Source organism: Pseudomonas sp. Root71 (assembly GCF_001429045.1).
Lineage (GTDB): Bacteria > Pseudomonadota > Gammaproteobacteria > Pseudomonadales > Pseudomonadaceae > Aquipseudomonas > Aquipseudomonas monachiensis.
In genome coordinates this window covers 1-54,458 of the sequence record NZ_LMHY01000006.1, presented here as the reverse complement: position 1 = coordinate 54,458, position 54,458 = coordinate 1, and the positions used below count along the sequence as shown (strand labels likewise).

At 61.5% G+C, this 54,458-nt stretch carries 57 protein-coding genes, 1 rRNA gene and 1 pseudogene (1 of these 59 running past the window's edge); 20 read left to right on the top strand and 39 right to left on the bottom strand.

The genetic code is table 11. From position 1 onward, the window contains the following. The 3 genes in view from catA to ASD95_RS07455 are tightly spaced (at most 52 nt apart) and all read right to left on the bottom strand, a layout consistent with a single transcriptional unit that may run on beyond the window. A protein-coding gene (gene catA / locus ASD95_RS07465; protein WP_056723545.1) for a catechol 1,2-dioxygenase crosses the window boundary here: on the bottom strand, positions 1–571 show its 5' portion. The gene continues 359 nt to the left of window position 1, outside the view; only the first 571 of its 930 coding nucleotides appear in the window; its start codon is at positions 569–571; its stop codon lies beyond the left edge, outside the window. A 52-nt stretch (positions 572–623) separates the two neighbouring features. Then, positions 624–914, bottom strand: coding sequence for a muconolactone Delta-isomerase (gene catC, locus ASD95_RS07460; RefSeq protein ID WP_056723542.1), 291 nt, complete (start codon positions 912–914; stop codon positions 624–626). Between the two features lie 10 nt (positions 915–924). Then, complete coding sequence (locus tag ASD95_RS07455; RefSeq protein WP_056723540.1) at positions 925–2,064, bottom strand: muconate cycloisomerase family protein; 1,140 nt, start codon at positions 2,062–2,064, stop codon at positions 925–927. A gap of 124 nt (positions 2,065–2,188) precedes the next feature. Between ASD95_RS07455 and ASD95_RS07450 the strand changes: the two genes are divergently transcribed. After that, on the top strand, positions 2,189–3,073 hold the full coding sequence (locus ASD95_RS07450) for a LysR family transcriptional regulator (RefSeq protein WP_056723539.1): 885 nt from the start codon (positions 2,189–2,191) through the stop codon (positions 3,071–3,073). A 6-nt stretch (positions 3,074–3,079) separates the two neighbouring features. Here the strand turns inward: ASD95_RS07450 and ASD95_RS07445 are convergent, their stop codons facing one another. Further along, positions 3,080–3,319 (bottom strand): DUF1652 domain-containing protein, encoded by a 240-nt coding sequence (locus ASD95_RS07445; RefSeq protein ID WP_056723537.1) that lies wholly within the window; start codon positions 3,317–3,319, stop codon positions 3,080–3,082. 119 nt (positions 3,320–3,438) lie between these two features. Then, positions 3,439–4,338 (bottom strand): polysaccharide deacetylase family protein, encoded by a 900-nt coding sequence (locus ASD95_RS07440; protein WP_056723535.1) that lies wholly within the window; start codon positions 4,336–4,338, stop codon positions 3,439–3,441. Positions 4,339–4,545: 207 nt separating this feature from the next. Between ASD95_RS07440 and ASD95_RS07435 the strand changes: the two genes are divergently transcribed. Then, a complete protein-coding gene (locus tag ASD95_RS07435) occupies positions 4,546–5,226 on the top strand; it encodes an SOS response-associated peptidase family protein (RefSeq protein WP_056723533.1) in 681 nt (226 codons plus the stop codon). Between the two features lie 60 nt (positions 5,227–5,286). On the opposite strand, the gene ASD95_RS29415 is transcribed toward ASD95_RS07435, so the two are convergent. The 3 genes from ASD95_RS29415 to ASD95_RS07425 all read right to left on the bottom strand — a co-directional run bounded on the left by ASD95_RS29415 (position 5,287) and on the right by ASD95_RS07425 (position 6,507). Then, on the bottom strand, positions 5,287–5,433 hold the full coding sequence (locus tag ASD95_RS29415; RefSeq protein ID WP_177336464.1) for a hypothetical protein: 147 nt from the start codon (positions 5,431–5,433) through the stop codon (positions 5,287–5,289). A gap of 64 nt (positions 5,434–5,497) precedes the next feature. Then, complete coding sequence (locus ASD95_RS07430) at positions 5,498–5,809, bottom strand: AzlD domain-containing protein (RefSeq protein ID WP_162252411.1); 312 nt, start codon at positions 5,807–5,809, stop codon at positions 5,498–5,500. Continuing rightward, positions 5,809–6,507, bottom strand: a complete 699-nt coding sequence (locus tag ASD95_RS07425; protein WP_056723529.1) for an AzlC family ABC transporter permease — start codon at positions 6,505–6,507, stop codon at positions 5,809–5,811. Before ASD95_RS07425 ends, ASD95_RS07430 begins: the two co-directional genes overlap by 1 nt. A gap of 167 nt (positions 6,508–6,674) precedes the next feature. Here ASD95_RS07425 and ASD95_RS07420 point away from each other — a divergent pair, with 167 nt between their 5' ends. From ASD95_RS07420 to ASD95_RS07410, 3 genes are all read left to right on the top strand, one after another. Then, the gene (locus ASD95_RS07420; RefSeq protein WP_056723526.1) at positions 6,675–7,610 is read left to right on the top strand and encodes a sensor domain-containing diguanylate cyclase; all 936 of its coding nucleotides are present in this window, start codon (positions 6,675–6,677) and stop codon (positions 7,608–7,610) included. 285 nt (positions 7,611–7,895) lie between these two features. After that, on the top strand, positions 7,896–8,771 hold the full coding sequence (dapA, locus tag ASD95_RS07415) for a 4-hydroxy-tetrahydrodipicolinate synthase (protein WP_056723524.1): 876 nt from the start codon (positions 7,896–7,898) through the stop codon (positions 8,769–8,771). A gap of 60 nt (positions 8,772–8,831) precedes the next feature. Beyond that, positions 8,832–9,194: a DUF2784 domain-containing protein gene (locus ASD95_RS07410; RefSeq protein WP_056723522.1), complete on the top strand. Its 363-nt coding sequence runs from the start codon at positions 8,832–8,834 to the stop codon at positions 9,192–9,194. A 78-nt stretch (positions 9,195–9,272) separates the two neighbouring features. On the opposite strand, the gene ASD95_RS07405 is transcribed toward ASD95_RS07410, so the two are convergent. Together ASD95_RS07405 and ASD95_RS07400 are read right to left on the bottom strand one after the other, a co-directional pair. Then, a complete protein-coding gene (locus tag ASD95_RS07405; protein WP_056723521.1) occupies positions 9,273–10,817 on the bottom strand; it encodes a sensor domain-containing diguanylate cyclase in 1,545 nt (514 codons plus the stop codon). Between the two features lie 83 nt (positions 10,818–10,900). Further along, positions 10,901–11,428, bottom strand: a complete 528-nt coding sequence (locus ASD95_RS07400; RefSeq protein ID WP_056723518.1) for a DUF3087 domain-containing protein — start codon at positions 11,426–11,428, stop codon at positions 10,901–10,903. Positions 11,429–11,654: 226 nt separating this feature from the next. Between ASD95_RS07400 and ppnN the strand changes: the two genes are divergently transcribed. Next, positions 11,655–13,028: a nucleotide 5'-monophosphate nucleosidase PpnN gene (gene ppnN / locus ASD95_RS07395; RefSeq protein ID WP_056723516.1), complete on the top strand. Its 1,374-nt coding sequence runs from the start codon at positions 11,655–11,657 to the stop codon at positions 13,026–13,028. Between the two features lie 88 nt (positions 13,029–13,116). Beyond that, positions 13,117–13,557, top strand: a complete 441-nt coding sequence (locus ASD95_RS07390) for an NUDIX hydrolase (protein ID WP_056723514.1) — start codon at positions 13,117–13,119, stop codon at positions 13,555–13,557. Positions 13,558–14,334: 777 nt separating this feature from the next. Here the strand turns inward: ASD95_RS07390 and ASD95_RS07385 are convergent. The 14 genes and pseudogenes from ASD95_RS07385 to ASD95_RS07320 form a co-directional block, all read right to left on the bottom strand. Next, entirely contained in the window at positions 14,335–14,874 is a 540-nt protein-coding gene (locus ASD95_RS07385; RefSeq protein ID WP_056723512.1) for a type II secretion system protein, read from the bottom strand. Then, complete coding sequence (locus ASD95_RS07380; RefSeq protein WP_056723510.1) at positions 14,849–15,223, bottom strand: type II secretion system protein; 375 nt, start codon at positions 15,221–15,223, stop codon at positions 14,849–14,851. The genes ASD95_RS07385 and ASD95_RS07380 overlap by 26 nt, the downstream gene beginning before the upstream one ends. 4 nt (positions 15,224–15,227) lie before the next feature. Continuing rightward, positions 15,228–15,701 (bottom strand): type II secretion system protein, encoded by a 474-nt coding sequence (locus tag ASD95_RS07375; protein WP_056723508.1) that lies wholly within the window; start codon positions 15,699–15,701, stop codon positions 15,228–15,230. Positions 15,702–15,703: 2 nt separating this feature from the next. Continuing rightward, a complete protein-coding gene (locus ASD95_RS07370; protein ID WP_056723506.1) occupies positions 15,704–17,530 on the bottom strand; it encodes a secretin N-terminal domain-containing protein in 1,827 nt (608 codons plus the stop codon). Then, positions 17,527–18,045 carry a hypothetical protein gene (locus tag ASD95_RS07365; protein ID WP_056723503.1) on the bottom strand — a complete coding sequence of 173 codons (519 nt, stop codon included), beginning with the start codon at positions 18,043–18,045 and terminating at the stop codon, positions 17,527–17,529. The genes ASD95_RS07370 and ASD95_RS07365 overlap by 4 nt, the downstream gene beginning before the upstream one ends. After that, positions 18,045–18,593 carry a hypothetical protein gene (locus ASD95_RS07360; protein ID WP_056723501.1) on the bottom strand — a complete coding sequence of 183 codons (549 nt, stop codon included), beginning with the start codon at positions 18,591–18,593 and terminating at the stop codon, positions 18,045–18,047. The genes ASD95_RS07365 and ASD95_RS07360 overlap by 1 nt, the downstream gene beginning before the upstream one ends. Next, complete coding sequence (locus ASD95_RS07355) at positions 18,580–19,125, bottom strand: PilN domain-containing protein (RefSeq protein WP_056723500.1); 546 nt, start codon at positions 19,123–19,125, stop codon at positions 18,580–18,582. The genes ASD95_RS07360 and ASD95_RS07355 overlap by 14 nt, the downstream gene beginning before the upstream one ends. A 1-nt stretch (position 19,126) precedes the next feature. After that, positions 19,127–19,930: a hypothetical protein gene (locus ASD95_RS07350; RefSeq protein WP_056723498.1), complete on the bottom strand. Its 804-nt coding sequence runs from the start codon at positions 19,928–19,930 to the stop codon at positions 19,127–19,129. Further along, positions 19,911–21,617 carry a GspE/PulE family protein gene (locus tag ASD95_RS07345; protein ID WP_056723496.1) on the bottom strand — a complete coding sequence of 569 codons (1,707 nt, stop codon included), beginning with the start codon at positions 21,615–21,617 and terminating at the stop codon, positions 19,911–19,913. Before ASD95_RS07345 ends, ASD95_RS07350 begins: the two co-directional genes overlap by 20 nt. 84 nt (positions 21,618–21,701) lie before the next feature. Then, entirely contained in the window at positions 21,702–22,235 is a 534-nt protein-coding gene (locus tag ASD95_RS07340) for a response regulator (protein ID WP_056723493.1), read from the bottom strand. A gap of 363 nt (positions 22,236–22,598) precedes the next feature. Further along, positions 22,599–24,149 carry an ABC transporter substrate-binding protein gene (locus ASD95_RS07335; protein WP_056723492.1) on the bottom strand — a complete coding sequence of 517 codons (1,551 nt, stop codon included), beginning with the start codon at positions 24,147–24,149 and terminating at the stop codon, positions 22,599–22,601. Then, positions 24,146–24,415 (bottom strand): annotated as a pseudogene (locus ASD95_RS07330) (hypothetical protein); the annotation flags it as partial. The gene ASD95_RS07335 and the pseudogene ASD95_RS07330, both read right to left, overlap by 4 nt. A gap of 50 nt (positions 24,416–24,465) precedes the next feature. Then, positions 24,466–25,122, bottom strand: coding sequence for an SCO family protein (locus ASD95_RS07325; protein ID WP_056723488.1), 657 nt, complete (start codon positions 25,120–25,122; stop codon positions 24,466–24,468). Between the two features lie 201 nt (positions 25,123–25,323). Further along, positions 25,324–25,932: a lytic transglycosylase domain-containing protein gene (locus tag ASD95_RS07320; protein WP_056723487.1), complete on the bottom strand. Its 609-nt coding sequence runs from the start codon at positions 25,930–25,932 to the stop codon at positions 25,324–25,326. A 195-nt stretch (positions 25,933–26,127) separates the two neighbouring features. Here ASD95_RS07320 and gspG point away from each other — a divergent pair, with 195 nt between their 5' ends. The 3 genes from gspG to ASD95_RS30075 all read left to right on the top strand — a co-directional run bounded on the left by gspG (position 26,128) and on the right by ASD95_RS30075 (position 28,490). Further along, complete coding sequence (gene gspG / locus ASD95_RS07315) at positions 26,128–26,562, top strand: type II secretion system major pseudopilin GspG (RefSeq protein ID WP_056723485.1); 435 nt, start codon at positions 26,128–26,130, stop codon at positions 26,560–26,562. 14 nt (positions 26,563–26,576) lie between these two features. Further along, the gene (locus tag ASD95_RS07310; protein WP_056723680.1) at positions 26,577–27,764 is read left to right on the top strand and encodes a type II secretion system F family protein; all 1,188 of its coding nucleotides are present in this window, start codon (positions 26,577–26,579) and stop codon (positions 27,762–27,764) included. 174 nt (positions 27,765–27,938) lie between these two features. Further along, a complete protein-coding gene (locus ASD95_RS30075; protein ID WP_082587091.1) occupies positions 27,939–28,490 on the top strand; it encodes a hypothetical protein in 552 nt (183 codons plus the stop codon). 82 nt (positions 28,491–28,572) lie between these two features. Here the strand turns inward: ASD95_RS30075 and ASD95_RS07300 are convergent, their stop codons facing one another. Continuing rightward, positions 28,573–29,469: a LysR family transcriptional regulator gene (locus ASD95_RS07300; protein ID WP_056723480.1), complete on the bottom strand. Its 897-nt coding sequence runs from the start codon at positions 29,467–29,469 to the stop codon at positions 28,573–28,575. Positions 29,470–29,613: 144 nt separating this feature from the next. Between ASD95_RS07300 and ASD95_RS07295 the strand changes: the two genes are divergently transcribed. Then, a complete protein-coding gene (locus ASD95_RS07295; RefSeq protein ID WP_056723478.1) occupies positions 29,614–31,041 on the top strand; it encodes a mechanosensitive ion channel family protein in 1,428 nt (475 codons plus the stop codon). A 115-nt stretch (positions 31,042–31,156) separates the two neighbouring features. Here the strand turns inward: ASD95_RS07295 and ycaC are convergent, their stop codons facing one another. The 7 genes from ycaC to ASD95_RS07260 all read right to left on the bottom strand — a co-directional run bounded on the left by ycaC (position 31,157) and on the right by ASD95_RS07260 (position 38,461). Then, positions 31,157–31,783: an isochorismate family cysteine hydrolase YcaC gene (gene ycaC, locus ASD95_RS07290; protein WP_056723476.1), complete on the bottom strand. Its 627-nt coding sequence runs from the start codon at positions 31,781–31,783 to the stop codon at positions 31,157–31,159. Between the two features lie 69 nt (positions 31,784–31,852). Continuing rightward, on the bottom strand, positions 31,853–33,691 hold the full coding sequence (locus ASD95_RS07285) for an amidohydrolase (RefSeq protein ID WP_056723474.1): 1,839 nt from the start codon (positions 33,689–33,691) through the stop codon (positions 31,853–31,855). Then, positions 33,691–34,299: an antibiotic biosynthesis monooxygenase gene (locus tag ASD95_RS07280; protein WP_056723471.1), complete on the bottom strand. Its 609-nt coding sequence runs from the start codon at positions 34,297–34,299 to the stop codon at positions 33,691–33,693. The genes ASD95_RS07285 and ASD95_RS07280 overlap by 1 nt, the downstream gene beginning before the upstream one ends. Then, positions 34,292–34,708, bottom strand: a complete 417-nt coding sequence (locus ASD95_RS07275; RefSeq protein ID WP_056723469.1) for a DoxX family protein — start codon at positions 34,706–34,708, stop codon at positions 34,292–34,294. The genes ASD95_RS07280 and ASD95_RS07275 overlap by 8 nt, the downstream gene beginning before the upstream one ends. Before the next feature lie 257 nt (positions 34,709–34,965). Continuing rightward, entirely contained in the window at positions 34,966–35,325 is a 360-nt protein-coding gene (locus ASD95_RS07270; RefSeq protein WP_056723467.1) for a DUF6124 family protein, read from the bottom strand. A gap of 1,181 nt (positions 35,326–36,506) precedes the next feature. Further along, positions 36,507–37,424: a LysR family transcriptional regulator gene (locus ASD95_RS07265; protein WP_056723466.1), complete on the bottom strand. Its 918-nt coding sequence runs from the start codon at positions 37,422–37,424 to the stop codon at positions 36,507–36,509. A gap of 47 nt (positions 37,425–37,471) precedes the next feature. Continuing rightward, on the bottom strand, positions 37,472–38,461 hold the full coding sequence (locus ASD95_RS07260) for an MBL fold metallo-hydrolase (RefSeq protein WP_056723464.1): 990 nt from the start codon (positions 38,459–38,461) through the stop codon (positions 37,472–37,474). A 262-nt stretch (positions 38,462–38,723) separates the two neighbouring features. Here ASD95_RS07260 and ASD95_RS07255 point away from each other — a divergent pair, with 262 nt between their 5' ends. Continuing rightward, on the top strand, positions 38,724–39,179 hold the full coding sequence (locus ASD95_RS07255; protein ID WP_056723463.1) for a helix-turn-helix domain-containing protein: 456 nt from the start codon (positions 38,724–38,726) through the stop codon (positions 39,177–39,179). Between the two features lie 37 nt (positions 39,180–39,216). Here ASD95_RS07255 and ASD95_RS07250 read toward each other — a convergent pair whose 3' ends face one another. Further along, on the bottom strand, positions 39,217–40,041 hold the full coding sequence (locus tag ASD95_RS07250) for an alpha/beta fold hydrolase (RefSeq protein WP_046043440.1): 825 nt from the start codon (positions 40,039–40,041) through the stop codon (positions 39,217–39,219). A 31-nt stretch (positions 40,042–40,072) separates the two neighbouring features. Continuing rightward, positions 40,073–40,648 (bottom strand): flavodoxin family protein, encoded by a 576-nt coding sequence (locus tag ASD95_RS07245; RefSeq protein ID WP_056723461.1) that lies wholly within the window; start codon positions 40,646–40,648, stop codon positions 40,073–40,075. A 321-nt stretch (positions 40,649–40,969) separates the two neighbouring features. Here ASD95_RS07245 and ASD95_RS07240 point away from each other — a divergent pair, with 321 nt between their 5' ends. Further along, the gene (locus tag ASD95_RS07240) at positions 40,970–43,774 is read left to right on the top strand and encodes an ATP-binding protein (RefSeq protein ID WP_056723459.1); all 2,805 of its coding nucleotides are present in this window, start codon (positions 40,970–40,972) and stop codon (positions 43,772–43,774) included. Here the strand turns inward: ASD95_RS07240 and ASD95_RS07235 are convergent. Further along, positions 43,739–45,223, bottom strand: coding sequence for an ATP-binding protein (locus tag ASD95_RS07235; RefSeq protein ID WP_056723457.1), 1,485 nt, complete (start codon positions 45,221–45,223; stop codon positions 43,739–43,741). The genes ASD95_RS07240 and ASD95_RS07235 overlap by 36 nt on opposite strands. Positions 45,224–45,374: 151 nt before the next feature. Beyond that, entirely contained in the window at positions 45,375–46,325 is a 951-nt protein-coding gene (locus ASD95_RS07230; RefSeq protein WP_056723455.1) for a GlxA family transcriptional regulator, read from the bottom strand. 333 nt (positions 46,326–46,658) lie between these two features. Between ASD95_RS07230 and ASD95_RS07225 the strand changes: the two genes are divergently transcribed. Beyond that, positions 46,659–47,381: a pirin family protein gene (locus ASD95_RS07225; protein WP_056723454.1), complete on the top strand. Its 723-nt coding sequence runs from the start codon at positions 46,659–46,661 to the stop codon at positions 47,379–47,381. Between the two features lie 53 nt (positions 47,382–47,434). Here the strand turns inward: ASD95_RS07225 and ASD95_RS07220 are convergent, their stop codons facing one another. Further along, positions 47,435–48,310, bottom strand: coding sequence for a LysR family transcriptional regulator (locus ASD95_RS07220; RefSeq protein ID WP_056723452.1), 876 nt, complete (start codon positions 48,308–48,310; stop codon positions 47,435–47,437). A gap of 112 nt (positions 48,311–48,422) precedes the next feature. Here ASD95_RS07220 and ASD95_RS07215 point away from each other — a divergent pair, with 112 nt between their 5' ends. Continuing rightward, the gene (locus ASD95_RS07215; protein WP_056723450.1) at positions 48,423–49,646 is read left to right on the top strand and encodes a YbfB/YjiJ family MFS transporter; all 1,224 of its coding nucleotides are present in this window, start codon (positions 48,423–48,425) and stop codon (positions 49,644–49,646) included. An 83-nt stretch (positions 49,647–49,729) separates the two neighbouring features. Here the strand turns inward: ASD95_RS07215 and ASD95_RS07210 are convergent, their stop codons facing one another. After that, positions 49,730–50,782 (bottom strand): AraC family transcriptional regulator, encoded by a 1,053-nt coding sequence (locus ASD95_RS07210; RefSeq protein WP_056723448.1) that lies wholly within the window; start codon positions 50,780–50,782, stop codon positions 49,730–49,732. A gap of 163 nt (positions 50,783–50,945) precedes the next feature. Between ASD95_RS07210 and ASD95_RS07205 the strand changes: the two genes are divergently transcribed. From ASD95_RS07205 to ASD95_RS07185, 5 genes are all read left to right on the top strand, one after another. Further along, on the top strand, positions 50,946–51,797 hold the full coding sequence (locus tag ASD95_RS07205; protein WP_056723446.1) for a 3-hydroxybutyryl-CoA dehydrogenase: 852 nt from the start codon (positions 50,946–50,948) through the stop codon (positions 51,795–51,797). Next, a complete protein-coding gene (locus ASD95_RS07200) occupies positions 51,784–52,443 on the top strand; it encodes a TetR/AcrR family transcriptional regulator (RefSeq protein WP_056723444.1) in 660 nt (219 codons plus the stop codon). Before ASD95_RS07205 ends, ASD95_RS07200 begins: the two co-directional genes overlap by 14 nt. Positions 52,444–52,532: 89 nt before the next feature. Further along, positions 52,533–52,946 (top strand): VOC family protein, encoded by a 414-nt coding sequence (locus tag ASD95_RS07195; protein WP_056723442.1) that lies wholly within the window; start codon positions 52,533–52,535, stop codon positions 52,944–52,946. Positions 52,947–53,084: 138 nt separating this feature from the next. Next, entirely contained in the window at positions 53,085–53,513 is a 429-nt protein-coding gene (locus tag ASD95_RS07190; protein WP_056723439.1) for a hypothetical protein, read from the top strand. Between the two features lie 47 nt (positions 53,514–53,560). Then, positions 53,561–54,313, top strand: coding sequence for a bestrophin-like domain (locus tag ASD95_RS07185; protein WP_236709725.1), 753 nt, complete (start codon positions 53,561–53,563; stop codon positions 54,311–54,313). 64 nt (positions 54,314–54,377) lie between these two features. Here the strand turns inward: ASD95_RS07185 and rrf are convergent. Next, a 5S ribosomal RNA gene (rrf, locus tag ASD95_RS30245) occupies positions 54,378–54,458 on the bottom strand; the annotation flags it as partial.

The following is a 54,458-nucleotide window of genomic DNA, read 5'->3' as shown; positions in this document are numbered from 1 at the left end:
TGCGAAAACGATAGCGGCCTTCGGCGTCGGTAACGATGCGGCGACGCAGGTTGAATTCCGACTGCGTGGTATCGAAGTATGAGTAGGTACCGCCTGTGTTTGCGTGCCAGACGTCTACCACGGCGCCGGCCAAAGGTTCGCCAGCGGTGTTGAATACGCGGCCTTGCATGAACAGGGTCACACCCGGATCGACGCCGTCATCCAGACGTGCTTCGCCTTCCGACAGCGGCGCGCCCGCCACGTACAGTGGACCTTCGATGGTACGCGGCGTGCCGCCGGACTTGCCGGCCTGCTCGTCTTCGGCGTCCATCAGCAGGTCGAGGTAGTGCTCCAGACCGAGACCGGCCACCACCAGCCCGGCTTCCTGGCGCGCGCCCAGCACGTTGAGGTAGTTGACGGCTTTCCAGAACTCTTCCGGGGTCACCGCCAGGTCTTCGATGATGTTCACCGAATCACGCAGGATGCGGTAGACCAGTGCCTTGGTCCGTGGGTCGCCGGCGTCGTTGAGCAGGCCGCTGGCCTCTTCGAGAAATTTCTGGACTTCGGCAGTGTGGGAAATCTTGACGTTCATTCTGGGTTCCTCATCTTGTAATTATTAGCGTAGCGCGCTGAACAGGCTGGGCTCAGCGGTCATCGTCACGGATGGAAGAAGGATGCCGGCACATCGCATCGATCTCGATGGCCATGTACGGAAACAGTGGCAATTGCATCAGCAGGTCATGCAGTTCCTGAACGCTGTCGACATCGAACACGCTGTAGTTGGCGTAGTGCCCCGCGATGCGCCACAGGTGGCGCCACTTGCCCTGCTCTTGCAGACGCTGGGCCAGGGCTTTTTCGTCAGCCTTGAGTTTGGTTGCCGCTTCGGGATTCATGTCGACCGGCAGGTTCACGGTCATTTTTACGTGGAACAGCATAATGCTCTCCTCAGGCTTGATGAATGGTCTTGTCGCGGCGGAAGAACGCCAGGCGCTCTTCATCCAGGCTCAGGCCCAGACCCGGGGTGTTCGGCACGTGCAGTTCAAAATCGCGATACACCAGCGGTTCGCTGAGAATGTCTTCGGTCAGCAACAGCGGGCCGAACAGTTCGGTGTCCCACGCCAGTTTGTTCAGGGTGACGAAGGCATGGGCCGAGGCCATGGTGCCCAGGCCGCCTTCAAGCATGGTGCCGCCGTACAGGGCGATGCCGGCCGCTTCGGCGATCGAGGCGGTGCGCAATACGGCACGGGGGCCACCATTCTTGGCGATCTTTAGGGCGAACACCGAAGCCGCGCCTTCGCGGGCCAGATTGAACGCATCTTCCACGCATTCGATGGATTCGTCGGCCATGATCGGCGCCGGGCTCATGGCGTTGAGGCGAGCCATGCCGGCGCGGTTGTTGCGCGAGATCGGTTGTTCGATCAGGTCGATGCCGTTGGTGCCGAGAATCCGGCAGGCCCGCAGCGCGACCGCTTCGTCCCAGGCCTGATTGACGTCAACCCGCACACTGGCGCGGTCACCCAAGGCTTTCTTGATGGCGATGACGTGGGCCAGGTCGCGGTTGACCTCACCGGCACCGATCTTCAGTTTGAAGATGCGGTGGCGACGCAGGTCGAGCATTTTTTCCGCTTCGGCGATGTCTTTTTCGGTGTCGCCGCTGGCCAGGGTCCAGGCCACCGGCAGTGCATCGCGAACACGGCCGCCGAGCAATTCGCTGACCGGCAGACCGAGGCGTTTGCCCAAGGCATCGAGCAGTGCGGTTTCGATACCGGATTTGGCGAAGGTGTTGCCGCGAATGCTGCGCTCCAGGCGCAACATGGCCGCGTTGACGTTGTTGCTGTCCTGGCCGATCAACAGCGGTGCGAAATGCGTGTCGATGTTGGTCTTGATGCTGTCCGGGCTTTCATTGCCGTAGGCCAGGCCACCGATGGTGGTGGATTCGCCGATGCCTTCGATGCCGTCGGCGCAACGCACGCGGATGATCACCAGGGTCTGGTTCTGCATGGTGTGCATCGCCAGCTTGTGCGGGCGGATGGTCGGCAGATCGACGATGATCGTCTCGATCGACTCAATGGCTGTTGCAAGCATTTCGATACCCGTCAGGTTCTTGAAGTTCTGGAATCGATTCTCGTACGGCTTTTTTCCTGAAGCCAATATAGAATTGGTCTGACTTGATACCTTAAAGGTATGCAACTGATTGACTGGAGGCTCCATGGAACTGCGGCACCTGCGTTACTTCCAGGTATTGGCTCAAACCCTCAACTTCACCCGCGCGGCCGAGTTGCTGCACATCGCCCAGCCGCCCTTGAGCCGGCAGATCCAGCAGCTGGAGGACGAATTGGGGGTGATGCTGCTCGAGCGCGGCCGGCCGCTGAAGCTGACCGACGCCGGGCGGTTTTTCCATGAACACTCCACCGCCCTGCTCGAACAACTGAACAAGGTCTGCGACAACACACGCCGCATCGGGCTGGGTGAGAAAACCTGGCTGGGTATCGGTTTTGCGCCGTCGACACTGTACGGCGTGCTGCCGGAACTGATCCGGCGGTTACGCAGTGGAGAACCGCTGGAACTGGAGCTGGGGCTTTCGGAAATGACCACCCTGCAACAGGTGCAGGCGTTGAAGGCCGGGCGCATCGACATCGGTTTCGGCCGGATCCGTATCGACGACCCGGCCATCATCCAGACCGTGCTCACCGAGGACCGCCTGGTCGCCGCCCTGCCCGCCGGTCATCCATTACTTGCAGGGCCCATCAGCCTGCGGGATCTGGCCAGGGAACCCTTTGTGCTGTACCCCGGCAATCCACGGCCGAGTTACGCCGACCATGTGATTGCCCTGTTCGAATCCTACGGCGTGAGCATCCACGTCGCGCAATGGACCAACGAACTGCAAACGGCGATCGGGCTGGTGGGGGCAGGAATCGGGGTCACGCTGGTACCGGCCTCGGTGCAGTTGCTGCACCGCGACGACATCGGCTTCACCCCGCTGCTGGAGGACAACGCCACTTCGCCGATCATTCTCAGCCGACGGGTGGGCGATGTCTCGCCGGGGTTGAACCATTGTTTGCGGATGATTGATGAGCTGTTGCCGCGAGGCTGACAACAATCAGCCGGCAAACGCCCGGCGCCCCGCCTTCATCTCGGTACGCAATTCGCCGACAAAGTCAGAAATGGCGCGCACGCTGGTCAGCTCCGCCGTCGACACGCCGCTGATCAACAGCTCCACTCGCTTGGTGACGGGGTCGCAGACTTCGATGCGCAGCAGTCCGAGATTCTCCGTGCACTCGCACGACAGCGGCTCAAAACCGGACTCTACGATGTTGCAAAGCACTGAAATCGGAAGCATGGCCGGTCCCTCGGGCGACAGTCAATTCGATTGGAGCCGTTTCAGCATAGTTACACTTTGCCGATTTTGCGCCAGTAAATTGCCGTCAATTTTGTTATACCCCTCGCATTTCCGGCCTTTCAGTGGGAATTACCCCCCCAGATCCAGTTCCAGAACCCCGGCAATTCGACCGGCTGCGAACCGTCGCGCACGGTTCGTGCCATGGCCGCCCGCTGTAGCGCGGCCTGATCGTCGTAAAACGGCTTGTCGGCGGTTTTCACCCCGGTCTCCCGGGCGCTGTCGAGCAGAATCTGCAGGTACTCACGGGTATGCCGGGCGGTATAGCGGTTGAGGTCGTGGAAGGTCACCACCACCGGAATCACGCCATCGACCACCGGCAATTCACCGAGGGCAATGCGTTCGCGAACTTCGGACATCGAACGCAGCATGTGCGACCGGCGCCGGGGGCTGGCATTGAAGCCCCAGATCTTGCCGTCATTGGCGCTCAAATCTGTCAGCAGTACATGCAGGCCATGCTGCTGATAAGCGGCGAAGGTACGCTTGTCGTAGTTCCAGAATGGCGGGCGCAGCAGGGTTGGCCGGGCGCCGGTAATCGCGGCGATGTCGGCGCTGCCATCGGTGAGGGCCTGCTCCAACGCTGGCGGGTCAAGGGAGCGATGATTGGTGTGCCAGGGTGTCGCCGTGTGAAAGCCCAGGATATGACCTTCGGCATGTTCACGACGCATGATGTCCCGGCCCAATTCGCTGCCACCGGCTCGCGGAGCGCGGGTTTGCACGAAGAACACGGCCTTGATGTCCGGCTGCAGCGGATTTCGCGCCAGGCTCTCCAATACCGTGACGGTCGGGTTCCACCAGCTCGATGCACTGGGACCGTCATCGAAGGTCAGCAGAAACCGGATGGGGGGTTGCGCCTGCAAACGCTGTTCGGTCCGGGGAGTCATTTCGATCGGTGCGGCGATACAGCCCAGCAGACCCACTGCCAGGGCACACACCGTTAAACACTTGAACAATGGTTTCATCTTTTGCCTTGGGCCAGACCATCACGGTCGATACTTCAAAGGGCAAGGATCCGTCGATCGCTCATCCGTCGTCGGCCCGCATCGAGACGACGGGTCGAGGTTGGATAGGGTACACAGGGTTTGGTTCCGGTGCTTGCCAGGCCCGTTTCGTCACGAGCTACTAAACTCAAAGCTTCGGTCGGAGCGTCTTAACCGGAGTGTCAGGCCATGTGCGGACGACTGTCGCAATACCGTGGAATCCACGACTTCGTAGCGGTGCTGAGCATCCCCGACGCGCTGATCAATCACGTCGGCAACGAACCCTTGGGGCACTATAACGCCGCCCCCACCACGCAACTCGCCCTGCTGCACATGGAGAACGAGCGGCTGCACGCTGACGCCGTGCGTTGGGGTTGGCGACCGCACTGGGCAACGGATCGCACGGAGCCGGTCAATGCCCGGGTCGAGAAAGTCGCCCACGGCCCGTACTTCCGGGCGATCTGGCCCCATCGCGCGATCTGCCCGATTGATAACTGGTTCGAATGGGTCGACGCCGGCGACGGCAACAAACAACCGTGGTTGATTCGACGACGCAATCGCGCCCCGGCTTTCTGCGCGGCCATCGGCCAGTACCCCATCGGCGGAGCGCCTCACAGGGAGCACGACGGTTTCGTCATCCTGACGGCCGACAGCGCAGGCGGCCTGCTTGACGTGCATGACCGCCGACCGGTGGTGTTCTCGCCCGAGCTGGCGCGGGAATGGCTGGACCCTGCCACGCCCAAGGAACGAGCCGAGGAAATGGCGTTATCCCAGGGCGAGGTCAGTGATGTGTTCGAGTGGTACAAGGTTGACAGGGCCGTTGGCAATGTCAGGAACCAGGGCGCCGCGCTGATCAAGGAAGTTCCATGAACCTGTCAATAACGACAAAGCCCCGCTCAAAGGCGGGGCTTCGTTGTATTCCCGTGCCGGTCAGAACTTGCGATCAGGCTCTGACAGTTCCTTACCGTCGTCAGGATGCTTCCAGTCCGGTATCGAACGCTTCTGTTGCTCAATCTCTTCTTCCGTGGGTTCGTCCTCGTCTTCTTCCAGGTCCGGTTGCTTGGGTTCATTGGCCATGTTCACCTCTCTTCCTGAAGGGATCGGTCATCAACTTAAGCTTAGATCAGTTCCCCTGCCCCGCTCAAAGCCACCAGCGCAGCAAAAAGAAGAAGCCCATGCTCAACAGCATGCTGAGCAACGTATTACGGGTGTAGAGCACCAGGACGACAGCCACCAGCGAACTGATCAGATAGGGATTGTCCCAGTGCAGATTCAGCTGTTTTTCCGGCATGAACACAATCGGCCCGCAGATGGCGGTCAACATGCCCGGTACGGCAAACCCCAGGAACTGCCGGGCATTGCTACTCAAGCGTAGCGGCAGTCGCGGTTCCAGAAAAACATAGCGGTTGAGGAACACCAACACGCCCATTCCGATAATCACTGCCCAGACCATCATATGCGGCCACCGTAGAATTTATTGCAGACAAACCCGGCGGTCATGCCCGCCAGTCCCGACAGCACCAGCGCCGAGCCCCATTGCCAGTAGCTGAACAGTACCGAACAGAACAGCGACACCGCCACACACACCACGGTCGGCACATTGCGCACCACCGGGGTGATCAGGGCGATGAAGGTCGCCGCGATGGAGAAGTCCAGGCCCAGGTGTTCAAGGCCGGGAATACTGCTGCCAAGCACAATGCCCGCCAGGGTGAACAGGTTCCAGGCGATGTAGAACGTCAGGCCCACACCCAGGGCGTACCAGCGGTTGAACTGCTGTTTGTCGTGCTGGCTGGTCAGGGCGAACAACTCATCGGTGAGCAAGAACCCCAGGCCCGCGCGCCAGCGCCCCGGCAAGGGCGAAATGACCGAGCGCATGCTCATTCCGTAGAGCAAATGCTGCGAAGTCAGCAGCAACGTGGTCAGCAGGATCGAAAAGATCCCGGCCCCGCCCTTGAGCATGCCGATGGCCACCAGTTGCGCCGCACCGGCAAACACAATGCTCGACAGGCCCTGGCCTTGCAGGGGCGTGAGATTGGCTTCGATGGCCATGGAACCGGCCAGCAAACCCCAGGGCGCGGTGGCCAGGGACAACGGCATGATCGCCGCTGCGCCACGCAAAAAGGCACTGCGCGGCATGATTGAGTTGGACATAACATTCTACAGACAGGGAAAGACCCCGGACTGTGCCAGCAGTCGCTGCCGAAGGCTTGAACAATCTTGCTCACTGATACGCGGCGTGCCATTCATCGGCTGCCCGCTTGATTCGCCAAAGTGCTAGCAACATGATGGCCCTGCATTTTCCTCGAGGCAGGCCCTTCATGAGTTCAGTGGAAACCGACAGCGACGTTTATAAAACCCTGCTGGAGTCAACCCGGGCGATTCCCTGGCGCATCGACTGGAAAACCATGACGTTCAGCTACATCGGGCCACAGATCGAAGAGCTGCTGGGCTGGAAGCAGCACAGCTGGGCCTCGGTCAATGACTGGGTCGAGCGCATGCACCCGGATGACCGCGACTACGTGATGGACTTCTGTGTCTCGCAGTCGCGCGCCGGTATCGATCACGAGGCCGACTATCGCGCACTCACCGAAAGCGGCGAGTACGTCTGGATCCGCGATGTGGTGCATGTGGTGCGCAAGGACGGCGAAGTCGAGGCGCTGGTGGGTTTCATGTTCGATATCAGCGAGCGCAAGAAAACCGAAGAGCACCTGATCCGCCTGCAAAAGCAGCTTGAGGAGTACTCCTTCCAGGACGGCCTGACCGGCATCGCCAACCGGCGCATGTTCGACACAGTGCTCGAGCGCGAGTGGAACACGGCCCAGCGCACCGGCTTGCCGTTGTCGGTGATCGTGCTGGATATCGACTACTTCAAGCAGTACAACGACCATTACGGCCACATCAAGGGCGACGAATGCCTGCGCCGCGTCGCGCAAACCTTGTCCCTGGCGGCCAACCGGCCACGGGACTTCATCGCGCGGATCGGCGGTGAAGAATTTGTCTGGCTGCTGCCGGAAACCGATGCCGAGTCTGCGCGGCTGGTGGCGCACAAATGCCTGCACCTGATTCGCCAGCAACAGATCCCCCATGAATTCTCGAACGTGTCGAAGCTGCTGAGTATCAGCCTCGGCGTCGGCACCACCCTGGCGTCGATGCATGCGACGGCCCTGGAATTCGTCGAACAGGTCGATCATCTGCTCTACAAGGCCAAGCACAATGGCCGGATGCGCGCCGAGTACGCTGATTTTCGTGATTGACAAATGGCGCTCCGGCTTTTAAAACTGGGCGCCTCACTCAGGATGTAAGCAAGTATGTCCGCAACCTTCAATCTCGACTCTTCCGTCATTGGCTTGATTGCCAAGGCGCAAGGTTGCGTTGCGCACGCCCTCAAATCGAAGAAACAGTCGCTCATGTGACCGGGGCGCGCTGTCCCGTCAGATGAGCTGACAGGACATTGAGCGCGACGGACCACCCTCCCCTTGCTTACTCTCCTTCCATGCCCCTGACGGTGACGAAATCGGTCAACCATCAGGAGAAAGTGCATGTCAGCGTTTCAAGGTATCTGGGTTCCACTGGTCACACCCTTCCACAACGGCGCCATCGATTTCGTCGGCTTGCGCCGGCTGGTCAGCCATCTGCTGGAAAAAGGCGTCGACGGCCTCATCGTTTGCGGCACCACCGGCGAACCGGCGGCGATGGGCAAGCATGAGCAACTGGCGGTGCTCGATGCGGTGCTGGAGCTGGTGCCGGCGCAACGGGTGGTCATGGGCCTGGCCGGTAACAACCTGACCGAGATGTTGCAGTTCCAGAGCGAGATCCTCAAGCGCCCGGTGGCTGGCCTGCTGGTGCCGGCGCCGTATTACATCCGCCCCTCCCAGGCCGGCCTCGAGGCGTTTTTCCGCACGGTCGCCGATGCCTCCAGCGTTGCGCTGATCCTTTACGACATCCCTTACCGTACCGGCGTGGCCTTCGAACAGGCGACCCTGCTCAACATCGTCGCCCACGAACGGATCGTCGCCATCAAGGATTGCGGCGGCAATTTTTCGAACACCCTCGCCCTGCTCAATAGCGGCCTTGTCGACGTGCTGTGCGGCGAAGACAACCAGATCTTCAACGCCCTGTGCCTGGGCGCCAAAGGCGCGATTGCCGCGTCGGCGCATGTCCATCCGGAACTGTTCGTGCAGTTGTACCGGCAGATCCGCGACAACCAATTGGCTGAGGGCCGCGCCACGTTTTTCCGTTTGCTGGCGCTGATCAATAGCCTGTTCCTGGAGCCCAACCCCGCCCCGGTGAAAACCGCCCTGGCCCTGCAAGGCTTGATCGGAGACGAACTGCGCGCGCCCATGCAACGCAGCAGTGAATCGATGACCGAGCATTTGAAGGACGTGCTCAGGGCATTGGATCGCGACCATCGATAGAGCGCCGGCCTGCGGCCCGAGTACCATGGAGCGATTCGTTCAGCCTTCAGGGGCACCGACATGCTGTACCGAATCGCCGCCGATGGGCTGATGCTGTTCCACTTGCTGTTCATTGTGTTCGTGTTGTTCGGCGGGTTGCTGGTGCTCAAATGGCGCCACCTGATCTGGTGGCATCCGCCCGCTGCGTTGTGGGGTATGGCGGTGGAATTCTTCCACCTGCCCTGCCCGCTGACCGACTGGGAAAACCACATGCGCCATGAAGCCGGGCAAACCGGCTATGGCGGTGGGTTCGTCGAGCATTACATTTGGCCGGTGATTTACCCGGCGGGACTGACCCCCGACATTCAGTTGGGATTGGGCGCCGTGGTGTTGCTGATCAATGTGCTGGTCTATCTTCGATTGATCAAGCGATGGGCCGCCTGAATCTTCAACCACCCGACGGTCGCGTCCTGGGCTGGTGGCTGGTCCAGGGAACGGACCGGTTAGACTGGCGCCCGCCCCTCAGTTGGCAATCACGCTCATATTGCGCCCACTGGCCTTGGCCACATATAGCGCCTTGTCTGCCGCACCGATCAGGTCTTCGGGGCGGATCTGGGACGCGGCATTGCTGGCACACACGCCGACGCTGACGGTTACGCTACCTTCCGGGCTGTCACTGTGGGCAATGTCGGCCTGCAGTACCGCGCGGCGGATTTTCTCCGCCACCAGAAATGCCCCCACGTAGTCGGTGCCGGGCAGCACCACGGCAAACTCTTCGCCACCATAGCGGGCGGCCAGGTCACCGGGGCGCTTGATGTTTTCCGTGATGATCGCACTGACCTTGCGCAGACACTCATCACCGACCAGGTGGCCGTAGCGGTCGTTGAAGGGTTTGAAATGATCGACATCAATCATCAGCAAAGCCAATTCGGACTGGTTGCGTCGGGCACGGCCCATTTCGGCATCGATGAAAGCGTCGAGCTGACGACGGTTGGCCAGCCCCGTCAGTGCGTCCTTGAGGGCCAGGCCTTCGAGGTTGCGATTGACCTCCAGCAGCTTGTCCTGGGTGTCCAGCAACTCGACCTGCACCAGGTTCTGCTGCCTCATCAGCTTGATCAGGCGAAACCCCAGTACCCCGATAAAACCCAGCAACAGCGTGACGATGCCGGTGCTGAGCAGCGTCTCCTTGCGCCAGCTGCCGAGCACTTCATCCTTGTTCAACGCGGTAAAAACGATCAGCGGATAACCCTCGACCCGGCGATACCCTATTACCCGCTCGACACCGTCGATGATCGACTTGATCGTGGCCGTACCCGCGTCACCCTTTGGCAACAACTGGGTGAACAACGGACTTTTGGCGAGGCTGGTGCCGATGTCCGCCTCCTTGAAGGGTCGGCGAATGACAACGCTGGCATTGTCGGCGATCAGGTTGATCACGCCGTTACTGCCCATGTCGATGCTGTCGTAGAGCTGCAGGAAATGGCTGAGGTAGATTGACGCCAGCGCCACCCCGGCAAAGCTGCCGTCGGGATGATTGACCCGGCGCGAAACCGTCACGATCCATTCACCGCTCGAACGGCTCTTGATCGACGGCCCGATGTGCGGCCCCCGGCTGGGGTTATCGCGATGGAAGATGAAGTATTCGCGGTCGGAATTGTTGACACCGGTCTGGCCGGCGCCATTGGAATTGGCGACCCACTGCCCATTTTCGTCGAAAACAAAGACACCATGGAGTTGGCTCAACTCACTGCGCTGGGCGTTGAGCAATAGCGGCAGCCGGGATTTATCCACGCCGTCGTGTTCCAGACGATCGACCAGGGTGAACAGCAGCGTGTCGGCCTGCTTGATCGTGGCCTGCGCTTGCGATGCCAGGGTCTGCGCAAGGTTGGACATCGCCACTTCCTTGTCATGCAGGCGGTACTGGCGAGAGCTCCAGGCTTCCCAGATCACGATAACCACCATCGACAGGCACACCGCCACCAGCAGGATCACCGCCGAGCGGACCTTGAGACGGGGCACGACTGGCCGGAGCATTTCAATATGATCGTGGATCGATGGTTGTCCCATGTTGCTCCCTGAGGGTCTATGACGGACGAGCCTTCCTGATCGCCGCGTTTGCTTACTATGCCTGATCCAGGCTCGCCATGATGTTAGCCCCTGGCCGGCTTTACCGCCTCCAGCCATGCCGGATCCAGCCGCGTCTGTTCGGTATCGATGCCCAGCGCCTGCATTCGTTCCCTGTGCTGATCCATTTCGCGGAGCAGCTGGCCATGGTCGCTGGAGTTGCCATCGAGCTGATGCATCTGGTTCAACCCCAAATGGTAGAAACGCAACAGCTTCATCGCCACCGGATCACCCTTTTCCACGGCCGCCGTTACATGATGCATGACATTGGTAACGCTCATCAGGCTGCGCTTGAGTTGCCAACTGTAGACCGCCGGCGCCATCCACTCCTGGCGCCAGAACACTTTGCGCATCAACGCCGCCATTGCCAGCACCGCAACAAACACGCCACCAATGTTGAAGCGCAGGTTGTCGCCCCCCGGCGTGCCGAACAGGGCCACCGCCGCCGTGGACAGCACCATCGCCAGCGCCAGAAAGATCAGGGCAATGATGAGCGTGCTACGCCGTGTCTGTTGCCGGTAGGTCTGGGCGTTCATCGGCTGGATTTCGAACATTGCGTCGGGTTTCCTGAGCTTGAAAGGGGTCTGAGGCAAAAAGACAGCGGGCCATTATCGCCTCTGCGCGGGATTTAGCTATGCTGGGGCGCCTTTTCATCTTTTCATCGTCAAGCGGGGGACGTGGCAAGACCGCGCAGTTCGTGCCATCTTCTTTCATGAATACACATTATTCGGATGCCATTCGTAGTTGCTGTGTGAATGACATCGTTTTAAGGATCATTGAATGACCCAACGCCAAGTTATCAACGCCTCCGTCAGTCCCAAAGGCAGCCTGGAAACGCTCTCGCAACGGGAAGTCCAGCAATTGAGCGAAGCCGGTTCCGGCAGCACCTACACCCTCTTCCGCCAGTGCGCCCTGGCCATCCTCAACACCGGCGCCCATGTCGACAACGCCAAGACTATCCTTGAAGCCTACAAGGATTTTGAAATCCGCATTCACCAGCAGGACCGCGGCGTGCGCCTGGAATTGCTGAACGCCCCGGCCGACGCCTTCGTCGACGGCGAAATGATCGCCAGCACCCGGGAAATGCTGTTCAGCGCCCTGCGCGACATCGTCTACACCGAAAATGAACTCGACAGCCAACGCATCGATTTGAGCACCTCCCAGGGCATCAGCGACTACGTCTTCCACCTGCTGCGCAACGCCCGCACCCTGCGTCCCGGGGTCGAGCCGAGGATTGTGGTGTGCTGGGGCGGGCACTCGATCAACACCGAAGAATACAAATACACCAAGAAAGTCGGCCACGAACTGGGCCTGCGCAGCCTGGACATCTGCACCGGTTGCGGCCCCGGTGTGATGAAAGGCCCGATGAAAGGCGCGACCATCGCCCACGCCAAGCAACGCATCCACGGCGGCCGCTACCTGGGCCTGACGGAACCCGGGATCATCGCCGCCGAAGCGCCGAACCCGATCGTCAACGAACTGGTGATCCTGCCGGACATCGAAAAGCGCCTGGAAGCCTTCGTCCGCGTCGGCCACGGCATCATCATCTTCCCCGGCGGCGCCGGTACGGCCGAAGAGTTCCTGTACCTGCTGGGCATCCTGATGCATCCGGGCAATGAAGGCCTGCCCTTCCCGGTCATCCTCACCGGGCCGAAACACGCTGCGCCGTACCTGGAACAACTGGACGCGTTCGTCGGTGCCACCCTGGGCGACGCCGCCAAGCAGCACTACCAGATCATCATCGATGACCCGGCCGAAGTGGCGCGACAAATGACCCAGGGCCTCAAGGCGGTCAAGCAGTTCCGCCGCGAGCGCAACGATGCGTTCCACTTCAACTGGCTGCTGAAAATCGACGAAGGCTTCCAGCGCCCGTTCGACCCGACCCACGAAAACATGGCCAACCTGAAACTGAGCCTCGACCTGCCCGCCCACGAACTGGCGGCCAACCTGCGCCGTGCGTTCTCCGGCATCGTCGCCGGTAACGTCAAGGACAAGGGCATCCGCCTGATCGAAGACCACGGGCCGTACCAGATCCGTGGCGACGCGGCGATCATGCAACCGCTGGACCTGCTGCTCAAAGCCTTCGTCGCCCAGCACCGCATGAAACTGCCGGGCGGCGCGGCTTATGTGCCGTGTTATCGAGTCGTTGCGTAACTAATTCGGTGTAGAAATGCCGACATGAGCTTTACCGTCGCGAACCGCAGTGAAAGCTGCGATTCGCGGCACTCTATGGAAAGAAAAAATGCGCCAGCGCAGTTCCGCCAGACTGCTGGTGATCAATCCCTCGCAACAGGTTCTGCTGTTTCACTTCCAACACAAAAACGATGCCCTCGCTGGCCAAAGCCACTGGGCGACACCCGGTGGAGGTCTTGAGCAAGGAGAATCCTTCGAGGCTGCGGCGGTTCGTGAACTGTTTGAAGAAACCGGACTGAATGTCGCTGCCGTGGGAGCCAGCGTTGCAGAGCGGCGTTTTCCGATGATGCTGCCCAGTGGTGAAACGGTGCTGTCGGTTGAACGGTATTTTGTGGTTCATACCGACAGTGAACGCCTGTCCCGTGAGGGATGGACGGCTAACGAAGTCCGGGTAATGGCGGACCATAAATGGTGGTCCGTAGCCGAACTGCGAGAGACCCGAGAAACGGTGTGGCCGGAGCAGTTGATCACGATGCTGGAAAACGTCTGAAGGGCGTACACAAATCCTGTGGCGAGGGAGCTTGCTCCCGCTGGGCTGCGAAGCGGCCCCGAGATCAGACAGTGCGGTTTGCGAGTCAGCCCCCGCTGAATGGATTTGCGACTGCTGCGCAGCCGAGCGGGAGCAAGCTCCCTCGCCACATTGTTGGTATGAACCAAAGGATTATCATTGGTTGTAAGGCCGCCATCGCGAGCAAGCTCGCTCCCACAGTTGATCCGGGTATGACTGCAAGAGGTTGGTCGGCTGTCAGGCCGCCTTCGCGGGCAAGCCCGCTCCCACAGTTGGGCTGGGTACATTCGAAAGAAATTGGTCGGCTGGCAGGCCGTCATCGCGAGCAAGCTCGCTCCCACAGAAGAGCAAAGGCAAGTCGGCGTACACCCACGCTTTTCACCACTCATCAGGCCGAGCGTTAGCTCGCCTGCAGCTCTTGATCTTGATCCACCCGCCCCCTCGGAAGGCTGAGTGGAGGTGTTTATCCGGGGATTGGCGCGCAGCGCCGTTCGACGCAGTCGAACTCGAGGGGCCGTACGTTCGGGGCGAGCGTTTTTTTGGTTACTTTTTTTAGGCGCTTGTAAAAAAAGTGACTCGCCGTAAGGGCGAAACCATAAGCCGCCGTTACCGCAGCAATGGATATGTACACGGTCAACAAAAGACAGGTCGGCTGTCAGGCCGCCTTCGTCGGAACGCCGCCCGGAGCAAGCCCGCTCCCACAATTGGACCGGGTACATTTGGCGGAAATGTGTTGCCTGTCAAACCCGCTCCCGAGGTTCAAGGCTGCAATGCCTGGGGCCCGGTGGACTGTTCTTTCGGCGGCCCGTCGGTGCCATCGAGAACGACTTTCTCGGCCACGAACTGCCAGTCCTTGTAACTGGCCATGCCCTTGAAGTCCGCCCACTGGCTGGGGAAGTTCTCTTGCTTGAGCGGCTTCTGCTCGGACGGGCAATACACACCGCTGATCCGCCCGTCCAAATCGCGCATCAGCTCCCACTCGCCACCCGTCATCGGCTCCGGGTACAACTGCCGCAGGTGATGCCTGGCCGTCGGGAAACGCTCGTCCTGCAACAGGTCCTTGAGCTCTTTCGGATACTGGGCCATACCGGGTGAACTGCGGTGATAGCTGCGCAACGCCTGGGCATACTGCGTACCGGCCCAGAGCAACTGCATTTCCCGATCACGGCGAGAAGCGGTGGCCCACAACTCGCCGGCACTGGCCAGGCCCATGCCCAGCACGACGATCAGAAACAGCACACCCAGGTAGGTAAAGCCATCCTGGTTCGCAGGTTTACCACTCGGAATAAAGGCTGCCATCGCGCGCCCTCCCGCTGGCCCCACTCTTGATATCGGACACCCCGCCCGCCACGCCATCCGGTGGCGCGACCATGACCCAGGTGTCCTTGCGCTCGGCAATCGGATCCAGCGGCTGGTTGCGCAGGTAGCGCAGTTCGACCAGCTGTTCGATGGAGTCGGGATAACGCCCGGTGTCCCCGTAATAGTGATCCAGTGCCTCGCGCATGGACGACAGGCTCTGGCGCAGGGTGGTCTCCTTGGAGGCCTCCAGGCTGCCGAAGTAGCGTGGCAAGGCGATCGTCATCAAGGTCGCGATGATCGCCATGACCACCATCAGTTCAATCAGGGTAAAGCCCTTTTGCCGACGCATATGCTCACCACTCTCGGTAGGCGATGCCATTGAGACCCTTGCCGCGTGCCTTGGAGTAAACGTCAAAGACGTCCTGGCCCTCCCGCGGGTTCTCAGCCGAACTGTCATAGGAACGCAGGCCCCAGCCGCCCTCGTCGTCACGCTTGACGACTGCCAGCGGGTCACGGGGGATGCGCCGCAGGAAGTAGAACTTGGCGCCCTTGGGGCTGCGCGTGTCACGCACACCCTCGACCAACACTTGCAGGTTCGGCGGGTAGCCGCTGCTGTCGATCGACTTCTCGATGTAGCCGGCGTCGAAGGCCTGCTTGTAAGCATCGATGGCATCGCGGATCTGGTACAGCGCGGTCCGCAGGTCCTGCTCTTTGCCCCGGCGCACCACGGTCTCGGTCAGCGGTGCGGCCATGCCGGCCAGCAGGCCGACCAAGGCGAGCGTCACCACCACTTCGACCAGGGTAAAACCGCGTTGCGAGGCGTTCATGATCAAGGCTTCCCAACGGTAACGGTGGTGGCGATCGGTGCGTTCATGGGGTTGGTCTGAACCGTCGTGCTCATCGAACGGTCCGGTGCCTGGATGTGCATGCTGGTTTCGGTACCGGTCTGGAATTCCATGTCCGACGGGCTCTGGTACGGCAGGTTGCGCACGATCCGTGGGGTGATCGACAACACCAGTTCGGATTTGCTGACGTCGTCCTTGTTGCTGCCGAACAGGCGACCCAGGCCGGGAATGTCACCCAGGCCGGGGATCTTGTTGCCGGTGCTGCCATGGTCGTTGCGCACCAGCCCGGCGAGGATCTGGGTTTCTCCGTCATGCAGGCGCAGAGTGGTCTGGGCGTTGCGCGTATCGACCTGGACCGGAATGGTGCCCTGAGCGGTCGGCGTCAGCGGCGTGGCGTTACTGACTTCCAGCGCGATCTTGATCGCCACTTCGTTGTTCAGGTGCACGATGGGTTGCACTTCGAGCTTCAGACCGACGTCGAGGTAGGTCACGCTTTCGGTGATCACCGGGCCCTGGGTCGAAGGCACCGAGGTGGCGCTGATGATCGGCACACGCTGACCGATGTGGATGCGCGCCTGTTCGCGGTTGCTGACCCGGATCACAGGGCTGGCCAGGGTGTTGATGTCCTTGTCCTGGGCATTGATCTTGGCCTGGGGCGATGGCGAGATCGTGATGCGGCCGGAGTTGATGCCTTTTAGCTGATCGAGAAGGGTCACCGCCGAGCCGTCGCTGTTGACCACGCCAAAGGTGTTGGGCCATTGCAGGCCAAGGTCGAGAATGCGCTGGCGGGCGACTTCCATCACTTCCACTTCCAGCACCACTTCCGGGTTGGACTGGTCCTGCGATTGCAGGAGTTTTTCCGCCATGCGCACCGCGTCGCCGGTATCGCGCATGGTCAGGGTGTTGAGGCGCTCATCGACGAACACGTCGCGGGTCTTGAGCATGGTCTTGATCATGTTCAACGCCGTGTTGGCATCGATGCTGGTCAGGTAGAAGGTACGCATCACCAGTTCCTGGTAATCCTTGATCTTCTGCGGCGAGTCCGGGTAGATCAGCACGGTGTTTTCATTCACCACTTTCTGATGCAGCTGGTTCTGTTGCAGCAGCAGATCCACGGCGTCTTCGATACGCACGTCACGTACGAAGATCGTGGCTTTCATGTCCGGGCGCAGGTCCTTGTCGAAGATGAAGTTCAGGCCGGCGACCTGGGACAGCACTTCGAAAATGGTCTTGAGGTTGGCATCGCGAAATTCCAGAGTCACCGGCCGGTCAAGGCGCGTGCGCAGCTGGGGGTACTGCACCACGTTGCGGCTCTGCACCAGGCGGATGCTGTCTTGCAGTTCCAGGGCGCCTTCGTTCTTCGGGTCCAGTTCGAGAATCTGCTTGACCTGGCGGTCGGCACCGTAGATGTCACCGCGACGCAGGTCGCCACGGGCCAGTTCGAGTTTCTCATCCATGCTGCGCAGGTAGTCGAGCTGGCGCAGGGAGTCCTGGGCGCGACGGTTGTTCGGCTCGATATTCAAGACCCGGCTGTAAGTCATGCGGGCCCCGGCGAAATTACGCTGGGTGCGGTCCATGTCGGCCTGGCTCAGCAGCGACTTCACGGCGAGGGCCCGTCCGTTGTTGAGGGCCATGTGCAAATCGGTATCGCGAGGGTTTTCCCGCAATCCCTCTTCGATGCGGGCCAGACCGGCTTCGTACTGGCCCGATTCGATCAGGGCCGAAGCTTCATCCTTGGCGAGCTGCGCGGAACTGCATGCGGCCAGCCCAGCGCAGAGACAAAGGCTCATCAACAAACGGGATTTGTTCATTCCGTACTCCCCACAGACAAAGTCTGCGCCAAACGCAGAGGCAGGTAGACCAGGCTCAGTTCCTTCTCGGAAATCCGCTCGATCCGCCAGGTTTCGTCGATGACATCCCCCTTGCGCACGACGTATATTTTTTCGCCGCTCTGCAAGAACACCTGCAGATCGGAATGGTCATGCAGCCTGCCGACAAACTGGAAGGGCAACGGTGGTGCCGTGGGGACTTGCACCACCGGAGTAACGACTACCGGTTGTTCAGTGACGGTGCCAGGGGCCGGCGCCGCTATCCAGCTGCGGGCGGCGAACAGGTCGCCTGCCGGGCTCAGGTCCTTGATCGGCGTCAGCGCAGCGGCACTCGATGCAGCCGTCGGTGCGCCCGGGGTCTTGCCCTTGACTGGGGTAGCCACGGTGGCCACCGCAAGGTCGCTGTCGTCGGCCTGATTGAAGTATTCGGGGAGCCAGGCGAGCGCTGCCGCTACACCGAAGAACGCCACCCAACCCGCCACGCGTTTGGTATTCATCATGACCTCGACAGGTAAAGGGTCATGCGGATCCGCCCGGTCAGGTCGGTATCGGCGATATTCTTGCGCGAAAGCTCCACATCCTCGAGCACCACTGCCGGCAACTGGCCGAGCAAGGCGTGCAGGAAACGCCGCAGTTGCGGGTAGCTGCCACGTACCGGCAGCAGAATCTGATAACGGGCCAGGTGCGTCTTGGGGTCCACGCCCAGGGAGTATTCACCCCGGGACAAGGTGATGCGCTCCTGGGCGGCCAGGGCATAGATCTTGTCGATGGCCACGGTGGCCTGGGGCTGGGATGGCAACTTGCTGCGGAAGTCGTCGAGCTGGCGCTGCGGCACCACCGGTGCGGCCACGCTGCCGTCTTCGACCTTGGCCAGGTACTCGGTGGCTTCGCGAGTCTGCTGGCTGAGACTTTGCAGCGACTCCCAGTCCGGCAGCAAACCTACCAGGCCATAGCTCAGCGCCAGCACCAGCATGGTCATCCCTGCCAGCCCCGGAACGCCCAGGCCTTGCAGGTATTCGTGGACGATCAATTTATGGATTTGCATCGCCGATCTCCCAGGTGGCCGACAGGTTGAACTGCACCGGGTGTTCCGGCACGTTGGCGACAATTTCGTGGCTCAGCAGCGACACGTCGGACAGCTCGTCGCTGGCTTCGAGGCGACGGTGGAAATCGAGCATGGCTTCCAGGTCCAGCGCCTCGGCGCTGATACGCACCTGGCCCTTGCGGGCGTCCGGGGTCAGGGTCAGCAGCGCAATGTTGTCCCGCGGCATGGCTTCAAGGGTGGCGAACAGGCGCTCCCAGGGGCGGCGCAACTGCTGGGAGACCTTGCGCATTTCCGCCAGGTTATGCGCCTGCTCGCGAATTTGCGCCGGGGTCAGGCTGAGTTTGCTGCCGGTATCGCCGGTGAGCACTCGCTGCGTGGTTTGCAGATGCCCCTGCTGCTGTTCGGCCTCGTTGCTCAGGTGCTGTTGCACCATCAGGCAAGTCAATGTCAGCACCACGCCACCGGCCAGCAGGCTCCAGCCCAAGGGGCCTGCACGGCGGCGCGGCTGAAAGTCGAGCATCAGGGGGCGCATGTCAGGCCACCGCCCGAGACATGAGGTACAGGCAATCGCGTGCGGCTGTCCGGTCTTCTTCGAGGCTGCGCAGCTGCACGCCGGGCACGTCGGGAGGCGAATCGATGCGCGCCGGTGCATGCAGGTAGACATTCAACGGCCGTTCGCTGGTGGAAGCCTGCAACTGGTTTTCACGACCGATCAGCGCGGTCAGCGCGGCATCGCTGTCGCTGCTGCCCACCGAACGCACCGAGGTCCAGCGTCCTTCCCGGGCCAGCAGCAACACGCTGCGCACCGGTTCGGCGACCACGAACAGGAAGTCCCCGGCTTCAAAGCTTTTATCGAAATGGTTGAACGCCACCATCAGATACGGCTGCACCGAACGCAGGCGCAAACCGCGAGCACGGACCAGGGCGCGCAGGCGTTCGAGCAAGTCCTGTGGCAGCGCGGTGGCGATGCGATCGTAACCGGCGGGTTCGGCCGAGAGCACCAGGCTCCAGGGCTGCGTCGGGGCACCGTAGAGGTCTTCGAAACACAGGTGGGCGAAGCCGAGCAATTCGGCCGGGCTGCTGATCTGCTCACTCCAGGGCACCAGGCAATAGCGGCTGAAGTGCCCGGAGATCACCACGGTCAGTTCCGCCCTGGCAACGCTGTGTTCGGCCAGCAAGCGGTCAAGGGTATCGAGGGCCACCGTCCAGGCCTGGAAGCCTTCGTCGATGTAGCCGACGCTGCCCAGCCAGTGGGTTGCAGCACCCTGCCGTTGCCCCAGGCCAACACCGTTGGCGCCGAGCACGGCGACAAATTGCTCACGAGATAAAAGTGACACGATTGATCTCCTCGAGCGTCGTCCGGCCTTGTTCCACCATCTCCAGCGCCGACTCGCGCAACAGTCGCAAGCCACGCTTGCAGGCGTGCGCCTTGATTTTCGAAATGGGCTGGCGCTCGACGATCATTTGCCGCAATTCGTCGTCCAGATGCAGCAATTCGGCAATCGCGCTACGCCCGCGATAACCGGTGCCCCGGCAATGCCCGCAGCCCTTGCCGTGGACGAACTGGTAGTGAGCGACCTTTTGCGGATCGAGCCCCGAGACCTCCAGTTCTTCTTGGGTCGGGCTGTAGGGGCTGCTGCAACTGGTGCAGACCAGGCGGATCAAACGCTGGGCCAGCACGGCATTGAGAGCCGAGACCAGGCTGTAGGGATCGATTTCCATCTGGGTGAAACGGCCGATCACGTCGAACACGTTGTTGGCATGAATGGTGGTGAACACCAGGTGACCGGTGAGCGCCGATTGCACGGCGATCTGTGCGGTGTCCGGGTCGCGGATTTCACCGACCATGATCTTGTCCGGGTCATGGCGCAGGATCGAGCGCAGGCCCCGGGCGAAGGTCAGGCCTTTCTTCTCGTTGACGGGGATCTGCAGCACGCCCGGCAGTTGATACTCCACCGGGTCTTCAATGGTGATGATCTTGTCCACGCCGTGGTTGATCTCGGTGATCATCGCGTACAGGGTGGTGGTCTTGCCGCTACCGGTCGGCCCGGTCACCAGCACCATGCCATAGGGTTCGGCGGCCAGCCGTCGCAACTGGCGCAAGGTTTCTTCTTCAAAACCCAGGGCCTGCAATTGCACACCGCAGACCTTGTCCGCCAGGTCCTGTTTATCGAGGACCCGCAGCACCGCGTCTTCCCCAAAAATGCTCGGCATGATCGACACCCGGAAGTCGATCTGCCGGCCGCTGATGCCGATCTTGAAGCGGCCATCCTGAGGCACGCGTTTTTCGCCGATGTCCAGTTCGGCCATGACCTTGACCCGGGAAATCACTTGTTCGGCGAATTCGTTGCCCTGGATCTTGCTGATGTTGTTGAGCACACCGTCGATCCGGTACTTGATCACCAGGCCGCTGCCGGTGGTGCCGAGGTGGATGTCGCTGGCGTGCATTTTCAGCGCGTCGTACAGGGTCGAGTTGACCAGTTTGACGACAACGCTGGAATCTTCGCTGATGCTGGTCAGGGACAGGCTTTGCAGGTTATCGATCTCGGCGCCGGCGTCGCTCTGGGCGTTGAGCGACTCCACCGCATGGAAGCTTTCTTCGTGACGCGCCAGGTAGGCCTTCAGGTCATCGGCATGCACCAGATACAGCGGCGCGCCTTGCAGGCATTCATCGATCCAGGCCAGGCGCGCACTGTCGAAAGGGTCGGCGAACACACCGATGACCGCATCGTTATGACGCAGCAGAGTGAATTCGCGCTTGAGGCATTGAGCCAGGGTGACCCGGTCGAACACCGGGGTGGAATTGAACAGGCTGTCGGTGTCGAGCACCGGGTAGTGCAGGGTTACGCCGAGGCATTGAATGAAGGGCATGGGAGCCAGTTCGCACAGTCCCCCCAGGGCGTCCAGCATCCGCTCGCCGGAACTGGTGGCCAGGGCCCGGGCCTGGGCCAGTTGCTCACTGCTGAAACGAGTCGGTGCACATTCCGGTTGCGCCGGTTCTACGGCAAGGGATAGACGGTCCATGGCTTGCTCTCCAACGCCCGGGGCTTTGGGCCCTGTCGGCGCGGCGAGCCATTTCGGCGCAGGCCGAAACGTCTTGTCGCGCCACTACTCCCCGGTGAGCAATTGTTCGTCGTCTGGCGCCTTGGTGGCCGATGTACTTTTTCGGCGATCTGCCAGCACCCAACTACCGTCGTACAACTGCAACGGGAAACTCTCGGTCCTGCTCTGGCGTCGTTCGACAAAGCCTTCGCAAGTGCTCACTCCCGCTTTGGGTTCGCGTTGCCTGCCCAGAAGATCAAGCACTGCACGGGCCAATTCCGCCAATGGAAACGGCTTGAACAGGATATGGCTGACGCCCAGTTGCCGGGCCCGCTCACAAACTTCCGCGGTGGGGTGCCCTGTGATCAGCACGAAATGACACTTCCTGTTCTGGCGGACGGCATCGAGCAACTGAAAGCCTTCCATATCGGGCAAGCGGTAATCGAACACCATCACATCGGGCGCGAAATCGTCAGCTTCAGCGATTCCTTGCGCACCGTCGTGGGCAATCCGGACTTCCAGTGCTTGCGCCTGCAGGTAACCCTGGAGGTTCTCCGCCAGCAACTGTTCGTCATCAACAACCAGTACTTTGTTTAACAAGGTGGACTCCTTGAAACCGCAGGTCCGGGATTTGAACCTGACGGAGTGCGCGCCCTGACAGGACTAACGCATACTTCATGCCAGGCTGGGCGCCGGTAATTTTAGGACTTCATGTCCTTGAATTTAAAAACAATGCCTTTTCGTACCGTAACTCCATCCCCCAGAAACGGGGAAAGCGACCTGATTGGCACTGATTTATTTCCCCCACTGTTGGGGAAACCCCCTATTGATCGTCAATCCGTTCGATTCGATTGCGCGAGCGCAATGGCGCCGACGCCCTCTTCCCGGTTAAGCGTAGCCGTGCGATTTCGACAGTGAAAGCGTCTGCACCGGGTGGTATCGAGTTTCATGATCGGCCTCCGGTCAGGGCTTGGCAGCAATGGGTTTATAGGGCGCGACCAGGAAGAAACGCTGATCCGGCAGATCCACCGTGACGATATGGGCACCGCTCAGGCCCAGGCGTCGGCCCGGACCAAAGCTCATCAGTGGCGTCAGCCCGGTATCGAAGTCATGCAGGCCTTCCAGAGCACTGACCAGCTTCTCGCGACTGGCATTGCGCCCGGCCTGCTTCATGCCTTCGCTGAGCAGCATCATCGAACTGAACGCGCCCACTTGCAGCACCGCGTGCTGGCCACCGAGGCCCTGATGTTCGCGCAGCTGGGTCAGGGCCAGGCGCCCGGCCAGGGTCCAGTCGCTGGGCACGAACGGATAGGCCAGGAACACCCGCCGGGAAAATCCGCTGGGCATCTGCGTCAGATTGCCCGCCACCTGGTTCGAGGCTGCGAACAGGTAAGGCACCTGTCCCGCCGTTTGCAAGCGCTCGGCCAGGCGACTGAAGCCGCTGCTGCTGCCCAGGTAAAACACCGAGCGCGACCCCAAGGGAAAATCATCCCCGGCCGGGTCATAGGCTTGCAGGCTGACCTTTTGCCAGGCGTGCCCCTGCAAGTATTTGCTGAGGTCTTGCGCCGCCAGACGTTGGCCGGGTTCGTCCGGGTAGGCGATCAGCGTCGGCCCCTGAAGCACCCGCAGGCTGGCCCTGGCGTAGTCGGCCAGGGCGATCAATTGCTCGCGAAGGCCCGGCAGCGGTTCGAATATCTGCGGGCTGGTATAGGGCGTGCCTTGCAAGGACAGCGGCCCGATCAGGGGAATGCCGGCCCGTTCCAGACGTACGGCGAAGCTCCCGTCCAATGCCGGCGCCAGCGGTGCGATCAGGGCAAACACCTGCTCTTCGTCGATCAACCGATCCAGCGCCTTTTCGGCACTGGCGCGGTCGGCACCGGGGTCGAGGATGGTCAGGCGCAACTGCCGGCCATGAATTCCGCCCGCCTCGTTGATGCGCGCCACGCAGCCGTTGAGCACCGCCGCCACCGTGATGCCCTCCTCGCCCAAGGGTCCGGAACCCGGCAACAACGTGCCCAGGTGCAGACTGTCTGGGGCCAGGCCCGGGTCGCTGTCGGCGGCCAGGTGCTTGAGGTACGCCGTGAGGTTGCGTTGATCGATCATCGACAACACGAACCGTGGCATCGTTGGATCGAGCTGGTTGTTGCCCGGATCGCGCCCCTCCTGCACCGCCCGCGCCAGGGTGGTTTCACTGTAGGCCGGGTAACTGCGGCCGTTGATGTGCTGTTGGCCCTGGCTGCTGGCCAGTCTCGACCAGCGCAGGTCTGGCGGGCGCACCTCGCCTTCCGGGCGCCCGAGGCCATCTTCACCATGACAACTGGCGCACGGCAGGCGGCTGGCCGGCAGCAGCATGCCCGCTGCGCCGACCCGGACCATGACCGGATCGCCGTTGGCCGACACGCCTTCGTGGTACAACCGTTTCCCGGCACTTTCGCTGTGGCTCAGCGGCAGTGCCTGGGCGGTGAACGCGATGCCGCCGAAGAGCAGCAGGCCAAGGACGAGGGCAGTATTCATGGCCGTGGCTCCGCGACCGGGGCAACGGGACGGATTTTGCTCCAGCGTCTGTTCGCCGCGTCACCGACGATCCACCGGGTGGAGTGTTGCGCGGGGGTCGGCAGGATCTGGTCGATGCGCCCCCATACAAGGTCCATTTGCACCTTGTCTTCGGTAAGAAAAAACCAGTGGGGCCCATCGATGCCCTGTTTCAAGGTGCAAGCCTTGAGTACCGCCACAGTGTTACGCAGCGGATCACTGGTAAGGGAGATAAAGGTGCTGCCGTTCTGGCCCTGCAAGGGTGTGCAGGGCAAGCAGGTTTTCCTGTCGAGGGCGCTCATGGCTGATGCTCCATGGCGATGGCGGTGTGCTTGGCGTGGGCGTTGCGTTCGCCTCTGAGCCTCTCGACGGCCCGGGCCAGCTCCGTCGGGTCGGTGAGACCGTAGTAGCGGGTCCAGGAACGGTTGTTGCCGTCCCCCACCAGAATCAGCGGCGAGTGGTTCTCGAAGCCACCGCTGTAGGCGCCAAGGCCCTTGAGGGTGGCATCGACCGACTGCGGCGAACCGGTCAGCCAGCTCCAGCCCGGCCCCTTCTGGAAGGTGCGGGCGTAGTCATTCAGCCGTTGGGGATCATCACGCTGCGGGTCGATGCTGATCGACACCAGTTGCACCTCGGTGCCGACCCGCGCGCCCAACTGTTTTTGCACCCTGCCCATAATCGAGGACACCACCGGGCAGACCGTGGTGCAGTTGGTGTAGATGAAACCCATGACCACGATCTTGTTGCTCACCAGGTCTTTTTCCAGGCTGACGACCTTGCCGTTCTGGTCCAGCAGGGTCACGTCGGCAAACCTGATCCGGGCGGTCTCCGGGTTGGCGGTGCTGGCCGACATATCGTGCCCGGTGTGCTCGTCCACCGAGTGTGCCGGCGCCTGGTCGATACCGAAGACCAACAGGCAGAACGTCAGCAGGCCGCGATGCGCGAATCGGTCCATGTCTGTTTCCTCTTGGTGGTGTATCGCCACTTCTCGACAAATCGACCGGAGCAATCCGCATGCCACAAAAAAATACGTTATTAATCAGCTTGTTATAATTACGACTTGATAGGTCGGGGGATTTACCCCACCCAATCCCCCCACTTTTTCGCCGGGGCCATCATTCCCCACTATTGGGGAAAAATCCCCCGGGGGTTTCGATCACAGCGGCGCATCCGCGGGCAACCCCTGCAAACGCCGATACTGGTTCAGCACGCTGGGCACATAACGCTGGGTCTCGGCGAACGGCGGGACCACGTTGCCCCGGCTGAGCACCGCTTGCGGGCCGGCGTTATAGGCCGCCACGGCGAGGCGGATATCGTTGTCGAACATCGTCATCAGGCGCTTGAGATAGCGGGCGCCGCCCTGGATGTTGGCCTTGGGGTCGTAGACATTGGTCACACCCATTTCGCGGGCTGTGTCGGGCATCAACTGCATAAGCCCGCGAGCACCCTTGGGTGAGGTGGCGCGGGCGTTGTAGCTCGATTCGGTCTTGATCACTGCGTGAATCAGCGCCGCCGGCAGTTCGTTGGCCGTGGCTGCCGCCGCCACCAGCTCGGCATAGGGTTGCGCGGCGATCATCTGCGGTTGCTGATCGAGGCTGACCACCGCCGCATCGGGCTCACGAATCACCCGTTCATAGTGGCGTCCGGGGCGGTGGACGTTGGACAGGACGTAGCTGCCATTGGCGTCCACGGAAACAAACACATCGGCCTGTGCGGCGCCGGCCAGTACAAGCAGACCCAGTAATCCGGTGGTGAGTGTTTTCATTGTTATACCTCCCCTTCCGGCCCCGAAAATTGGGGCAATTGCCCCAATGGCCAGTCGTGCACCAGCCATACGCAAGCACTGTGCCGTAAGCGAGAAGGCCCGTAGTACGGGGGGGCGCGCCAGGGTCGGCAATCGTGAGCATGGCAATTGCATGCAACTACATGGCAACTCTGCTGCCGACTGAGTGAGGTCATCATGAATCAGCGACTGTCTTATGCCCGGCGACCCCAAGGCGGGTTCACCTTGCTCGAACTGTTGGTAGTGCTGGTGGTACTGGGGCTGTTGGCCGGCATCGTGGCGCCGAAGTATTTCGCCCAACTGGGCCGTTCCGAAGTGAAAGTGGCCAAGGCGCAAATAGAGGGCTTGAGCAAAGCCCTGGACCTTTACCGCCTGGAAGTCGGCCATTACCCATCGACCGAACAAGGCTTGCAGGCGCTGGTCACCGCCCCCGCCGACGAACCGCGCTGGACCGGCCCGTACCTGCAGAAAAAACTCCCGCAAGACCCCTGGGGCCGCAACTACGCCTATCGCTATCCCGGTGAAAACAGCGAGTACGACCTGTTGTCCATGGGCAAGGACGGGCAGCCCGGTGGCGAAGGCGAGAACGCCGAAGTCACCAACTGGAACTGACGGGAATGGCGACCATGCGCTTTCATCTCAAGGCCGTTGGCAAGGCCGGTGTCGTCTCGATGACCGTCGAAGCACCGGGGCACAGCGAAGCCAGGCGCATCGTCGAAGACCAGGGCCTGCGGGTGGTCAGCCTGCACGCCGAGCGACATTGGCGCGCGTTGCGCCTGCACAAGCGCGAGACGTTCAACCTGGTGTTGTTCAGCCAGGAACTGACCACCCTGCTCAACGCAGGCCTGCCGTTGATCGATGCACTGGAAAGCCTGGCGGAAAAGGAAAACGCGCCACAGGCTCGCAAGACCTTGAACGAGTTGGTTCGCCTGCTTTACGAGGGTAAATCGTTTTCCCAGGCCCTGAGCCAGTTGTCGGCGTTTTTTCCTCCGCTGTACGTGGCGCTGGTGCAGTCCAGCGAGAAGACCGGCGCCGTGGGCGATGCCCTGGGCCGCTATGTCAGTTATCGCCAGCGCATGGACGAGGTTCGCCAGAAGATCATCAGCGCTTCGATCTACCCCTTGCTGTTGCTGGTGGTGGGCGGTGGCGTGGTTTTGTTTTTGATGGGGTATGTCGTACCGCGCTTCAGCCTGGTGTTTGAAGGGCTGGGGTCGAACCTGCCGTGGATGTCGCAGATCCTGATGAGCAGCGGCATGTTCCTGCACGCCCACCAGGGTGAATTCTTCGGTGGCTTGCTGGCCATCATCGTCGCCCTCACCCTGCTCCAGCGCCAGCCGGCGTTTCGTCGGGGGCTGGACCGACTGATCGAAAAACTCCCCGCGGTGCACCAGCGCATCTTCATGTATGAACTGGCGCGCTTCTACCGTTCGCTGGGGATTCTGCTACAAGGTGGCATCCCTCTGGTCACTGCCATGGGCATGGTCCGTGGCCTGCTCAGCGTCGCCTCCCGCACGCGCCTGGACCAGGCCTGCGACCGGGTGCGCGAAGGGCAATCACTCTCTGCCGCGCTGGAACTCAATCACCTGGTGACCCCCGTGTCCCTGCGCCTGCTGCGTGCCGGCGAACAGTCCGGCAACCTCGGGCAAATGATGGAGCGCAGCGCCGACTTCTACGACGAAGAAATCAGCCGCTGGATCGAATGGTTCGTGCGGCTGTTCGAACCCTTGCTGATGACCTTCATCGGCCTGCTGATCGGGGTGATCGTGATCCTGATGTACATCCCGATTTTCGAACTGGCCTCGAGCATTCACTGACCCTTTGGAGTTGACCCTTTAGAAGCAGGTCCGGCCGTGCATCGCATTCTTTTTCAACGTTCCAGCCGAATAAATCGGTGCGTTGAACTGTTCATCTAGTTCCCATGGGGAAAAAGGCAGCACATTGCAATGTTCATCAACGTTCCAATCTGAATAAAAAAGACGGAGAACGACATGCTCATCAATAAGCTTTTACTGGCAGTAGCTATTGGCGCGGTTCTGTCGGCGTCTACCGTATTGATTCCGGACAGCCTGTCCGGAGTTTCCAGTGCTCAGGCCAAGGATGGTGGGGGTAGTGGCGGTGGTGGTGGTGGCGGAGGAAGTGGTGGTGGAGGCGGCGGTAGCGGTGGTGGCGGAGGAAGTGGTGGTGGAGGTGGCGGTAGCGGTGGTGGCGGCGGCAGTGGTGGTGGTGGCGGTAGTCACGGTGGAAGCGGCAGTGGCGGCAACAGCGGCAGCGGCCACAGTGGCGATCATGGCAGCAACAGCGGCCATGGCAGTGCCAACAGCGGTTCGAGTCACTCCGGAACGGCCTCGTCCTCAGGTCGCAGCGGCACCCATGATGAGCCCGGCGATGACCATGGGGTTCATGCCAATGGCGAGCCCGGTGATGACCGTGGCGTGCATGCCAATGGCGAGCCCGGTGATGACCGTGGCGTGCATGCCAATGGCGAGCCCGGTGATGACCGTGGTGTCCATGCCGAACCCGGTGATGACAAAAGGAGCTGATCCCAGCTGATTCCCATACAACACAAAACCCTGTGGGAGCGGCGCACCGCCGCTCCCACAATAGATTGTGTGAACCATCTCATTACAACCCACCCTCAGACTGATCCAGTTCCTCGCGCAAGAACTCAACCAGCGCCTGCACCGGCCGCGAACTCTGCCGGTGTTGCGGATAGACCGCCGATAACGTCAGCGGCTCGGGGCGCAAATCCTCCAGCACCTCCACCAGTCGCCCATCCTTCAACGCCGAGCCGACAATGAACGTAGGCAAATACGTGATCCCCAGCCCGGCGATCGCCGCATCCTTGAGCAGTTCACCGTTGTTGACGCGCATCCGCCCGCTGACATTGACGCTCAATGATTTGCCCTGCCCCGCAAACCGCCATTGCACCTGTCGACCATGGCCATACGGCAGGCAGTCGTGACTGTGCAAGTCTTCAGGCTTGAGCGGTGTACCGCGCTCGGCCAGGTACGCCGGGCTTGCGCAGTACACCCGCTCAATGGAGGCAATGCGGCGGGCGATCAGTGTCGAGTCCTCCAGTGTGCCGATGCGCAGCGCGAGGTCGTAGCCCTCACCGAGCAAATCCACGGGGCGATCGCTCAAATCCATCTCCACCGTCACGTCGCGATAGCGCTGCAAAAACACTGGCAACAGGCAGCCCAGATGGGCCAGTGCGAACGACAGCGGCGCACTCACCCGAATGGTCCCGCGTGGCTCGGTGGTCTGGCCGGCGATGCCCTGCTCCACTTGTTCGACTTCGCTGAGCAGGCGCAAGGCTGATTCGTAATAGCTCTGCCCCAGGGGCGTAACGTCCAGGCGCCGGGTCGAGCGATTGAGCAAGCGCACGCCCAGGCGCTCTTCGAGTTGCATCAAGCGGCGGCTGACAAACTGCTTGGACAGCCCCAATTGATCGGCGGCCGCCGTGAAGCTGCCGGAGTCCATGACCTGGCAAAAAATGCGCATATCTTCGAAGGGGTTCATTGTCACTTCCCGGTTGACAGTCAAACACTTTATAGCCGCTTTTTCCCTTCATGGCACACCATTAATCTTCGTTCACCGCACTGAAATCACCTTCCCCGAAGGATCTGCGATCTGTTTGCCGCAAGCATTTAAATGGAGTTCCCCATGTCCTTGCTCCTTGAGCATTTGCTTTCCCTGAGCGCACTGCTGTTGGTAGTCGACGCCCTGCTCTGGCACCTCGCGCCATTCAAGCATCGCGTCAGCCGGGTCGGTGTGCGCCTGGCGCTGTTTGTGCTGTTCAGCGCGGTGCTCATCAACGCCGGTGTCAGCCCGTTGCAGGCACCCTTGTTTGCCGAAGATCCCGTGGCACAACTGGGGGCCACGGCACTGGGGATTCTCTGGTGGCTGTACGCCGCGCGGGTGCTCACCGAAGTGATCGGCCTGGCCCTGATGCAGCGCATCGGCCACAGCGGCCGGCTGTTGCAGGATGTCATCGGCGCACTGGTGTTCCTGATTGCCGTGGTGGCCGCCGCCGGCTACGTGCTGGAGCTGCCGGTGAAAGGCTTGATGGCGACCTCCGGCGTCGTCGCCATCGTGGTGGGCCTGGCATTGCAGAGCACCTTGAGCGACGTGTTCTCCGGCATCGTGCTCAACACCACCAAGCCGTATCAGGTCGATGACCGGGTTTCCATCGACGGAATTGAAGGCAAGGTGCTGGACATCGACTGGCGTGCCACCCACCTGCTGACCAGCGCCGGCAGCACCGCGGTGGTGCCGAACTCGGTGGCGGCCAAGGCGAAGATCGTCAACCTCAGCCGCCCGTTCAACCTGCACGGTGTGTCCATCAGCATTCAAGTGCCCAACCACATCCGCCCGCGTCGGGTACTCGACGCCCTGGACCGCACTCTGCAAGGCAGCAGCAGCCTGCTGCTCGATCCGGCGCCGAAAGCCGTGCTCAAGGAAGCCGGCGAAACCATGTCCGAATACGTGGCCAGCGGCTTTATCGCCGAGTTGGGCAAAAAAGGTGAAGTGCGCAATCAACTGTTCGACCTGGCCCATCGGCACCTCGAAGCGGCAGGCATTTCCCGGCAACCCGATGGCGTGATCGAACCGTCGACCCGCGCACGGGCTTTGCTCGATGAAGTGAAAATCTTCCGTTCCCTGAGCGCCGAGGAGCGTGATCGCCTGGCCCAGAACATGGTGGCGCAACAATACACGGCCGGTGAAGTGGTGCTGGATCTGGAAGAAGTACCGGACAGCCTGTTCGTCATCGCCACTGGCGTGGTCAGCGCCACCGTCCCCGACGGCAGCACGCAGATCGAAGCCGGGCGCATGGGGCCGAGCGAAGTCATGGGCGAACAAAGCATCCTCGCCGACACGCCATCCCAGGCACGGTTCACCGCCATGACTTCAAGCATCATTTACCGCCTCGACAAATCCCTGACCCGCAGTTGCATGGCGCAACGACGGGAAGTCGACCGGGCGTTGAACAAGCTGCAAGCAGTGCGCCAGCAGAACAGCCGGATGGCGTTGATGGCCAAGCCGGTGGCGGTCAGGAAAGGTGGATTTTTGAGTTGGTTGCAAAAGCGTTGAAAGAAAAAAGATCGCAGCCTTCGGCAGCTCCTACAGGGAAACACATTCCGAAGTAGGAGCTGCCGAAGGCTGCGATCTTTTAAAGGCTGCTGGCCAAAGCCAGCAGCCACAACCATTACTGCGCAGTAAATTTCATGTAGCTGTTGATCAGGTTGCGATAGTTCGGCAGGCGCTCGGACAGCAGGTTGGCCAGGCCTTCCATGTCGTTGCGCCAGTCGCCTTGCAGCTCGCAGGCCACGGAGAACCAGTTCAGCAGGTGCGCACCGGCGGCCGACATGCGTGCCCAGGCCGCTTGTTGCACGGTGGTGTTGAAGGTGCCGGAAGCGTCGGTCACCACAAACACCTCAAAGCCCTCGGCAATGGCCGACAGAGTCGGGAACGCCACGCACACGTCGGTCACCACACCGGCGATGATCAGTTGCTTGCGACCGGTGGCCTTGATCGCCTTGACGAAGTCTTCGTTGTCCCAGGCGTTGATCTGGCCCGGGCGAGCAATGAACGGCGCGTCCGGGAACTGCGCCTTGAGCTCCGGCACGATCGGGCCGTTCGGACCGCTGTCGAAACTGGTGGTGAGGATGGTCGGCAGCTTGAAGAACCTGGCGATGTCGCCCAGCGCCAGCACGTTGTTCTTGAACTCGTTGGGCGAGAAATCCTGTACCAGCGAGATCAGACCGGTCTGGTGGTCGACCAGCAAAACCACGGCATCGTCTTTGTTCAGGCGTTTGTACGGAACGTTGCTCATTGGAAACTCCTTGATGGATGGTTGTCGCAGTCAGCTCCGACCTGTTGGGCCGGCGCTTTTTTAAAAGAGTCAGAAGGCAAAACACGAGCAGCCAAAGGCGCCCCAGAAACCGGCAAAATCGCTGACCGGCGCGTTCGACAGGCGCGCCCGTTCATGACTGTGGGAATGCACCGCGCACGGGCCGCTGCAATGGTGAACCTGGGCCTGCATCGGCGACGTCGGGCGCCAGTGACCGGGCACCTTCACCACCGGCGACCAGTCCGGCAGTACCGGCACGCTGGCCGGCCCGAGTTTCTCGAAGTCACCGGCACCGTAGACCACCTTGCCGCCGACCACGGTCAACACCGACTCGATCCACTTGATCGCCTCTTCATCGACGCTGAAAAAATCCGCGCTGAGGGCGGCGACATCGGCCAGTTGCCCGACCTTGATCTGGCCCTTCTTGCCTTGCTCCGACGAGAACCAGGCGCTGCCGTGGGTGAACAGTTCCAGCGCCGTCAGGCGTGAAAGGCCTTCGGCGTGCAACTCCATACCGCCGACGGTGCGGCCGCTGACCATCCAGTACAGCGAGGTCCACGGGTTGTAGCTCGACACCCGCGTCGCGTCGGTACCGGCGCCGACCGGCACACCTTCGGCCAGCATGCGTTTGATCGGTGGCGTGGCTTCGGCCGCTTTCGCGCCGTAACGCTCGACGAAATATTCACCCTGGAACGCCATGCGATCCTGGATCGCGATGCCACCGCCCAGCGCCCTCACCCGCTCGATGTTCTGCGGGGTGATGGTTTCGGCGTGGTCGAAAAACCACGGCAAGCCATTGAACGGAATGTCGCGATTGACCTTCTCGAACACATCGAGCATGCGGCTGATGGATTCGTTGTAGGTGGCGTGCAAACGGAACGGCCAGCGTTGCTCGACGAGGTGGCGCACCACCGGCTCCAGCTCGGCTTCCATGGTTTGCGGCAGGTCCGGGCGCGGTTCGAGGAAGTCTTCGAAGTCCGCCGCCGAGAACACCAGCATTTCCCCGGCGCCGTTGTGCCGCAGGAAATCGTCGCCCTGGTGCAGCTTCACGCTGCCGGTCCAGTTCTTGAAATCGGTCAACTCTTCCTTGGGCTTCTGGGTGAACAGGTTGTAGGCGATGCGCACGGTCAGTTGCTCGTCCTTCGCCAACTGCTCGATCACCTGGTAATCATCCGGGTAATTCTGGAAACCGCCGCCGGCATCGATGGCGCTGGTCAGGCCCAGGCGATTGAGCTCGCGCATGAACTGGCGGGTCGAGTTGACCTGATACTCCAGCGGCAACTTCGGCCCCTTGGCCAGGGTCGAGTACAGAATCATCGCGTTGGGCCGCGCCACCAGCATGCCGGTCGGCTCGCCGTTGGCGTCACGCACGATCTCGCCCCCCGGCGGGTTCGGTGTGTCGCGGGTATAACCGGCGACGCGCAACGCGGCACGGTTGAGCAAGGCGCGGTCGTACAGGTGCAGCACAAACACCGGCGTATCCGGTGCCGCCTGATTGAGCTCCGCCAAGGTCGGCATGCGCTTCTCGGCGAACTGGAATTCGTTCCAGCCACCGACCACCCGCACCCATTGCGGCGTCGGCGTACGGTCGGCCTGCTCCTTGAGCATGCGCAAGGCATCGGCCAGGGACGGCACACCTTCCCAGCGCAGTTCCAGGTTGTAGTTCAAGCCGCCACGGATCAGGTGCAAGTGCGAGTCGTTGAGCCCGGGGATCACGCAGCGGCCCTTGAGGTCGATCACTTGTGTGCCCGAACCACGCAGGGCCATGGCTTGGGCATCGCTGCCGACCGCGACAAAACGCCCGTCGCTGATCGCCACGGCGCTGGCGAGCGGTTTCTCACGGTCAACGGTATGGAATTGACCATTGAACAGAATCAGATCGGCGTTCATCACGGTTCCTCGTGCAAAGTAGCGGGAGACAGCCAGGGCGCGAACAGACGCGTCGCCATGGGCATGAAGAGGTAAACCACCGACAGCACGATGGTCAGGGTGATCAGGAACGTGGCCACCACGTAGTTGGAGAGCAAGGCGTTGAGCCGTAGCAGCGGCCCCCAGAGCAACGGTACCAGCAGGGTGTGCGGCAGGATCACCAGCAGCGTTACCACGGCCTGCTTCCAGCGCGGCGGTGGCGTACCGGCCTCGGCCTGGGGCGAGAACCAGAACTCGTTGACCGGATTGACCTCGGTCTGGTCGCCATCGGCCAGCATCGGCGCGGCTGCGTTGACCAGTTCCTGGCGTTGCGGCGAATCGAGCCAGTTCTGCATTGCCTCGGTCGAGCAAAAGCGCAGCACGCAAGTGTAGGTATCGAGGCCGGCATTCTTGCCGCGCACCACATCCACGCCCAGATGCCCGACGTTCTGCGCGGCCACCTTGACGATATTGCGCAGCCAGGCTTCATAAGGCACTTCGAAACCGGCCTTGACCCGGTGCTTGACGATCAGGGTCACCACCTCATCAGGTCCGGGACTGGCCGGCTCACGGCGATTGAGATCAGACATAACGCAAGGCTCCGACGAAACGGACATTGAGCGCCAGCCGTCCCGGCCCGGCGATGAAAATACTGGTGAAGACAATCAGCAGCAGCCAGCCGAACTGGCCTTCGAAGAGCGTCCACTGCGGATGCACGACCAACATCGACACACACAGCAAAAACAGAATAGGCAAACACGCCAGACGCGCCAGCAACCCGGCAACGATGAGCAGCGGGCACACGACCTCGGCGAAAATCGCCAGCAGCAGCGTCAGGTTCGCGCCCAGATGGAAAGGGTCTTCGATGTTCTGCAACTCGGCACTGTAGTGAAACAGCTTGGGCAAACCGTGTACCCACAACAGGAACAACCCGCCGCTGACCCGCAGGAACAGCAGCCCCCAGTCTTGCGCCCGATCATCGCGTCGCGAAGCGTCCATGGCCTACCCGCACAAATAAAAAACCACCGGCATCGATACGCCGGGACAGGACTTGATAGTGCCGGGACGGGGGGAGGAAAAATTGAATGTACGTGCTCTGTTTGCGGGAAGACCGAGATCGACCAAACGACATAGAACCCTGTGGGAGCGAGCTTGCTCGCGATGGCGGCATCACATTCAGCATGGATGTTGACTGACCCACCGCAATCGCGAGCAAGCTCGCTCCCACAGGTTTATTTGTTGTTGCTTCTACCGGGTTATTCCTGCGGGTCGAGATTATCCAGCGCCCGGTTCACCGCCAGTTCGCCCAACATGATGATTTGCGCAATCCCCAGCAGCGCGTTGCGATGAGGGCTTTGCAGAAATCCCGCAAGGTCACTGGCCATGATGCTGGCCGAGGCCAGGGATTCGCAGGCGTGGGCCAATAGCGTTTCGGTGTTGATGTCGGGGGCGATGACAAACATCGTGCTGGGTTTGTGCGATGGAGCCGGATCTTTTGCGGGGTTGAGGTAGTGATCCAGTGCGCGGTCGGCGGCTTCGTGGAGCTTTCTGGAGTCGAGCGAGTCGTAGGGGGAAACGTCGTCGGATTGCGGGGGATTGGGGGTTGGTTTGCACATGGCGGAGCTCCTTTATACCTGGTGAAACCACCAAAACCCGTCGCTAAACAAGTAAGGGTGGCAGCTGTACGCAGGTTAGCGAACCGGGAGGTATAAGACCCGGCAGACCCGAAGGTCTCCCGCGCACAGCCACCATGTCGAAAATTGCAGACTGGAGCCTTGTTGCGCTTATACCTGGTCGGGTCGCTAAACCCGGTCGCTGAATTTGCAGCGACAGGGAAACGATAAAGACCGGGTACAAGACTCACAAGCCGGCGGATTCTGGCGTAGTTGTAGGCAACGACGCAAGGCGGTGTGGCTTTCAGGAATAGAGGCTGACGGCTTTTAAACAGGGCTGTCAGAACGCGGCACATTCCCTGTGGGAGCGAGCCTGTTCGCGAAGGCGGCATCACATACGGCACTGGTGTTGACTGATACACCGCTATCGCGAGCAGGCTCGCTCCTACAATTGGATCGGCAACATCTGTGAGGGATTGGTTGGCTGTCAGGCCGCCTTCGCGAGCAAGCCCGCTCCCACAGTTTGAGTTGTGTGTATCTGCGAGAGATTGGTTGGCTGGCAGTCCGTCTTCGCGGGCAAGCCCGCTCCCACAGGTACTGAGTACATCTGTGAGAGATTGGTCGGCTGGCAGGCCGTCATCGCGAGCAAGTCGGATCGCCGCACCGTCGCTCCCACAGAAGAGCAAAGGCAGAGCAGCCCACACCGCGCCGCTTCTCACCACTCATCAGGCCGAGCGTTAGCTCGCCTGCAGCTCTTGATCTTGATCCNCCACAGAAGAGCAAAGGCAGAGCAGCCCACACCGCGCCGCTTCTCACCACTCATCAGGCCGAGCGTTAGCTCGCCTGCAGCTCTTGATCTTGATCCACCCGCCCCCTCGGAAGGCTGAGCGCAGGTGTTTATCCGGGGATGGGCGCGCAGCGCCGTTCGACGCAGTCGAACTCATTGCATGTAGGTCGAAGCGAAGCCGACCGGAGGGCAATGCCCCCGGATGAATGCCGGAGCGAAGGAACCCCGAGCCTTAGCGAGGGGCCGTACGTAAGGGGCGAGACCTTTGGTTACTTTGGGGCGTTTGCCAAAGTGACCCGCTGTAAGAGCGGAACCATAAGTGGCCGTGACCGCAGAAACGGATATGTACTCAATCACCCAAGAACCTGGTCGGCCCAGAGGCCGCCAAGGTCAACAACTAGGGAATATCCAAAGCCAAAGACATGAACTGACCAATCCGCGACCGCAACCACCGCTCCGCCGGATCATTGTCATGCACCCCGCTCCAGGCCATCGACAACTGCGCCGCCTCAATCTCGAACGGCGGATCCTCAGCCCGCAACCCACACCCCTCGACCAAAGCACACGCCGCATAATCCGGCACAGTGGCAATCATCTCGGTCCCGGCAAGCAACGCCCGCAACCCACTGAACTGCGGCACCCCCAGCACCACACGACGACTGCGCCCGACCTTCGCCAGATCCAGGTCGATATTGCCGCTCAAATCCCCCGAGAACGACACCATCGCATGGGGCCGCTCGCAGTACTCATCCAGGGTCAGCGTCCCGGGACGGGTGTCACCGCGCAGCACCTTGCAGGGAATATCGCGCAGCTTCTTGCGCTTGGCATTGGCCGGCAGATCCGTGGTGTAACTCACGCCCACCGAGATTTCCCCCGACGCCAGCAGCGTCGGCATCAACAGGTAATTGGCCCGCCGCACGACCACGACGATGCCCGGCGCTTCCTCCTGCAACTGACGCAGCAACGGCGGAAACAAACCGAACTCGGCATCGTCCGACAGCCCAATGCGAAACACATCGCAACTGGTCGCCGGATCGAACTCCTTGGCCCGGCTGACCGCACCGGAAATGGTGTCCATCGCCGGTTGCAACTCCTTGAGAATCGCCAGCGCCCGCGCCGTCGGCTCCATGCCACGACCGTTGCGCAGCAGCAACGGGTCGTCGAACAGGTCGCGCAAACGCCCCAGCGCGGCGCTCACCGCCGGCTGCCCCATGAACAGTTTTTCCGCGACGCGGGTCAGGTTCTTTTCGAACATCAGGGCCTCGAAAATCACCAGCAGGTTCATGTCGACGCGACGCAGATCGTTACGGTTCATAGACTCGGGTTCCTTGTATGTTCGGCCAGGCGCGAGAGCTGTCGACTTTACTCGATCAACGGTACGTTTGCCGCTCGTTTGTACGGCCCGTACTCCACCGGCACCCACTGGAAATGCTTGCCTTCGGCGGTGATATGACCGATACCGGGAAATGGCAGGTGCGCCGCCGTCACCCAGGTCTTGCTGGCGGCAGCGGCACTGAACACCTGGTTGCGGCTTTTGATCGCATGCTGGCTGTCGACGTCGAAACCGATCGATACCTCAGGATGCAGGAACTGCACGGCGAGGTTGTGCACCAGGTCGCCCATGAACAGAATGCTTTGCCCTTGAGACGTGAAACGGTACGTGGTGCTGCCCGGCGTGTGCCCGGCTTCCAGTTGCGCCTCGACCACGCCCGGTAGCGGTGACTGGCCGGGGGTGAAGGTCTTGAAACGGCCGGCGGCCACGTAAGGCGCGGTGGAATCCTGGGCGATTTTGAAGTAGCCCTTGGCCGCTTCCGGTGCCTTGGCCAATGCCTGCGGATCGAGCCAGTAGTCGGCCTCGGCCTTGGCGGCATACACCGTGGCGTTGGCGAACAGCGGTTGCTGTTGGCCGTCCACCAGGCCGCAGACATGATCAAGGTGCAGGTGGGTGATCAGGATGGCGTCCACTTGCTCCGGTTTGTAGCCGGCCGCTTGCAGGTTGGCCGGCAACTGGCCGGCGGTAGGGCCGATGCACTGCCCTGCCCCAGTGTCGATCAGGATCAGCTGTTTACCGGTGTTGACCAGAAAGGCGTTGAAGGCGGTCTGTACCCCCGGGGTTTCAATCGAACGACGGGCCAGCAGTGCGCGGATCCGGTCCTGGCTCATGCCCTGCAACAGCTTGGGCGACAGATCGTTGTAGCCGTCGAACAGCGCCGTCACTTCGTAATCCCCCAGCGCCAGGCGGAAGTATCCGGGTACTTGCGTGCCCACCTGCGCGGGCGCCTGGGCCTGTGCGCCGGCAGATATCAGCGCCAGGCCGATGGCGCCGAGCGTTCCCTGCAATGTCCGTTTCATCTGATTACCTTTCCAGGCCAAGCGGCGGTCCGTTATAGCCCGCTCCATTGTGCGCATCTTGTGCCAATCGCCGCTGCCCGCACTTGCAACGATGTGCTGTGTTCACACCCTCGGGCATGGAATTAACAACGTTTAACTCGTCAGCCGCATCGGCCGCCTCCAACAATGAAGCCCTCAGCGCAGAACTGTTTTTTTCCAGAGTAACGGTGCTGATCGCTCGAACCGGGCGCCAGCGCTTTTCCTCCCCGACCGGACAATGGCCATGGCTTACCCACAGCACACCACCGCCCGCGCACCTGCCAGCGAACCGCGCAAGCCCCACACCGGCGGCCTCAGCCCACAACGCGAAAAACTGGTTAAACAACTGATCCTCGAGCGTCTGGGCGACAGCCTGGAAGTCACTGAACTGGCACAGGCTTGCGCCCTGTCGCGCAGTCACTTCTCGCGCGCGTTCAAGTGCAGCACAGGCCTCTCGCCACAGGACTGGATTCGTCAGCAGCGCATTGCCCTGGCCAAGCAATTGATCCAATACACCGGCCTGAGCCTCACGCAGATCAGTCTCGAATGCGGTTTCTGCGATCAGGCGCACTTCTGCCACATCTTCACCCGCAGCGAAGGCATCAATCCGTTTTCCTGGCGCTGTCAGGTGGTGCATGGCCTTAAAAGCAAAAGATCGCAGCCTTCGGCAGCTCCTACGGGTATACACGCTGGCGTGTAGGCGCTGGCGAAGCCTGCGATCTCTTGATCTGTGCTTTTTAACCTTTCAAGAACGCCAACAGGTCAGCATTGAGCTGGTCCTTGTGGGTGTCCGTCAAACCGTGAGGGGCGCCCGGGTAAATCTTCAGGGTCGAGCCCTTCACCAGCCTGGCGGAGGAGACGCCCGCCGCTTCGTACGGCACAACCTGATCCGCGTCGCCATGCACCACCAGGGTCGGCACGTCGAACTTCTTCAAATCTTCGGTGAAGTCGGTTTCCGAGAACGCCTTGATGCAGTCATAGGCGTTCTTGTGGCCAGCCATCATGCCTTGCATCCAGAACCAGTCGATCATGCCCTGGGACGGTTTCGCGTCGGGTTTGTTGAAGCCGAAGAACGGGCCGCTGGCGAGGTCGATGTACAGCTGCGAGCGGTCGGCCAGCGAGGCCTGGCGAATGCCGTCGAACACTTCCAGCGGCAGGCCGCCGGGGTTGGCTTCGGTCTTGAGCATCTGCGGCGGTACCGCGGAAATCAGCCCGGCCTTGGCCACGCGGCCGGTGCCATGGCGACCGATGTAACGCGCCACCTCGCCACCGCCGGTGGAGAAGCCGAACAGCACGGCGTTTTGCAGGTCCAGCAGCTCGATCAACTGCGCCAGGTCGTCGGCGTAATGGTCCATGTCATTGCCCGACCACGGCTGGCTGGAGCGCCCATGACCACGACGGTCGTGGGCGATGACCCGGAAGCCCTTGGAGGCCAGGAAGATCATCTGCGATTCCCAGCTGTCGGCGTTGAGCGGCCAGCCGTGACTAAAGACAATCGGCTGACCGGTGCCCCAGTCCTTGTAGTAGATCTCGACGCCGTCGCGGGTAGTGAAGGTGCTCATGGGTGATGCTTCCTTAACGTTGGGGGGTGAATCAAACCGGTAGCGGGTTCATGCGATCCGCCAGGCGCGCCACACGCTCGCCCAGGTGCGCGGCGGTGCAGCGATCCTCGGGTGGAGGGGCATCGTCGGGGGATTGCTCGACATTCGACTGGGCCATGGCGCCCAGCGAGCTGCCCAGGCGATTGAGTTGGCCGTTGAACGCGCCGGTGCTGGAGCGTGCCGGCAGCAGGTCGAGGCCGACCCAGATCATCGAGTGCTGGGCGGCGAACACCGCCATTTGCAGCAAGGTGTTGAGCTTGTCGCCGCACAGGCTGCCGGAATTGGTGAAGCCCGCCGCGAGTTTGTCGCGCCAGGGCTGGGTCAGGTAGAACGCCGCCGTGGCCTCCATGAACGCCTTGAAGGCCGCCGAGGCGCTGCCCATGTAGGTCGGCGCGCCGAAGATGATGGCGTCGGCGCTGTGCAGCCGCGCCCAGTGCCCGTCCACTTCCTCGACCGGGATCAACTGGCAGGTGCTGCCCAGGTGCCGCTCCACGCCCGCGGCAACGGCTTCGGCCATGACCCGGGTGTGCCCGTAGCCACTGTGATAGACCACCACCACGTTGCTCATTGCTGTGTCCTTAGTGGGAGCGGCTCGCGGCTGACTGACATTTCATCCCTGCCTTCAGTGGAAGTTGAAGAAGGAGAGTTTTGGACGCAGAGCGGACGCAGGACGAGTTAAACGTTGTTAATTTTCCTTGGCGCGCAAAAAGCCCCGGCACGTCCTGCCCATCTGTCGCACCCAATGTTTTCGGGACCGACAGCCACTGGCCGATACGCTAGAGTCAATGCCTGCCCCTTCAGTCACCCGGGCGGCGCATTGCGCTCTGTAACAAACCTGAGGAATATGCTCGAAAACCGCGTACTAGACGGATGCAGCAGGAGCGACTCGTTGACCCTTTCCCCCGAACAGGCTGTGCATTTCGGTCCCTACCGGGTCTACCCCGACCAACGCCTGGTGATGGAGGCCGACCAGCCTTTACGCCTGGGCCGACGCGCCATGGACATCCTGTTGATCCTGCTTGAGCACGCCGGCAACGTGGTCAGCAAGCAGCAACTGATCGCTCGGGTCTGGCCCAACAGCGTGGTCGAAGACATCAACCTGCGGGTGCACATGGCCGCGTTGCGCAAGGCGCTCGGCGACGGTCAGGCCGGCCAGCGCTACATCGTCACCGTGGCCCAGCGCGGGTACAGCTTCGTCGCACCGCACTCACTGGACCAGGCCGAGCAACTGTCGGCGCCCACCGCCCCCACGCCGGGCCGGCATAACCTGCCGGTGCGTCGCACGCGCATGATCGGCCGGCGGACGCTGGTCGACAATCTGGTGGTGCAACTGCCACGCCAGCGCTTCATCACCCTCGTCGGCCCCGGCGGCATCGGCAAGACCACCGTGGCCTTGCGAGTCGCCGAGCAAATGATCGGTCGTTACCCGGACGGCATTCGCCTGCTGGACCTGGCCCCGATCAACTGCCCGCTGATGATCGACGGCCACCTGGCGACATTGCTCGAACTGGCCCTGCACGACGACCAGCCCCTGGGCGGTCTTGCCGACTGTCTGCGCGACAGGCGAATGCTGTTGGTCATCGACAACTGCGAACACCTGGTCGACGCCATCGCCCAGCTCTGCGAAAACATTCTGCGCAGTGCGCCGCACGTGCATATTCTCGCCACCAGCCGCGAGAGCCTGCGGGCCGAAGGGGAATTCGTCCAGCGCCTGGAATCACTCGACTGCCCGCCGCCCATCGCCGTCCTCGACCGCGCCCAGGCCATGACCTTTTCCGCCCTGCAACTGTTTGTCGAGCGGGCCATGGCCAGCCATGACAGCTTTGAACTGACGGACGATGAGCTGCCGCTGTTGATCGAGATCTGCCACCGACTGGATGGCATTCCACTGGCCATCGAACTGGCGGCGGCGCAGGTGGGCAACTTCGGATTGCCCGGCTTGCTGGCGCAACTGCAAAGCAGCTTTCGGGTGTTGACCCAGCCCTGCCAGACGCCCCTGGCACGCCATCAGACTCTGCGCGCGACACTGGACTGGAGCTTCGAGCTGCTCAGCGCCTGCGAAAAGACCTGCCTGCGCCGACTCAGTGTGTTTCGCGGCAGCTTCACCCTGGAGTCGGCAGCGGCGGTGATTGTCGGCGAACACATCGAACCCCGCGAAGTGTTCGGCTCGATCACCCAACTGGTCGCCAAGTCCCTGTTGAACGTCGAGGTGGGCGACGAGGATGTCTTCTACCGCCAGCTCGACACCACCCGCAGCTATGCCCTGGAACAACTCGGGCAAACCACCGACCTGCCCGGCACTCGGGAGCGGCATGCCGAACGTTGCCTGGCGCTGATGCAACAGGCGCAGGACGACTGGGAGAAAACCCCGACCGGCCTGTGGCTCGAACGCTATGGTCGGGCCCTGGAGGACATCCGCGCGGCCCTCGATTGGGGTTTGCACGCGCAAGGGCCGCAGGCACTGGCGATACGCCTGGCCGCGGCGTCCACGCCCCTGTGGCAGGAGCTGTCACTGCTCAAGGAACACGGCGGTTATGTGCGCAAGGCGCTGGCCCTGCTCGAACAGTCTGCCCAACCTTGCCCGCGCTTGCAGATGGCTCTCAAGCTGGCCCTGGGCAGTGCCTGTTATCACGCTCAAGGCGCCAGCGCCGAAACCATTGGCGCGTTTGTCAGTGCCAGAGTCCTGGCCAGCCGACTCAATGATGTGGCCGGTCAGTTGCGGGCGATTTCCGGACACCTGACGGTCAATCTCAGTTGCGGCCAATACCAGATGGCCCTGGAACAGAGCCGGCAATTCGATCGGCTGGGGCTGCATGACGACGCCCTGATGTCCCTGAGCATGCATCGTTTGCGGGTGCTCGCCCTGCACTTCTGCGGCAATCAGCAACAAGCCGGCGAGCATGCCGAACAGGTGCTGCAACGCATGGCCCAGAGCGGTCATCTCAACCGTTTCACCCATGGCTTCGGCGTGCAATACGACCAGAGCGTCGCGGCGCTGACCATCCACGCACGCATCCTCTGGCTGCAAGGCCAACCGGAACAGGCCTGGCGCGCAGCCCGGCAGGCACTGGACATCGCGCTCCAGATCAACCACGGCACGTCGATCTGCTACACCCTGGCGCTCGCCGGCTGCCTGATCGCCCACTACAACGGCGACACCCGCAGCGCCCGCGAACTCCTGCGCCTGCTGCTGCAACAGGCGCAGAAACACTCGGTGCTGCTGTTCCATGACTGGGCGCAACACTACGCGCGGGTGATCGGCGGCACCGAGGTGCAGCCCATCGGTCGACAAAGCGTCGGTTTGATCAAGGACATCATGGTCACGCTGGATTCAACCTGTGTCGACCATGATCTGCTCGAACGTGCGCAAAGCGGTGTTTCGGACTGGAGCACGGCGGAGATTCTGCGGGCCTGGGCCAGCACGTTGCTGGCAACGGATTGCCCGGTCAAAGCCGCGACGGCAGAAACCGTGCTGCTCAAGGCACTCAACGTGGCAAAGACCCAGGGTGCCCTGGCCTGGGAGCTGCGTAGCGCCACCTCGCTGGCGCAACTGTGGCAGCGTCAGGGACACAGCCAAAGGGCGTATGACCTGCTGGCCCCGATCTACCAGCGCTACACCGAAGGGTTCGCCACGCCCGACTTGATGTCCGTTCGCCGGCTACTCGACGAGTTGCAATGCCACCTGCCCGCCTGAAGGCCGGCTCGTTTGACTGACGTAACCGGCATAACGCGTTTCAAGGGCGCGCAACTCACCACTGTGTTCGAGTTTTTCCAGGGCGTAGGTGCGGGTGGTGTTGAGGAATCGGTAACGGGTCACACCACCGCCCTGCTCCTGGGACAGCAGTGATTTGAGTGTGAGGTTGTCCAGCACCTCGATCAGTTCGACGACCGGCAACGCGTCGCAGCTGATCACCCCTATCGCGGCATCCTGGGTAAAAGCCATCTTGAACACCGCCAGTCGCTGCAGCACGGTTTGCTCTACGGCAGTCAACCGTTCGTAGCTCCAGTCCAGCGCAGCCTTGAGCGTCTGGTGCCGGGGCACGGCCGTGCGGCGACCCTGGGACAGCAACTGAAAACAGTTATCGAGTTGCGCTTGCAACCCCACCAGCGCCAGCGCATCGATTTGCGCCGCCGCCAACTCAATCGCCAGCGGCAGGCCATCGAGGCGTCGGCAGATTTCCCGTACGGTCTTGAGGTCTTGCTCACGCAGGGTGAACCCTTGCTGACGAGTTCGGGCACGGCTGACGAGCAACTGCACCGCCGAATAGCCCATGACCTCGGCAACACTGCGCAGCGCGGACGCCGGCGGCACCGCCAGCGGTGGCAGACGCATGACGGTTTCGCCCGCTGCCTTGAGCGGCTCGCGGCTGGTGGCGAGGATCGACAGTCGCGGCAGCGCAGCCAGCAGCGTCTCGATCAACGTCCGGCAGCGTTCGAGCAGGTGTTCGCAGTTGTCCAGGACCAACAAGGCATGCCGCTGCGCCAGCGCCTCCAGCGTGGTACCGACTTCCAGCCCAAGGGTTTGTGTGAGGTGATCGGTCACGTGCGCCGGGTCTTCGATCGCCGCCAGGTCGACCAGCCACACACCGTGCCGATAGTGCTCCAACAACAGTTCGGCCACGCGCAGCGCCACGGTGGTCTTGCCGATCCCGCAAGGCCCGGCCAGGGTCATGAATCGGCGCACCGGCAACTGCCGCACGAGGCTGCCGACAACCGCATCGCGCCCGGTGATCGGCGTGAGCCGCGCCGGCAAGTTGTGCAGGGGCTTTTTCAAGGTCTCGCTCGGGAACGCTACGGGCTGCGGCGAATGCTGTACCGAGGCGACAAAACTGTAGCCGCGCTGGGGAATATTGACGATGTAGCACTGGCCGTTCTGCCCGTCGCCCAAGGCGCGGCGCAGGGCGGCAATGTGCACCCGCAGGTTGATCTCTTCGACCACGGAGCACGGCCAGACCTGCGCAATCAACTCTTGCTTGCTGACCACCGAGCCTGCGTGCTCGACCAGCACCTGCAACACGTCAAGGGCGCGGCCGCCCAGGCGCAGCGGTCGATCGCCCTGCAGCACCAGTCGCTGACTGAGGTGGAAAGCGTAGGGTCCGAATTGCAGCACCGCTTCGCTGTTCAAATCTCTGAGGCTGTTCATGGGCTGTCACCCGCGGCAATCCTGGTTTCCAGCCCAGGCTCCGCACCGTCCTTGCAATGAGTTCAGCGGTATCTTGGCAGGCCTCGGTGACGGTACAACTGCCACGGGGGGAGCGTCACGGCCATTGCGGTGCGCATGACGGACACGCGCGCTAGCTGAACTGCTCGCGGTATTGGGTCGGGGTCAGGCCGAGTTTCTCACTGAACAGAAAACGCATGTGCCGCACGCTGCCGAAGCCGCTTTTGAAGGCCACGGTCTTGAGCGGCAACTCGCTGGTTTCCAACAGGTTCCTGGCGCAGTCGATGCGTGCGCTTTGCAGAAACTCCATCGGCGTCATGTTCACTTCCCGGGCGAACACCCTGGCGAAATGACGCGGGCTCATGTTGGCCAGACCGGCCATGCGTTCGATGCTGTAGGTCTCATCCAGATGTTCGAGCACATGGTTCTGCACTCGGGTAATCGCCGTTTCATGAGGGGCCACCGCCGCCATCAACGGGCTGAACTGCGCCTGCCCACCCTGGCGTTTCATGACCACCAGCAACACCTTGGCCACGTCCTGGGCGACTTTCTTGCCGTGGTCCTGGGCTACCACCGACAAGGCCAGGTCGATCCCCGCGGTGACGCCACCGGACGTGATCAGGTTGCGGTCCTGGACGAAGATCTGATCGGTCTCGACGGTCGCTTTCGGAAAGCCCTTGATCAGCCGCTCGGTGTAGTGCCAGTGCGTGGTGACGCGATAGCCGTCGAGCAAACCCGCATGCCCCAACACGAACGCCCCGGTGCAGATCGAGCCAAAAGCGGCGGACCGGCTGACGTTGTGCCGGAGCCAGTCGAGCAATGGCGGATGCCTTTCGTTGTAGGCACCGGGACCACCGGGCACCAACAGCAAATCAAAACCCTCGCAGGCCTGGTCGATGTGCCGGTCGGCGTGCACGCTCACGCCATTGGACGCCCGCAATGCGCCGGGCTCGGTGCCGATGGTCGACAGCACGTAGTGATCGTCGGGTTTCAGGTATCGATTGGCGATGGAAAACACTTCCATGGGTCCGGCCATGTCGAGCAGGAGAAAGTCGGGAAACAGCACCATTGCCACGGTTTTCATGGATTGGAATTCACTGGGATCAATAGGGTCGGTACACCAATCCTTGTGGGAGCGGGCTTGCTCGCGAAGGCAGTGTGTCATTCACCATCATTTAGCCTGACACGACGCCTTCGCGAGCAAGTCGAATCGTCGCACCGCCGCTCCCACAGGATTCTTGCCATGCATTATGGCTAAGTACGACGTAAAGGTTGGAAAAGAATAGCTGATTCGCCCTCATAAACTGTCAACCTGTTCGAGACAGTATTTCAATTTTCATCTACTTATTGCACCAGCCAGTAACCATTAACCTTCTCCTCACTCGGACGAATTCACGTCCCCACAGGAGATTTCATCATGCTGACTCTTCGCAAAGCCTCGGATCGTGGCCTGGCCAATCACGGCTGGTTGAAGTCGTTCCATACCTTTTCCTTCGCCAGCTATCGCAACCCGAAAGAGCAGGGTTTTTCCGACCTGTTGGTGATCAACGACGACCGTGTGGCCGCCGGCAAAGGCTTCGGCCAGCACCCGCACCGCGACATGGAGATTTTCTCCTATGTGCTTGAAGGTGCCCTGGAACACAAGGACACCCTGGGCACCGGTTCGGTGATCCGCCCCGGCGACGTGCAACTGATGAGCGCAGGCAGCGGCGTGGCCCACAGTGAGTTCAATCACTCCGGCACCCGGGCGGTGCACTTTCTGCAGATCTGGATCGTGCCCGACGTCAGCGGCGCCAAACCGCGTTATCAGCAAGAGCATTTCAGCACCCAGAAGAAACGCGGACGCCTGCAACTGATCATCTCGCCGGACGGTGCCAAGGGTTCGCTCAAGGTGCGTCAGGATGCACGGGTGTATGCCGGCCTGATCGACGGCAAGGAAAGCGCCACCCTGGAGCTCGCCGCCAACCGCTACGCGTATGTGCACGTGGCCCGGGGCAGCGTCGAACTCAACGGTGTGCTGTTGCAGGAAGGCGACGGTGTGCGGGTTCGTGATGAACAGATGCTGACCTTGAGCAACGGCGTGGATGCTGAAGTGCTGGTGTTCGACCTGCGCCCACAGGAACTGCCGCAAATGCCATAACACCTTTGTGGGAGCGAGCCTGCTCGCTCCCACAGGATTTGTGCCACCTGGAATTACTCGCCGGTCCCGGCGAACCCCGCGACAATCTCATCGATCACCGCCCGGACCCTGGCCGTATGCCGCAGGTCCGCGTGGGTCACCAGCCAGATGTCATAGGGCATCGGACGCGAGCGTTCCGGCCACAACCTGACCAACCCCTCCTTCTCCCCGATGTACACCGGAATCTCTCCGACTCCGATCCCCGCCGCAATCGACCGACGCACCAGCAGGCTGGAACTGAGGCTCGCGACAATCCGCCCGCGCGCCACCGGTTCCGAGACCAGCGTCAGGTCCTTGTTGCCCTGCAAGTACGGCTGATACACCACCAGGTCATGCCCGGCGAACGCCGAGCCCGGCTCCGGCACGCCGTGGGCGTCGACATAGGCTTGCGAGGCAAACAGCCCTACCGGCCAACGGGCGATACGCCGGGCAATCAGGTCAGGGTTTTCCGGCCGGGTGTTGCGTACGGCGATGTCCGCTTCGCGTTTTGCCAGGCTGAGAATCTGCGTGGTGGCGTCCAGTTGCACCCGTACATCCGGGTGTTGCCGATGCAAACGGGCAATCGCCGGGATCAGGAAATCAATCGCCAGGGAGTCGGTGGTACTGACCCGAACCGTGCCGGTCAAGCGATCGTCCAGGCCCTGGATCTGGCGCTCCAGCTCCAGCGCCGAATGCTCCATTTTCTCCACGGCCTTGAGTGCCGCTTCGCCGACAGCCGTCAGCGCATAACCTTCTGATGTGCGCAGGAACAAGGTCGCACTCAATGACTTTTCCAGCGCAGTGATGCGCCGGCCGACCGTGGCCTGGTCGACCCCCAACACCCGCGCCGCACCACGCAACGTGGATTCGCGGCAAACCGCGAGAAATACCCGGGCGTCATCCCAATTCATCACGTTCTCCTGACGATGCAATTACGCATCAGCATAGCGCGTAATCGCTGCATTAATGCTTCGTAAAACCTCGATATGCTGAAGGCCAGAGTGACCCTACAGGACAATGCACATGCACAGTTCATCGCCTCCCCTTACCCCGGCGCCCGGCGCGATCTGGCTGCCGATCTTCGCCGGCCTCTGCGCCAGCCTGGTCAGCATCGGCCTGGCGCGCTTCGCCTACACGCCGCTGATTCCCTCGCTGATCCAGGCCCACTGGTTTTCCGCCAGTGATGTGGTGTACCTCGGCGCCGCCAATCTGGTGGGGTACCTGATCGGCGCACTGATCGGCCATCCCCTGGCACGCCGGACCTCGAACAAGACCGCCCTGCGCCTGATGATGCTGGCGGTGACCCTGGCGTTTTTCGCCTGTGGCTTTCCGTTGTCGGTGAGTTGGTTCTTCGGCTGGCGCCTGCTGTCGGGGATTGCCGGTGGCGCGATCATGGTGTTGGTGGCGGCCACCGTATTGCCCCGGGTCCCGGCGGCCCGCAAAGGCCTGGCCAGCGGCGCGATATTCCTGGGTATCGGCCTGGGCATCGCCGGGTCGGGGACGATCGTACCGCCACTGCTGAGCCTCGGCTTGCAGCAAACCTGGTTCGGCCTGGGCCTGCTGGCCTTGATCCTCACGGCTGCCAGTTGGTTTGGCTGGCCGACAACTGCGCACCCGACTACCGCAACGCCGTCGAATGCACCGTCGTCCCCCACCGACCCGAACGTTTACCTGCTGTTCGCCCAATACGCATTCATGGCGGCCGGGTTGGTGCCGGCCATGGTGTTCCTGGTGGATTACGTCGCCCGTGGGCTCAATGCCGGGGCACATGTCGGCGCGCTGATCTGGGTGATGTACGGCCTGGGCGCGATTATCGGGCCGGTGAGCTACGGCTTTCTGGCAGACCATCTGGGCGCGAAAACCGGTATCCGCATCGTGCTGGTGCTGCAGGCGCTGGCAGTCGGCCTTTTATCGATCAGCAGTTCGTTCGTGGCGCTGGCTTTACTGGCGGTGATCCTCGGCTCCTTCCCCCCAGGCATCGTGCCGCTGGCGTTGGCGCGGGTGCATGAACTGATCCCCGGGCATCATCAGCAACAGGTTACCTGGAGTCGCGCCACCGTGTCGTTCGCTACTTTCCAGGCGCTCTCGGGGTTCGCTTACTCGGTGCTGTTCAACGCCAGTGGCGGCCATCATGCCTTGATGTTCGTGATTGCCGCCGGCGCCATCGTTGTAGCGCTGTTGCTGGAACTGGGCAGCCGACTGTTCAGACGTTCGACCAAATTTTTAACGCTCAATACAGGTATCTGAAATGACACTCCCGCAGACCATGACCCTGATCGAAATCACCGAACCCGGTGGCCCTGAAGTCCTGCAGCCGGACCGACAATGGCTCAGGGCTCGCAGGGTTCCTGAAGGATGGCGGCCCCTGCGCCCTGCTCCCCCTGATAACGGGCGCGATAGCGCCCGGGGCTTTCCCCGGTCCACTTCTTGAACGCCCGATGGAAGGCGCTGGGTTCCTGGAACCCCAGTTGCTCGGCGATATCGCTGATGCTCGCATCGCTCTGACGCAGTTGTTCAAAGGCCACGCCTCGGCGTACTTCGTCCTTGATTTCCTGATAGGAACAGCCTTCACGCTCCAGTTTGCGGCGGAAGGTGCTGGGGCTCAGGTGCTGTTCCAGGGCAAAGGCCTGCAACGTCGGCCACTCGCTGTAATGACTGCCGCGCAAGCGCTGATGGACCTGGGATGCCAGTCCGTGCTGGTTACGGAAGCGGATCACCAGCCATTGTGGCGCTGTACGCAGGAACACTTTCAGCGACGCCAGGTCTTGAGCCACTGGCAGGCGCAAGTAGTGACTGGCAAATTCGATTTCGGTGCGCTCGGCACCAAAGGTCAGGTTGGGGCCCCAAAGCAGGCGGTCGTCACCCAGCGACAGGCGCGAATGGCGGAAGTCCGCACGATCAATGGGAATGCGCCGCCCGCCCAGCCAGCACAGCAGACTGATCATCAACACCAGGAAGGTTTCTTCACCAAACCGGCTGGCGTCGTTGTCCGTCGAGCGGGTTTCAAGGCTGATCACCGCACGCTTGCCACGCACCGCGAGCGAGCCGCGAAAGTCTCGCAGGAACAAGCCGAAGTTGGCCAGGCATTGACGCATGGCCTTGTGCAGATCGGGCTCCTGAATCAGGGCACGGCAAATCAGGGCGAAACTGCCCGGCGGCATGCCATGGGAGTCGAGCCCGAAAAACTCATCGTCGAGCTCGCGGATCTGGATCAGCCACAACGCCGCAAACGCGTTGGCCGGCACCCGCGCCGTGGGTTGGTGCATGACCGCCGGATCAATGCCCGCCTGTTCGAGCACGGCCGTCACGCGCTGCGGATCATCCCTCAGCCCATGGATCATTGCCTGCACGAAATAGGCGGCAACCGAGTCCTTTTCCCGCATTGGTTCGCTTCTCTCTCATCACCCGAATGGCAAAAAACATCAGTGCCGTTGAACAGTTTTGGCATAGGACAACCGCCCTGCCGGCTCTAGACTCGCGGCAATAGTACGCCTTCGGCCGCCGTCGCGGCCAAGGTATCGCAGGGTTTGATCGAAGGATGGGAAGATGAATCTGCAAAACATCGGAGTGATCGGTGCGGGCACCATGGGCAACGGTATCGCGCAAGTCTGCGCCATGGCCGGTTTCAACGTGACCTTGCTGGACATATCCGAAAGCGCTTTGCAAAAAGCCGTCGCAACGGTCGGTAAAAACCTGGACCGGCAGATCGCCAGGCAAACCCTGACGGTGGAGCAGAAACAGGCCACCCTCGACAAAATTCGCATCAGCACCGATTACAGCGTCCTGGGTGACGCGCAACTGGTCATCGAAGCGGCCACTGAAAATCTGGACCTGAAACTGCGTGTGCTGCAACAGATCGCCGCGCAGGTCAGCAACGAATGCGTCATTGCCTCCAATACCTCGTCGCTGTCGATCACCCAACTCGCCGCCAGTGTCAGCCAGCCTGAGCGCTTCATCGGCCTGCATTTCTTCAACCCGGTGCCGGTGATGGGCCTGATCGAAGTCATCCGTGGCCTGCAAACCAGTGACGTGACCCACCAACTGGCGCTGGACATGGCGACCACTCTAGGCAAAACCGCGATTACGGCGGGTAACCGTCCGGGATTCGTGGTCAACCGGATCCTGGTGCCGATGATCAACGAAGCGATCCTGGTGTTCCAGGAAGGCCTGGCCAGCGCCGAAGACATCGACGCCGGCATGCGCCTGGGCTGCAACCAGCCTATCGGCCCATTGGCCCTGGCGGACCTGATCGGCCTGGACACCCTGTTGTCGATCCTCGAAGCCTTCTATGACGGTTTCAACGACAGCAAATATCGCCCGGCGCCACTGCTCAAGGAAATGGTCGCCGCCGGTTACCTGGGACGCAAAACGGGGCGCGGCTTCCATGCCTATGCCTGAGCGTTGCTCGCGCTTTGCCGAGTACCGGGACAAGGTCCTGGAGCTGTTTGCCTGCAAGGGGTTCGGCCAGGTCGGCATGCGCGAGCTCGCGACGTGCCTGGGGCTCTCCCCGGGCTCTCTGTATCACCATTACCCCAGCAAACAGCATCTGCTGCTCGACCTGATCGAGGAATTCTACGAGGAACTGCTGGCTACCCTGGGACGTATCCAGCAAAAAGCCCCGGGCAAGCGCGACAAGCTCAACAGCCTGATCCGCGCCCATCTGAACCTGTATCGGGAGATGCCTTGGCATTTCCGCCTGGTGGAGCGCGACAGCGGTTGCCTGAACGAAGAGCAGCAGGCTCGGGTCCGGCAATTGCGCGAGCAATACGAACGCACGTTGCTGAGGATGCTGGGCGCGAAGTCGCGTTTCAGCGAGCAAGGTCAGCTGGCGGCCGGGCATGCCATTGGCGCCCTGCTCAACAGCGCTCCCAGCTGGCTGACGCCACATGTGCTGGACGAGCAGGAACGTGATGAGCTGCTCGAGAGCATGGTCAGCGGTGCCATCGAACGTGTGCTGGCGCCACGGCGCGTGCCGGAGGCGATAAGCCTCGCGCGTCCTATTGAAAAAACATCTAAAGAAACACAAGCTTCGACAAAGATTTAGCGCTTTGCTTGTCGGCTCGACACAATCGGAATTCGCCGAAAAAACCGGCGTCCAAACCGATGTATGTACTCGAACACCTGGAGCCGACCATGAAAATCAATCCCTACCTTATCTTCAACGGCGACTGCAAAGCGGCCTTCACGTTCTACGCGCAGTGCCTGCAAGGTCAGATCGAAGCCATGTTGACCTTCGGCGAAACGCCGGCTGGTGAACATTTCCCCAAGGATCTGCACAACCTGATCATCCATACCCGTCTGATCGTGGGCGATCAGGCGATCATGGGGTCGGACACCACACCGGATCGCCCCGTGGATAAAATGAGTGCCTGTTCGATTTCACTCAACGTCGACAGCATTGCCGAGGCCGAGCGGGTCTTCAATGCGCTGGCGAACGGTGGCTCTGTGCAAATGCCACTGGAGACCACGTTCTGGGCGGCGCGCTTCGGCATGCTGGTCGACCGCTTTGGTGTGTCGTGGATGGTCAATTGCGAAAAGGATCAGTGAAAGACCTCAGTCGATTGACCGTCTTCAAGGCACTAAAAAGCCCAACCTGAAAAGGTTGGGCGTTCTGGCAACTCCCGGCCCGTCTGCTACCGTCAACTAGCCACATGGATAGCAGCGAACCAGAGGAGCGAACCCACTATGCCGGCCCACGACCTGTCCTGGCCCACCCGTTTCAAATGCTTGCTACTGGCCGGTGGACTGATCACCGGCCTGCTGACCCTCAATGGCTGCGCCACTGTCGACGCACAGACCACCGCGTATGTCGGCGTAGAACATCCAGCACCGACATCGCCGGACCATGTAGTCGTGCTGCGCTCGGAGCCTCTGCGTCCGCATGTGCGCCTGGGTGAAGTGTTGATCGACGCCAGCATCGACCCCGCCCCGCCGATTACCGAAGTCGAACAGAAGCTGCGGGAAGAGTCCGCCAAACTCGGTGGCGATGCTGTGGTGGTGGTCTATGACCACATTCAGGCGGTGGGTGCCTATGCCAGCGGGCCGCTGTGGGCTCGCGACGTGACGACCATCGAAGGACGCAAACTCAAGGGCATCGTGATCAAGTACCAGTAGATATCTCCCCTGGAAGACAGCGTCAACGGAGGTTGAATTTGAATGACGTGGTGATCGCCCTCATCGTTTTCGCGTGTCTGTCCGCCAGCGCACTGCTGGGCTCGTACGTGAGGGAGCGATTACCGAGCCATCATCTGAGCGACGACTCCGTGGCGGTGGTGAAGCTGGCCACCGGCCTCATCGCAACGATGTCGGCGCTGGTTCTCGGCCTGCTCGTTTCCTCTGCCAAAGGCACATTCGATACGGCCAATGCCGAACTGGAGGGCGCTGCGGCGAAAGTGGTTCAATTCGACCGCTTGCTGGCCCGCTACGGCACCGACACCCAGGGCATCCGCACCGAACTCAAGCACAACTACGCCGAAGTCACCCGAGTACTCGCGACCCGCGACCACCGTCAGATTGCAGAACTCGATAGCCCCGAAATGATCCGTCGCTCCGAAGGCCTGCAACGCCAGGTCGAATCACTGACGCCTGGCAACGATGATCAGCGCGCGCTGAAAGCCTCGGCATTGCAAGACATGGACACCGTGTTTGCCGCCCGCTGGCTGACCCTGTTGCAGGCCAATCAATCGATTCCACCGGTGATGCTGGTGATCCTGGTGACGTGGCTGGGGATTATCTTCGGCTCATTCGGTCTGTTTGCACCCTGCAACGGCACCATTGTCGCCGTATTGCTGATGTGTGCCTTGTCGACGGGGGCAACCATCCTGCTGGTAGAGGAACTCAATCGACCGCTTGATGGTTTTATCTGTGTGTCACTGGATCCCCTGGAGCACACGCTGGAGCGGTTGGGGCAGTAATTTCATTTCCTGCGGACAAAAACAAAACCCCAACTGCTTTCGCAATTGGGGTTTCGGAATTTAATCTTGACGATGACCTACTCTCACATGGGGAAACCCCACACTACCATCGGCGATGCATCGTTTCACTGCTGAGTTCGGGATG

What these genes read in the sequence shown, in the direction of transcription:
- catC (WP_056723542.1), bottom strand. Translation starts at nt 914, where the DNA reads ATGCTGTTCCACGTAAAAATGACCGTGAACCTGCCGGTCGACATGAAT.
- ASD95_RS07455 (WP_056723540.1), bottom strand. Translation starts at nt 2,064, where the DNA reads ATGCTTGCAACAGCCATTGAGTCGATCGAGACGATCATCGTCGATCTG.
- ASD95_RS07450 (WP_056723539.1), top strand. Translation starts at nt 2,189, where the DNA reads ATGGAACTGCGGCACCTGCGTTACTTCCAGGTATTGGCTCAAACCCTC.
- ASD95_RS07445 (WP_056723537.1), bottom strand. Translation starts at nt 3,319, where the DNA reads ATGCTTCCGATTTCAGTGCTTTGCAACATCGTAGAGTCCGGTTTTGAG.
- ASD95_RS07440 (WP_056723535.1), bottom strand. Translation starts at nt 4,338, where the DNA reads ATGAAACCATTGTTCAAGTGTTTAACGGTGTGTGCCCTGGCAGTGGGT.
- ASD95_RS07435 (WP_056723533.1), top strand. Translation starts at nt 4,546, where the DNA reads ATGTGCGGACGACTGTCGCAATACCGTGGAATCCACGACTTCGTAGCG.
- ASD95_RS29415 (WP_177336464.1), bottom strand. Translation starts at nt 5,433, where the DNA reads ATGGCCAATGAACCCAAGCAACCGGACCTGGAAGAAGACGAGGACGAA.
- ASD95_RS07430 (WP_162252411.1), bottom strand. Translation starts at nt 5,809, where the DNA reads ATGGTCTGGGCAGTGATTATCGGAATGGGCGTGTTGGTGTTCCTCAAC.
- ASD95_RS07425 (WP_056723529.1), bottom strand. Translation starts at nt 6,507, where the DNA reads ATGTCCAACTCAATCATGCCGCGCAGTGCCTTTTTGCGTGGCGCAGCG.
- ASD95_RS07420 (WP_056723526.1), top strand. Translation starts at nt 6,675, where the DNA reads ATGAGTTCAGTGGAAACCGACAGCGACGTTTATAAAACCCTGCTGGAG.
- dapA (WP_056723524.1), top strand. Translation starts at nt 7,896, where the DNA reads ATGTCAGCGTTTCAAGGTATCTGGGTTCCACTGGTCACACCCTTCCAC.
- ASD95_RS07410 (WP_056723522.1), top strand. Translation starts at nt 8,832, where the DNA reads ATGCTGTACCGAATCGCCGCCGATGGGCTGATGCTGTTCCACTTGCTG.
- ASD95_RS07405 (WP_056723521.1), bottom strand. Translation starts at nt 10,817, where the DNA reads ATGGGACAACCATCGATCCACGATCATATTGAAATGCTCCGGCCAGTC.
- ASD95_RS07400 (WP_056723518.1), bottom strand. Translation starts at nt 11,428, where the DNA reads ATGTTCGAAATCCAGCCGATGAACGCCCAGACCTACCGGCAACAGACA.
- ppnN (WP_056723516.1), top strand. Translation starts at nt 11,655, where the DNA reads ATGACCCAACGCCAAGTTATCAACGCCTCCGTCAGTCCCAAAGGCAGC.
- ASD95_RS07390 (WP_056723514.1), top strand. Translation starts at nt 13,117, where the DNA reads ATGCGCCAGCGCAGTTCCGCCAGACTGCTGGTGATCAATCCCTCGCAA.
- ASD95_RS07385 (WP_056723512.1), bottom strand. Translation starts at nt 14,874, where the DNA reads ATGGCAGCCTTTATTCCGAGTGGTAAACCTGCGAACCAGGATGGCTTT.
- ASD95_RS07380 (WP_056723510.1), bottom strand. Translation starts at nt 15,223, where the DNA reads ATGCGTCGGCAAAAGGGCTTTACCCTGATTGAACTGATGGTGGTCATG.
- ASD95_RS07375 (WP_056723508.1), bottom strand. Translation starts at nt 15,701, where the DNA reads ATGAACGCCTCGCAACGCGGTTTTACCCTGGTCGAAGTGGTGGTGACG.
- ASD95_RS07370 (WP_056723506.1), bottom strand. Translation starts at nt 17,530, where the DNA reads ATGAACAAATCCCGTTTGTTGATGAGCCTTTGTCTCTGCGCTGGGCTG.
- ASD95_RS07365 (WP_056723503.1), bottom strand. Translation starts at nt 18,045, where the DNA reads ATGAATACCAAACGCGTGGCGGGTTGGGTGGCGTTCTTCGGTGTAGCG.
- ASD95_RS07360 (WP_056723501.1), bottom strand. Translation starts at nt 18,593, where the DNA reads ATGCAAATCCATAAATTGATCGTCCACGAATACCTGCAAGGCCTGGGC.
- ASD95_RS07355 (WP_056723500.1), bottom strand. Translation starts at nt 19,125, where the DNA reads ATGCGCCCCCTGATGCTCGACTTTCAGCCGCGCCGCCGTGCAGGCCCC.
- ASD95_RS07345 (WP_056723496.1), bottom strand. Translation starts at nt 21,617, where the DNA reads ATGGACCGTCTATCCCTTGCCGTAGAACCGGCGCAACCGGAATGTGCA.
- ASD95_RS07335 (WP_056723492.1), bottom strand. Translation starts at nt 24,149, where the DNA reads ATGAATACTGCCCTCGTCCTTGGCCTGCTGCTCTTCGGCGGCATCGCG.
- ASD95_RS07325 (WP_056723488.1), bottom strand. Translation starts at nt 25,122, where the DNA reads ATGGACCGATTCGCGCATCGCGGCCTGCTGACGTTCTGCCTGTTGGTC.
- ASD95_RS07320 (WP_056723487.1), bottom strand. Translation starts at nt 25,932, where the DNA reads ATGAAAACACTCACCACCGGATTACTGGGTCTGCTTGTACTGGCCGGC.
- gspG (WP_056723485.1), top strand. Translation starts at nt 26,128, where the DNA reads ATGAATCAGCGACTGTCTTATGCCCGGCGACCCCAAGGCGGGTTCACC.
- ASD95_RS07310 (WP_056723680.1), top strand. Translation starts at nt 26,577, where the DNA reads ATGCGCTTTCATCTCAAGGCCGTTGGCAAGGCCGGTGTCGTCTCGATG.
- ASD95_RS30075 (WP_082587091.1), top strand. Translation starts at nt 27,939, where the DNA reads ATGCTCATCAATAAGCTTTTACTGGCAGTAGCTATTGGCGCGGTTCTG.
- ASD95_RS07300 (WP_056723480.1), bottom strand. Translation starts at nt 29,469, where the DNA reads ATGAACCCCTTCGAAGATATGCGCATTTTTTGCCAGGTCATGGACTCC.
- ASD95_RS07295 (WP_056723478.1), top strand. Translation starts at nt 29,614, where the DNA reads ATGTCCTTGCTCCTTGAGCATTTGCTTTCCCTGAGCGCACTGCTGTTG.
- ycaC (WP_056723476.1), bottom strand. Translation starts at nt 31,783, where the DNA reads ATGAGCAACGTTCCGTACAAACGCCTGAACAAAGACGATGCCGTGGTT.
- ASD95_RS07285 (WP_056723474.1), bottom strand. Translation starts at nt 33,691, where the DNA reads ATGAACGCCGATCTGATTCTGTTCAATGGTCAATTCCATACCGTTGAC.
- ASD95_RS07280 (WP_056723471.1), bottom strand. Translation starts at nt 34,299, where the DNA reads ATGTCTGATCTCAATCGCCGTGAGCCGGCCAGTCCCGGACCTGATGAG.
- ASD95_RS07275 (WP_056723469.1), bottom strand. Translation starts at nt 34,708, where the DNA reads ATGGACGCTTCGCGACGCGATGATCGGGCGCAAGACTGGGGGCTGCTG.
- ASD95_RS07270 (WP_056723467.1), bottom strand. Translation starts at nt 35,325, where the DNA reads ATGTGCAAACCAACCCCCAATCCCCCGCAATCCGACGACGTTTCCCCC.
- ASD95_RS07265 (WP_056723466.1), bottom strand. Translation starts at nt 37,424, where the DNA reads ATGAACCGTAACGATCTGCGTCGCGTCGACATGAACCTGCTGGTGATT.
- ASD95_RS07260 (WP_056723464.1), bottom strand. Translation starts at nt 38,461, where the DNA reads ATGAAACGGACATTGCAGGGAACGCTCGGCGCCATCGGCCTGGCGCTG.
- ASD95_RS07255 (WP_056723463.1), top strand. Translation starts at nt 38,724, where the DNA reads ATGGCTTACCCACAGCACACCACCGCCCGCGCACCTGCCAGCGAACCG.
- ASD95_RS07250 (WP_046043440.1), bottom strand. Translation starts at nt 40,041, where the DNA reads ATGAGCACCTTCACTACCCGCGACGGCGTCGAGATCTACTACAAGGAC.
- ASD95_RS07245 (WP_056723461.1), bottom strand. Translation starts at nt 40,648, where the DNA reads ATGAGCAACGTGGTGGTGGTCTATCACAGTGGCTACGGGCACACCCGG.
- ASD95_RS07235 (WP_056723457.1), bottom strand. Translation starts at nt 45,223, where the DNA reads ATGAACAGCCTCAGAGATTTGAACAGCGAAGCGGTGCTGCAATTCGGA.
- ASD95_RS07230 (WP_056723455.1), bottom strand. Translation starts at nt 46,325, where the DNA reads ATGAAAACCGTGGCAATGGTGCTGTTTCCCGACTTTCTCCTGCTCGAC.
- ASD95_RS07225 (WP_056723454.1), top strand. Translation starts at nt 46,659, where the DNA reads ATGCTGACTCTTCGCAAAGCCTCGGATCGTGGCCTGGCCAATCACGGC.
- ASD95_RS07220 (WP_056723452.1), bottom strand. Translation starts at nt 48,310, where the DNA reads ATGAATTGGGATGACGCCCGGGTATTTCTCGCGGTTTGCCGCGAATCC.
- ASD95_RS07215 (WP_056723450.1), top strand. Translation starts at nt 48,423, where the DNA reads ATGCACAGTTCATCGCCTCCCCTTACCCCGGCGCCCGGCGCGATCTGG.
- ASD95_RS07210 (WP_056723448.1), bottom strand. Translation starts at nt 50,782, where the DNA reads ATGCGGGAAAAGGACTCGGTTGCCGCCTATTTCGTGCAGGCAATGATC.
- ASD95_RS07205 (WP_056723446.1), top strand. Translation starts at nt 50,946, where the DNA reads ATGAATCTGCAAAACATCGGAGTGATCGGTGCGGGCACCATGGGCAAC.
- ASD95_RS07200 (WP_056723444.1), top strand. Translation starts at nt 51,784, where the DNA reads ATGCCTATGCCTGAGCGTTGCTCGCGCTTTGCCGAGTACCGGGACAAG.
- ASD95_RS07195 (WP_056723442.1), top strand. Translation starts at nt 52,533, where the DNA reads ATGAAAATCAATCCCTACCTTATCTTCAACGGCGACTGCAAAGCGGCC.
- ASD95_RS07190 (WP_056723439.1), top strand. Translation starts at nt 53,085, where the DNA reads ATGCCGGCCCACGACCTGTCCTGGCCCACCCGTTTCAAATGCTTGCTA.